The organism is Pseudoalteromonas spongiae UST010723-006 (genome assembly GCF_000238255.3).
GTDB classification, from domain to species: domain Bacteria; phylum Pseudomonadota; class Gammaproteobacteria; order Enterobacterales; family Alteromonadaceae; genus Pseudoalteromonas; species Pseudoalteromonas spongiae.
The window spans coordinates 1326003-1383673 of record NZ_CP011040.1 but is presented as its reverse complement, the minus strand read 5'-3'; the positions used below and the strand labels follow the sequence as shown (position 1 = coordinate 1383673).

The following is a 57671-nucleotide window of genomic DNA, read 5'->3' as shown; positions in this document are numbered from 1 at the left end:
CGCTTCAATATCAGCTTCATCACCACTCAAATTACGGCTATGTAATTCATTTGGCGGTAAATGGAAGGGAGTGTGGGGTGCGTTGTAACCCATCCATAAAAACCACGGGGTAGTTTGTTGATTTAGCCAGTCGATTGCCAAATTGGTTAGTACGGTAGTGGCGTATTCGGTTTGTGGCAGGGTTTGCCCATTTGTGGTTAATTCCCAGTTATAGTAATCGCTGACGGCGCCATTAAAAATGCCAGCGTAATAATCTAAGCCAAACGCTGCTGGGTGACTGCTGTCGCCACCTAAATGCCATTTACCAATTTTTGCCGAGGCATACTCTGCGGTATCAGGATGATTTTTTAACGCTTGTGGTAGTGACGTTTCACTTAGGCTCAGTTCGTCACCCGGTGCTAACACTTGCGTGCGTGTGCCATATTTTCCTGTAAAAATAGTGGACCGGGTTGGTGAACAAACTGGGTTTACCCATAAATTTTCAAACACAATGCCTTGTGCTGCAATTTCATCAATGGTTGGGGTAGTTGGTAAGTCGGTAGAGAAGCTGTATTGATTAGACGAATCTTGACCCAAGTCGTCGGCAATGATCAGTAATACATTCGGTTTGCTTGTATTAACTTGCGCTGACACCTTAACTGAAAACGTGTCGCTTACCGAAAGCCCAGCAGGGTCGCTGGCAGTTACGGTGACATTAATTTCGCCAGTTTGATTTGGGTTGCCAGACAAAATTAAGCCATCAGATGTTAAGCCTGAATCCGTTGGCGTAATCGCGACCTGAAAAGTCAGCATATCACCATCAGGATCGCTAAAGGTGGTATTGTTCTGGCTCATATCAAAGTTAAAATCTTGGTTTAATGTTGCACTTTGATCGGCAATTGGATTTGCAATTATCGGCGAGTTATTTTCATTTGGTTCAACCACGTACAATACAAAACTGGTTGAATCAAACAATCCACCATCATCGGTTGCTGTGACAGCAATGGTGTATTCGCCTGCTTGGTTTGGCATTCCAGATAAATGCGTTCCGTTGAATGTTAAGTCATCATTAGTTGGAGTGATTTGCACACTGTAAATGAGTATTTCACTATCAAGATCTTCAAAAGTAGAGCCATTTTGAGTGACGTCGAAATTATAGTTTTCACCAATATTTACTGACTGATTACTAATGCTGTTGGTAAGTTTTGGTGCACCATTTATGTTCAGCAAAAAGCTATCATTTGCTGATAACCCGTTAGGATCAGTCGCTGTAACGGTGAAAGTGATTGTTTGCGCAAGTGCCGGTGTGCCAGATAAAACACTGCCGTTTAATGAAAAGTCATTGGTTTGCGGTGATGTGCTAAATGCATAAGTGAGCTCATCACCGTCAGGATCAACAAAGGTTGTGCGATTTTGACTTATATCAAGTGAAACGTTTTCACCTAGGTTAATTGATTGATCAGGAATAGTTTTGGCTGTTTGTGGCGCACCATTAATTGTAAGTAAGTAGCTATCGCTTGCCGTTAAACCACTGGGGTCACTTGCTGTTACAGTGATGGTAATGGCTTCAGTTTGTTCTGGTGTGCCTGATAACACAGTACCGTTTAACGTAAAGTCATTGGTTTGCGGTGATGTACTAAACGAGTAGGTAAGTGTATCGCCGTCTGGGTCGGTGAAGGTTTGCCCCCCTTGAGAGAGATCAAATGAATACTGTTGTGACTGGTTGGTTGTTTGATCAGTAATCGCGGTTGTTAATTGTGGAGCTTGATTTGTAACCACTGGCGGAGTGACGTCGTTGTCGGGATTACTCTCGCTGCTGCCTCCGCCACAGCCAATAAGCGTTACGCTTAACAAACTAATTGTGAATAGAGAATTTAATTTATAAAGCACAACGCACCTACCTTATTTCAACTTCAGTGTAAAACGTTTAAAAAACTGAAGTATTGAATTTAAAAAATCATTAATAAAGTGTTAAGCAATAGAGTATAGAAGACAAGTAGGTTAGAAGCTTGAGTGCGTAAATGTTATGTAAAGATTTTGTTGGTTTGTAATAGTGTGTAAAGAGGTTTTGAAATTGAAACTTACTGGGGTAATTGTATTTAAGCTACTAAAACACAATCAAAGACGCGTTCCAACAAGTCAACTTGATGCTTTTGATATGTAGTACAACACTAATTCAGTCTATTTTTTAGTTTCGTTAGCGTATTTTGATAATTATATGCGAGCTCTTTTTCTTGCGCATGTAATTCTTGTAAAGTGCTTTTCAGTAAATACAGCGTTTCTTTTAAATTTTCAGCTCGCATACCTTCGCGCGAGTTCATAACCTCAACAAACTGCATTAAGGTTTTTTCAACACCCATTTGTTGTAATTTGTATACTTTAGAAATTAAAAAAGTGGTTTCAATATCCAGAGACACATCGCTGCTAGCTTGTTGTAGAGACTCCCATGCGGTACGACTTATAAAATCCTGCATTAAGCCTTTTGGCATTAACTCCAATATATAACTGCGAGGGTCTGTTTTAGCTGGAGCTTCTTCAAGTTGTATGATGGCATTATCAAACACTTCAATAAGTTGCTTATGGTATGGAGTCCAGTTGGTTAATACTGTTAGATTTGTGGTCAACTCAACTTGAATCATTTGTAAGGCACGTAATTTTTCTTGTTCAGCTTTCAATTGCCCGCGATATTCGTTTAGGAATAATGCTAGCAAAACACTAAAAATGATTAGGGAAGACTCAAATGCGATTTTGATAATGCTTTTTTTAATGGCTGCAGTGTCCGTTTTTGCCATGCTTGCTCCTTGACGTATTCGAGTTGAATTTTACATGCGTGTGTATTTTTAACATACACACGTTGGCATGTTGAGATCAAGTAACAATGTTTGATAAGTAAAGGCAAGACTTGACCCATCTACATAACAAAAATCACATTTAAGTGAACAGATTTTAACGCCCTTAAGCCAATTTATTTTTCAAATGTTCACGGTATTGGTCGCCAATTGGAATTTCAATCTCACCCAGCTCTAAATACTGGTGCGCATAAGCGCTAATATGATCAACATTCACAATAAACGAGCGGTGCACACGGGCAAAATTTTCAGGCAATTGGCTTTCAAACGCGCTCATACTGCTTTTGATAATATGGCTGCCATCACAGAGGAAGATTTTTATATAATCTTTTAACCCTTCTACATACAAAACGTTTTCAAACACAATGCGTACTTGCTTACGGTTTTCACGCACAAACATCGCATTTGGCGCTTGTTGCGTTGGCACATTCGGTTCAGCGTGATGTATGTTAGTTATGCGCTGCTTAAACTTTTCAACGGCTTTAAAAAAGCGTGAAAATACAATGGGTTTTAATAGGTAATCCACAGCATCGAGCTCAAAGCCTTCAATGGCATAGTCGCGATACGCGGTAGTAAAAATCACATAGGGTTTATGCGCCAGGTTTTGATAAAAATCAGTGCCTTTCAATACCGGCATTTCAATGTCTAAAAACAATAAATCAACGCTTTGGTTTTGCAACACTTGATGTGCTTCAATGGCGCTGTTGCAGCTGGCAACGAGTTCAAATTCAGCAAACTGCGCTAAGTGCATTTCAATCAGTTCGCGGCCAAGCGCTTCATCATCGACAATGATACAGCGATAGCATTTTCGTTGAGTTTGATTTGCCATACTTACTTTGTTTCCATGTTAAGTGTGAGGGTAGCCAAATAGCTATTTTTGGTATTATCAATGGTCAGTGAAAATGCGTTAGGGTAGAGCATTTCAAGTTGTTTGGTCATATTGGTTAACCCCACACTGGGCGAGTTTTTACTGGCTTCACTGTGCTCTGGGATTGAGTTCTTAACCTCAAAGGTGATTGCATCACGATTTGAAGTTAAAATAATGTCGACAAACGCGGTATTTAGCTCATTACTGGTGCTGTGTTTGCAAGCGTTTTCCACCAAGTTTAATAACAGCAAAGGGGCGATGGTATGGGGATGATTTATCTCGCTAGAAAAGCTCACTTCGAGTGTATCTGACTTACGAATGCACTCTAAATCAAGGTAGTTTTGTATAAGTGTAATCTCACTATTAAGCGACACATAGCGCTCGTTACAGCGATATACCACGTAATCTAAAATATCAGCTAGCTTTTCAATTACTAACGGTGTTTGGTCGGATTTTTTCAGTGCTAATAAATACAAATTATTTAGCGTATTAAAAATAAAATGTGGGTTTAGTTGGTTTTTTAAAGCGGCTAATTCGGCTAAGTTTTTCTGCTCTTTTAATTCCAAAATATAGCTTTGTTTTTTGTAAAACTGCCTTGCCATTAATACCGCCGTTGGGAAAAACAGTTGCGGCATTTTTGAAAAGACAATGTATTTCAATGCCCAAAAGCTAAATAAACGATACTGAATGCCTTGATCCTGCGTAACATACAGCAAATTTTGATAGGTTTCTGGGTAACTCGGTTCAATATAAAAATAGCGAACTGCAATCACCCAGTATGCACCAAGTAAAAGTACACTCAATAACGCGGCGATAAAAAGAGGCATTTGGTCTTTATCAAGTAACTTGGGCACTAAGAACTTTAAGGTTACAAATGCAACGACAGTTTGCGCAAACACAATGCTGCCGATGGTCTCTATTATTTCTTTAAATGATGCGTAGTTTTCCCAGTGCGGCCCCATATTCAATAAAAACACCAGTATCCAAAACGCTAACAGCCAAATATGTGTGCTGGTAAGCGTTGTTGTGGAATTGTTTGCTTTATTTAACTTATTCAACATCTTAGTTTGGCAGCTCTGAATATACTGGGTTATCGCTTTCACTATATCTTAATAACAAATCAAAGGGCTAGTGTGTAGACAAACGCATCGCTGGAGTCGACGAAAACAGCTTTTCTATCGCTTTTTATCAAAACGCCCATATCCCCAATTTAATCGCTAGTTGTAAGCGGTTGGTCGAGTAAATACACACGCACTGGAAAACCCATAACACTGAGTCTTACTTTTAATAGCAGGACATTATTATGCGTTTACTCATCACCCTTTTTATTTTAACCACACACATCGCATTTGCTGATGATAGACAAGCCGCCCTTGAGGCATCACATGCAAAAGCAGCAACAGTGCAAAACCAAAAAGCCATTTTGGTGACTGGTGCAAGTTCAGGCATTGGCCGAACCATCACTGAAACGTTAGCACGCCAAGGACACTTTGTATTTGCTGGCGCACGAAAGCAAAGAGACATCGATGCATTGAACCAACTTACAAATGTGCAAGCAATACGGTTAGATGTAACCATTCAGTCAGATATCGATGCAGCAGTAAACACCGTTAAAGCGTCAGGCAAGCAGCTTCATGGCCTTGTTAATAATGCAGGGGTTGCGGTGTTTGGCCCATTAATTGAAATCCCCGAGCGCGATATTGATTTTCAAGACAACGTAAATGTAATGGGGCCATATCGAATCACCAAGGCATTTGCGCCATTAATCATCGAAAACAAAGGGCGCATTGCCAATATCGGTTCTATTTCAGGATTGATGTCGAGCACCATGTTCGGCCCTTACAGCATGACAAAACATGCCATCGAAGCATTTAGCGAAGCGTTGTCAGCAGAAATGCGTAAGTTTGATGTGAAAGTCAGTGTTATTGCTCCTGGTAATTACAATTCCAATATTATGAAAAACCTGAAGCGTCGCTTGGAAAAGCAAGGGCATCATTTTGCCAATTCGCGCTATCAGGATGAATACAAACGTTTTGCCAAATTTACCAACCCTGATCGCAGCCGTTTTAAGGCGCCCGATGATGTTGCCAATGCGGTTGTGAAAGCCCTATTCGATGAAACGCCCCATTTGCGCTACCTAGTGGTGCCCAACGAGCAAGAGGCTATGTTGCCAATTAAAAACACGCTCAAAAAAGTAGCAGAGCTCAATGCCTCACATGCGTTTACGTTCGATAAAAAACAGATGTTGGCGTGGCTGTCGCACGAAATCGACAAAGCAAATCATTAGCGTGTAAGGAGTGATAGCATGCCCAGCCAAACACGTAAATTGAGTATTTCAGGTTTATTAAACACCTTATCGCAGGTTAAATCGAACGAGCAAACTGCCACACTTGCGGCATTTATTATGGCGTTTATTTTAATGGCGGCGTATTTTGTGCTGCGCCCAGTGCGTGACGCCCTTGCCAGCGATTGGAGCGACAGCGAGGTGAGTTTTTTATGGAATATGCAGTTTGTTATTAGCTTAGTGATTGTCTCTGTTTATGGTTTTGCGATTGATAAGCTCAAGTTTAAGTACATAGTGCCAACCGTTTATAGCCTATTCGCGGGCAGTTTTATCGCGTTTTATTTGTTAATGCCGCTGTTTTCCTCCGCTGTTTTGATTGAAAAGACCTTTTATGTATGGGTGAGCGCATTTAGCTTATTTCATATTTCGGTGTTTTGGAGCTTTATGTCCGACACCTTTAATCAAAAACAAAGCACACGTTTATTTCCCATAATCGCAGCGGGCGCAAGTGCTGGGGCGATTATTGGCCCGTCTATTCCGTCACTGTTTGGCAGTGTATTAGATGAAGGGCAGCTTATGTTAGTTGCCGCCTCGGCCTTAATGCTGGTGGTGCCTCTCACTTTATATATTTACCGTTTAAAGCATACGCAACTTCACAATACGCAGCATAGCTTTGATGCAACTACATCATCATTGGCACAAGGCTGGGCAAGCGGGTTTAAATCACTCGTTTCAAATCCAAAACTGTTAGGCATTGCCGCATTTATTTTGCTCTATGTATTTATAGGCTCATTTATTTACTTTGAACAAAAGCAATTACTGGCGCCGTATTCGCGGGCAGAGCGCACACAAATATTGGCAAGCATTGATTGGTTTGTGAATGTGCTGACCTTTGTTATGGCGTTTTTTGTTTCTGGGCGCTTGGTTAAAAAGGCAGGGCTAGGTGTGTCTTTGGCGCTAGTGCCACTTTTGTTAATGGCTGGTTTATTGATTTTGGCATTTGCGCCAAGCGTGATGGTGATTTTGGTGATTCAAATTGTACGCCGTGCAGGTAACTACTCACTTACCCGCCCTGCGAGGGAAATGCTGTTTACTCAAGTGACGGTAGATGAGCGTTTTAAAGCAAAACCGGTAATTGATGTAGCCGTTTATCGTGGCGGCGATGCGGTAAGTGGCATGTTATTCGCGGGGTTAACCGATGGCTTAGGACTTGGATTATTTGCAGTTTCACTGGTTGGGGCGTGTATCGCATCACTTTGGGCGTTTTTTGGTTTTTTGCTCGGAAGAGGCTATGCGAACCCACATTTATCAAAAACAGCGAATGCTGAATTATCACCATTAGCAGCAAGCCGTTCGAATGCCTAAAGAGTGTGAACCAAAAACTTTTAAGGAGAAAAGATGCACGTTAAATACCTTTTGCTGATGATGGTTTGTGTGAGTTTTTCATGTATTGCTTATGAACCCCTCTCACTCACTCGATTACAAACATTGTTAAATGAGCCTAATCGCTCAGATGTTGATAAACAGCACGATGCAAATAGAAAGCCAGCCCAAATAATGCGTTTTGTTGGCGTTGCCAGTGGGCAGACCATACTTGATATTTACGCTGGTGGCGGCTGGTACAGCGAACTTTTCGCCCGCGCTGTGGGAGAGCAAGGTAAAGTCTATGCTCATAACGATACGCTTACTTGGCGCTTTGGCAAAAAAGAGATGTTGGCGCGCTCTAAGCGCCAAACGCTAAAAAATATGATGCGCTTTGACCAAGTCGCAATAAACGAGATTCCGCTGCCTTCGTCGAGCATTGATATTGCGTTTATGGGCATTAACTATCACGACTTATTTTTCACTCATCGAAATCGCAATGGTGAACGGCATATTATGCGCGATAAGATTGTGGATTATCGAGAGGCTTTTAGCCATATAAAAAACTTACTTAAACCAGAAGGCGTGCTGATCATTATTGATCATCATGCCAAGGCGGGTTCTGGTTATGAAGCTGCTAATGATTTACACCGAATTGACGCAAATATAGTGAAGTATCAGCTGCAATCACTGGGGTTTGTTTTAAAAGAAGAAGCCTTTTATTTGCAAAACCCAAACGATGATTTGGAACAATCGGTATTCGCGAAAGGTATTCGAGGTAAAACCAGTCGTTTTATTTTAAAGTTTGGTAAAGCAGAGCAACATTAGCGTTGGCAAAGTGTTTATTTAATAGTGGTTATTAAAAGTGCATATACAAAAGTAATGCTGTACATCAGCATTACTTTTATAAGGTGAGTACTCAGGCGATTAAAGTAACTAGCCGTTACTTTAATCTTAATTGAATAAACTCAGCGAGTTTATCAACCGCGTGGGATTCTTCGCTTTGTTTTATTAAGCTAATGCCCACTTCACCAAGTTCAGGCAGTTGGTTGGTGGATTTTGCCCAGTTTAAGTCGTTTGGTACCGTGTGTTTGGCAAGTACGGTAATGCCTAAGTTTTCTTTGAGTGCAGCGCTAATGCCAGCAAGGTCGGCATTAGTATACACAATACGCCACTTTAAACCGGCTTTTTCCAGTGCTTCAATGGCACGGCGGCGATAAATACAGCCTTCTTCTGCGGCAATTAGGTTAACCACTTCGGTATTAATGTTATTTACATCGCCTACCCAAACTAGCTCATCATCCATAAAAATAGGGTATTTAGACTGCTCAGGGCCTTCCAGTAGTGCCAATATTAAATCGTATTGTTCGCGGTTATCGCTATGGCGTAGCTTTTTGCTGAGCTCTGATTTTACCTCTAAAGCAACGTCAGGGTAGAGGCTTACAAAATCACCAATAATCGCAGGCAATACCGTTGCTGCAAATTCGCTTGGAATACCCAAACGCACTTTCCCTGCTAATACCTCAGAGCTAAATGTTTGCAAAATAGTGTCGTTTACTTGAAGCAGTTGCTTTGCTAGCGGCAGTAAAATCTCTCCATGCTGGTTAAGTACTTGGCGCTGGCCTTGCTTTTTAAACAGCTTATTACCTAATAACTCTTCTAAACGCTTAATCTGCAAACTTACAGCAGGTTGCGATAAACCAAGCAATTCACCCGCTTTGGCAAAACCGCCAACCTCAACCACTGTGATTAAGGTGCGCAAGCTATCGGTTGGGATATTTTTCATAAAGCACTCCACACATTACATTTTGAAATTTATTTTTGTTTAATGATTAGTATTATTTATCAATTTATAAAAAAATACAATTTGATTGTTGCAAGGTGGCCTAACATAATTTTGATTGTTAATTTTCACTGGAGATTGGGCATGACAATACAAGTGCCTCACCTATTTGGTAGCCATCAACATGCATACACGGGCGCAAACGAATTTGCGCAAATGAACGACCGCACCATTATTGATGTGACGGGCAGCGCTGCGTTACCGTATTTACAAACACTTATTTCCAGTGATGTACGTCATTTAACTGTTCCGGGAATGGGGCTTCGTTGCACAGCAAAAGTAAATGGCCATGAAATTGCGCTTGAGCTTTACTACTTTACTGAACTGGCGTTTCGTATTTTTGTTGATAACGATATTGCACCGGCTTTAGTTGCTGCGTTAAGTGAAGGGGAAGAGTCTCACGATATTGATGTGATCACCCGTAATGACCTACGCATTTTAGCGCTGCGTGGTGATAACGCCTTTAAGAGCTTGTTAAGCGAATTTTCACTAACCGCAGGTATTATTTTAACTGGTGAGCAACAGCGATACGCGCGCCAATCGGGTAATGTGTTTTTAACGGCAACCCATTTAGAAAGTCATAAAGGCTTTGAGCTAGTCGCAAAAAGCGACGAACTCGCTAAATGGCAAAGTCGATTTAATGCACTAGGCTTTAGCGAGCAAGCAGAATTACTAGTTTAAGCAAAGGCTTAACAAACTTAATGGCGGTTAGATTGACCGCTATTTTATATTTAGCGTTGTAATCAATTTAATAAATAAAAATTATTGAAATAAATTAATTACATAATGCGTAAAACTTATAACTTTTCTGGGTGCGAAAGCCATATTGTTTCGGTATAATCGCCGCCCATGTTATTCCCTCAACCGGACAATTGTCCTGTTGAAGCCACGCCGCACCAAGTGCGGGTAGATTTGAAAGTGTAGGAATATTATGACTTCAAAAACTGTATTACACGCCAAGCATCTTGAAGCGGGTGCAAAAATGGTTGATTTCCACGGCTGGGAAATGCCAATCAACTATGGTTCACAAATCGAAGAGCACCACGCTGTTCGTCAAGATGCCGGTATGTTCGACGTGTCACACATGACAATCGTTGACGTTAAAGGCGAAGATGCAAAACCTTTCTTACGTAAACTAGTAGCAAACGATGTAGAAAAACTACAAGTTGCTGGTAAAGCGTTATACACAGGTATGCTTAACGCCGAAGGCGGTGTAATTGACGACCTTATCATTTATTTCTTCACTGAGACTGAGTACCGCCTAGTGGTTAACTCAGCAACACGTGAAAAAGACTTAGCACACATTGGTGCAGTTGCAGCTGACTACAAAGTAGAAGTTACAGAGCGCCCAGAGTATGCAATGATTGCCGTACAAGGCCCGAATGCAAAAGCAAAAACGGCAACAATTCTTGACGAAAATCAACAAGCTGCCGTTGAAGGTATGAAACCATTCTTTGGTGTGCAAGCGGGTGATTTATTTATCGCAACAACTGGCTATACTGGTGAAGACGGTTATGAAATCGTTGTTCATAACGACGGTGCAGAAGCGTTATGGCAAGCACTTTTAGACGCAGGTGTACGCCCAGCAGGCCTTGGTGCACGTGACACGCTACGTTTAGAAGCAGGTATGAACCTATACGGCCAAGATATGGACGAAACGGTATCACCACTTGCAGCGAACATGGCTTGGACACTGGCTTGGGAACCTGAAGATCGTGACTTTATTGGTCGTGACGTAGTTGCTAAGCAGCGCGAAGAAAAAAGTACTGACAAACTAGTTGGTTTAGTGCTTGAAGAAAAAGGTGTACTACGCGCTGGTCTTAAAGTAATTGTTGACGGTGGCGAAGGTGTGATTACTTCTGGTACATTCTCACCTACACTAGGTCACAGTATTGCCCTTGCGCGTGTGCCACGCTCAACTGGCGAAACTGCACAAGTTGAAATGCGTAAAAAGCTGGTAGACGTTAAAGTTGTTAAGCCGTGCTTTGTACGTAATGGTAAATCAGTAATCTAAATCGATACGGGGTGTCGCAAAATACCCCAAATACCACTATGGTATTTAAATTAATTTAAACCGAAGGATTTATAAGAATGAGCAATATCCCTGCCGATTTAAAATATGCATCTTCACACGAGTGGGTTCGCGCTGAAGGTAACGGTGTTTACTCAGTAGGTATCTCTGAGCACGCACAAGAGCTATTAGGTGATATGGTTTTCGTTGACCTACCAGACGTAGACGACGAAGTAGATGCAGGTGAAGACTGTGCAGTAGCAGAATCTGTAAAAGCAGCGTCTGATATTTACGCACCAATCTCAGGTACTATCGTTGAAATCAACGAAGAACTTGAAGATTCTCCAGAAACAGTTAACTCTGACCCATACGGCGACGGTTGGTTATTCAAAATCAAAGCGTCTGACGAGTCAGAACTTGATAACCTACTAGACGCAGAAGGTTACGAAAATTCGATCGACGAAGACTAATTCTTCGTATAAAGAATTACAGTGAAAAGCTCCAATTTTGGAGCTTTTCATGTTTTTACACTCAGTAAATATTTAAATCTTTTATTTAAAGATAAAAATTTTAAATATTTATTAAATTTTTGATTAGTAAAACCAATCATTCATACCGTTTATAAAGGTTAGTTTGAAAGGTTGCCTAACCTTACTGAGCACACAGTATTGTTAGCTAGTCGTGTATGTAAATGCCATAGGAAGTTAGACACATGTCAAACGTAAAATCGCTTGAACAACTTGAGCAAAAGCAAGATTTTATCCGCCGCCATATCGGTCCGGACGCAAACCAGATTTCAGCAATGCTAGCTGAGCTGGGCGTATCAAGTGTTGAAGAGCTTATGAACGAAACCGTGCCTGCAAGTATTCGTTTAGAGCAAGGTCTTAGCATTGGTGAAAGCCGCACTGAAGTTGAAACGCTTAGCTACTTAAAATCAGTAGCAAGCAAAAATAAGATTTTTAAATCTTACATTGGTCAGGGCTACCACCCAACGCACACACCTAACGTAATTTTACGTAACGTGTTAGAAAACCCAGGTTGGTACACAGCATACACGCCATACCAGCCAGAAATCGCACAAGGTCGTTTAGAATCACTGCTTAACTTCCAAACGCTTTCTATGGATTTAACCGGTCTTGACCTTGCGTCTGCGTCATTACTTGACGAAGCAACTGCTGCTGCAGAAGCAATGGCACTTGCAAAGCGCGTATCGAAAGCGAAAAAAGCAAACATCTTCTTTATTGCAGAAGACGTACACGCACAAACAATCGACGTTGTTGCAACACGTGCAGAACAGTTTGGTTTTGAAGTAGTTGTTGGTCCAGCGGCAGATGCTGTAAACCACGAAATCTTTGGTGCGCTGTTCCAATACCCAAGCACAACGGGTGAAGTTGTTGACGTACAAGGCCTAATCGCTGACGTACAAGACAAAAAAGCAATCGCCTGTGTGGCAGCAGACATCATGTCACTTATTCTACTTAAAGCACCAGGTAAACTAGGTGCAGACGTAGTATTAGGTTCTGCACAGCGTTTTGGTGTACCTATGGGTTACGGTGGTCCACACGCGGCATTCTTCGCAACACGTGATAAGTACAAGCGTTCACTACCTGGCCGTATTATTGGTGTTTCAAAAGACCGTTTAGGTAACGATGCACTACGTATGGCAATGCAAACACGTGAGCAGCACATTCGCCGTGAAAAAGCGAACTCAAACATTTGTACTGCGCAGGTGTTACTTGCAAACATGGCTGCGTTCTACGCGGTTTACCACGGTGCAGAAGGCCTACGCACAATCGCATCACGCATTAACCGTTTCGCTAGCATTTTAGCAACAGGCTTAAAAGCAAAAGGCGTTACGCTTAAGCACGATACTTGGTTTGATACCATCACTGTAACCAGCAACAAAGATGAAGTTGTTGCACGTGCAGAAGCAGCAGAGATTAACTTTGCTAAAAACCACGACGGTGAATTCTCAATTTCAGTTAACGAAACAACTACACGTGAAGACGTTGCTGAATTATTCGACATCATCCTAGGCGCAGGCCATGGCCTTGACGTTGCAGCACTTGATGCACAAGTAACAGCTGACAACATCACAGGTATTCCAGCTAGCCTAGTACGTGACGACGAGTTCTTAACGCACCCTAATTTCAACAGCTACCACAGCGAAACTGAAATGCTGCGTTATATCAAGCGCCTAGAAAACAAAGACTTAGCGCTTAACCACTCAATGATCTCGCTTGGTTCATGTACCATGAAACTAAACGCGACAGCTGAGATGATCCCAATTACTTGGCCTGAATTTGCAAACATGCACCCATTCTGCCCGCTTGACCAAGCAGAAGGTTACCAAGTAATGATCAACGAGTTACACGACTGGTTAGTAGATGTAACGGGTTACGATGTAGTATCAATGCAGCCTAACTCAGGTGCGCAAGGTGAATATGCAGGTCTTATCGCGATCCGTAAATACCACGAATCACGCGGCGAAGGTCACCGTAATGTGTGCTTAATCCCAAGCTCTGCACACGGTACTAACCCTGCATCTGCGCAAATGGCAAGCATGAAAGTTGTGGTTGTTGAGTGTGATAAGCAAGGTAACGTTGACGTTGCTGACCTTAAAGCAAAAGCAGAAGAAGTTTCAGAAAACCTATCTTGTATCATGATCACTTACCCGTCTACACACGGTGTATTTGAAGATACAATTAAAGAAATCTGTGACATCGTTCACCAGCACGGCGGCCAAGTTTACATGGACGGCGCGAACATGAACGCACAGGTTGGCGTAACTAGCCCAGGCTTTATCGGTTCTGACGTTTCGCACCTTAACCTACACAAAACATTCTGTATTCCACACGGTGGCGGTGGCCCAGGTGTTGGTCCAATCGGTGTTAAATCGCACCTTGCACCATTTATGCCTAACCACAGCGTGATTAACGTACCGGGTACGACTGAAGGTAACGGCGCAGTATCAGCAGCACCTTATGGCTCAGCAGCAATTCTACCTATTTCATGGGCATACATCGCAATGATGGGTTCGGAAGGCCTTAAGCAAGCAACTGAAACAGCGATTGTGAATGCAAACTACCTTACTGAAAAGTTAAGCGCGCACTACCCAATTTTATACCGCGGCCAAAACAACCGCGTTGCACACGAGTGTATTGTTGACTTACGCCCACTTAAAGAAAGCTCAGGCATTTCTGAAATGGACGTAGCAAAACGCTTAATGGACTACGGTTTCCACGCACCAACTATGTCGTTCCCAGTAGCTGGCACGCTAATGATTGAGCCAACTGAATCAGAAAGCAAAGTAGAGATCGATCGTTTCATCGAAGCGATGATCTCAATCCGTAAGGAAATTGCTAAAGTTGAATCAGGCGAGTGGACAGTAGAAAACAACCCATTAGTATTTGCACCGCACACGCAAGCTGACGTACTAGGTAACGAGTGGGAGCGTGCATACGACCGCTTTTATGCAGCATTCCCAGTACCAGCAGTAGCAAAAGACAAGTTCTGGCCAACAGTAACACGTATTGATGACGTGTTCGGCGACCGTAACTTGATCTGTTCTTGCCCTGCGGTTGATACGTATCGTGATGAGTAAGTCTTTGACTTAGTTATAGAATGTAATTAAAAGCAGCCGGTTGGCTGCTTTTTTTGTTTGGGGAATTCTCAGTTAGATGTTATTTGAAGCTTTTTGGAAAGTTTATCTAAAAGAGCAATTGCGATGTGCCAATTATAGCCAAATATAAATCCAAAAACGGCAAAGCCATATGGAGGCTGCGCTGCTGTATCTTTACTTAATTCGTTTCCTGATAAGAATACGAAGCTGGCTTGCACTAGACAAAATGCCAACACGCCCAAGGAAATCGATAGTATTGGACTTAAAAAGTACCCAATTGAAAGTGATGAATCAAAGTTCTTAATATGACGGTGTAATGAAGTAAAACCAAGTATAGCAGCTCCTAGAAGAGATCCAAAAAGGCAAGATAGGAAAGAAATGAATACATTGCTGCTTTGGGCCGAAATAAATTCATCTACTAGCAAAAAATTTGTACTAAACCAAATATCTATTAAGCAAATTAATGCAGTTATAGAGTAACAAGTCATATATATAATTATGAAAAAAATAATGAGCTTTAATTTTTTGTTCTGCAATTCAAATCTCCTTTTGTATGATGTAGTATATTATGCAGCTTTAAATCAATGATTTGTATACCTATTGGCAAATGGATTTAGTTAAAGGATTATAAGATGCCACTTCCGAAGTATAATTGGCCAGAGTGTTACCCTGATGATGTTCCCTGTGGCAAAACCGTAGCAGCTAATGGCGATGCTTATAGGTTAGTAGACACTATTCCTCCAACAAGTGCAGACTTTAAGATGTATAAAGAGGACTGTCCGCATCATAACCTTCCTAAAGATCAAAAAAAATATGCATTCGGAGTTTCCTTTTGGGCAACTCTAGAAGCTGCAAAAGAAGTAAAGAGAAGATACCCTCGCGCAAATCAGTTTGGAAGAAAAAAAATTGCTTTGATTGACTTCAAACAAGAACTAGGTGTTATTGCGATCGACCAGCCTAGAGAAAATCATATTAGCCTTTGGAAACAGGAAGGTTACTGTCCCTCAGAATGTTTTAAGAAGGAGGAAGTATAAATGTTACTACCTAAAAAAACTTTCTTAGGACATTTAAAGCTATATGAGGTATATGATGATTATTTTGGCCCAAAGTGTTTTACAGTTAAAAACCAGTTTGGCCAAATCTATTTAGTGTATTGGAATGGAGATGATAATAACGCTACTCAATGGTTATATGTGCTAGTTACAGAGAGCAAGCTAGATCTGATTACACAGTGTTCTATATGTATTAGAAAAGTATTTCAAGAACCTGAAGCAGGTCAAGTTTTTGGCGTTACGATTAATCAAGATGGCGAATCAAACATTAATGTAATGGGCTTTCTTGACGAGGAGTCGTTGCCACCTACAGAAATGTATATAAATCCAAGTTCTATAGTTACTCACCACCCTGAAGCTGAGTGGGGATTTAAGGTCAAAATTGCGAAGAAAAATCGCAAGCATGAAGCTCCTGAAAGGAAAAGTGTTACAAAAATAATTGATTCATTTAGTGAATTACTTGAATCCCTTATGAAGGGTATTAACTGTGGTAAACGAACAGAACCTAGGATTTACCCTTTAGCAGCCAGCTTTGGCTCATTTGAAGTAAGCCTCAAAACTAATGATAATGAAGATGCGGCAGTTGCAATTGAGCAATTATATGAGCTTTTGACTTCTACTGAAGATTTAAATCATAAACTAAACAATTTAGGTCTCGATCCATACAGGCTTCAAGAGCTTTTGGAGATTATTAGAGATAATCATGCTGTTTTAAAAGTGACACCTAAAACAAACGCGTATTTGGAGAAGCCATTTGATTTCGGTAAAGTAGGATTAAATGAACTAATTGATAAGTTGAATTCAATGAATTTAACTTTTATTGATTCCAAAAAAGTACCGCAAGCAAATGATATCAAACGAGTAATCAATATAGTACGTAAAAAGGCATTGGGCGAAGAGGTAACCTATCAAAATATCGAAGGGATTAGCTCTGATAGACAATTAAAATACCACCTCCATGCTGCTAAATGTCTAGGATTATTGAAAGATAATTACTCTATTAGTGCATCAGGTAGATTTTTTTCATTGATAGATACAACTGATGGGCAATATTCTTATTTAGCTAATCAATTCGAAAGTGCGGAGTTTGGCTGGTGTTGGATGAAGTGGGCTAAAGTGAGTAGTATTACAAAACTAGATCCATCAACTGCGGCGGATTTTGTAAAAGAATCTGTAAATGGTTTAAACGAGGGAACAAGTGAAAGGAGGGCTACTTGCCTTTCATCTTGGTTGAAATTATTACAACCTTTTGCACAAAAATATGAATAGAAATTTGAAATAGGCCAAAGTCGTTGGTTGAAGAAAATAACAAAGACACCCACTCTAACTCTAATTTGATTTAGTTTGGGTGTTTTTCTATGTTTAGGGTAATATCTAGCACAAGTAGTTCACTATAATCAATAGCTTAAGTGGAATCAATGGGGTCAGAGTCGTTGATTTCCTTTCAAACTGCTTACATATAAAGCTAGCTGTCGTGCTAGTTTTTTGTTTATTAACCTTTTCTTTTTCTGATTGATTCGTTAATTTAGTTATATGAATTTAAAGGACTAATTGATTGTTTAATGGACGAAATAATAGAACCATCCAAATACAAATTTGATAGTGTTTTTCTTGTTGTAACAAAGTCAATGGGGTCAGGTCTTGCATTGTGCAGCGTTGATAGAAAAGTCAATGGGGTCAGGTCTTGCATTGTGCAGCGTTGATAAAATGGTTTGGTTAGATTTTTAAAAGGTTAGCTATACTTTAGCTAACCTTTTTTGTTTGTTGGGGCTTAAGGATGAGTCGACCACTTAGATTGGAGTTTGCAGGTGCGCTTTACCATGTTACGTCTCGTGGCAATGAGCGAAAGCCTATCTTCCGCAATGAATCAGATTTTTCCACTTTCATTGAAGTACTTAGTGTTGTTTGTGAACGTTACAATTGGGTAATTCATGCTTATTGCTTGATGACGAATCACTACCACTTATTGATTGAAACACTCGATGCTAATTTGTCTAAAGGTATGAGACAGCTAAATGGTGTTTATACACAACGTTTTAATCGAAACTATCAACGAGTAGGGCACTTATTTCAGGGGCGCTATAAAAGCATCCTGGTGGATAAAGATAGTTATTTACTCGAATTGTGTCGATATATTGTTTTAAATCCTGTTAGGGCGAAAGGTATGGTTGACCATCCTAGTGAATGGCTGTGGAGTAGTTATCATGAAACAACAGGTATGCGAGAAGCTCCAGAATGGTTGGCTGTCGATGCATTACTGCGTATGTTTGAAACAACTAAGCTTGAAGCTATTGAGCGCTATAAACACTTTGTAGCACAAGGGAAGGAGGTTAATATTTGGCAAAACCTGAAAAGCCAAATTTATCTGGGCGATGAGGAGTTTGTTGAAAAACATAAAAGTGCTATTCAAAGCGATGTAGACGTTGTTTTAAATGAAGTACCAAAGAAACAAGTTAGGCCAAAGGCTAAACCGCTAAGTTATTATGAGTCGACAAGCCTTAACATCAAATTAGCGATGGCACAGGCTTACTTGTCAGGTGGTTATTCCATGATAGAAATAGCTAATTATTTTGGTGTGCATTACTCCACAGTTAGCCGAGCTGTTGCACAAAGCAAGACCTGACCCCATGATCCTACTAATTGCTGGGTCAACCGGGCAATTAGAAAATTAAAGTGGGTGTCCTCAGTACTCTTCCTCAGACAAGACGAAGCGAACCATACATTGCATTGTGCACCGATGATAATGAGAATTACAAAGACACCAACGAGAATTACAATAATCAATGGGGGGTAGAGTCGCTGATTTCCTCTCAAACTTTTTTCATGCAAAGCTAGCTGTCGTACTAGCTTTTTGTTTATAAATCTTTTCTTTTTCTATTTGATTCGTTAATTTAGTTATATGAATTTAAGGGACTAATTTATTTTCGATCAGTCAAAATAGCAAAGAGCAGTATTATTTTTTAATACTAACAAGTTGAAGAGTGGATGCGTATGGCACCGATTATTAAAAATGCCAAAACCCCAATGCTCGAATGGATTACAATCATTATGTTATTGTTTCTAATTCCCTCAATCTATTTTATTGAAACTGTAGTGATTCCTCAGGGGCGAAGCGTTTAAGCAATCATGCGAGAAGAATCACCAATGTCGTTTTGGCTGCACATAATTGCCGCGAATACTATTTGGCTCTTTTTATGTTATCGCGACTTGAAGACCCGTAAAACCACATGAAAACGGAATCAATGGGTCAGGAATCAGATTAATGCCCCTAGTAAGCTTACCGATTTAATCGAAGTTTTTTCTATATTATTTTCTATTTCTTATATCAAGATATAGTCACTTTTTATATATGGGTATTTAAATAATGTGTGGAATTATAGGTCAGTTTTCTTGCACTACTATCAAGCCTTCTGTCACTCAAGAAGCATTGTCGAGCATTCAGCATCGCGGACCAGATGGTAATGGCAGTATGTTATTTGAAACCGACATGGGTAATGTCATGTTTGGACATACACGTTTGAGTATTTTGGACCCATCTGAGTCTGGGGCTCAGCCCATGCAATCTAAATGCGGGCGATATGTTATTACATTTAATGGAGAGATTTATAATCATTTAGATTTAAAAAAAATATACCTCTCAGGGCAAAGTTTTAATGGCAGATCGGATACAGAAACAATAGTGGAATTAGTTTCTGTGCTAGGAGTTGATAAAACTTTACCTTTATTGAATGGCATGTTCGGCTTTGCAATTTACGATAAACAAGAAAGTAAAATTCACCTCTGTAGAGATAGGTTTGGTGTTAAACCTATTTATTATAAAGTTGATAAGCAATCATTTCATTTTGGCTCCGAAATAAAACCCATCATTAAGGTGTCGAGAACTAAAATTCATGTATCTTCCGTCTCATTAAATCTATTGTTACAGTTTAGATATGTACCGTCACCATACACTTTATTTGAAGGCATCAAGAGACTAGAGCCTGGTCATGTAATCACTTTTTCCCTTAAAAATAGTAACTACACTTTAGCGTCTTTTGTTAAATACCCAATTTCTCGGTTTTCAGGCAGCTATGAAGAGGCTTGTCACCAATACAAAGAGTTTTTTCAGCAAGCTGTTGAGAGGCAATTGCAGTCTGATGCACCAGTGGGTGTTCTCTTATCTGGGGGAATAGATTCGGCATTGATTGCTAAATTTGCTTCTGAAAAAAAGCCTGGCCTTTCAGCTTACACGGTTGGCTTTGAAGGGGATTGTGAGCAAAACGAAATTAAGCAGGCTAAACATACTGCAGATGCATTAGGACTAAAGCATCACAGCGTCATTGTTTCTAATAATGAGTTATGGAATTCATTTCAAAGCGCGGTTTCATTCAATGAAGAACCTCTTGGTACGACTTCAATATTACCAATGTGGCATTTAACTCATAATGTTGCACGTGATTTAAAGGTTGTGTTAACGGGCCAAGGTTGTGATGAGCCGCTAGGCGGATATCAAAGGTATCGCGCTGAAAAAATAACTTCGCAACCTGTATTAAACCTATTAGGTAAATTAGGCTCTCCACTATTAAAATTAGCTGGTGCGAGGAATGACAAGCTGCGGAGATTACATAAAGTCTTATCTGCAAATTCTCCAGCAGAGCGATTCCTCAACTCTTATTCAATGTTTGATGATATCGTCATAGAGCAATTAATAGGTAAAGTTAACAAAGTTGAATCTATTGAATTGATTGAATATTGGTTGAAGTTTGCCAAGCGAGAGAAATCAGCTGAAGATATGATGTTCATAGATACGAGAATGAACCTATCCGATGATCTGTTGCTATATGGAGATAAGTTATCAATGTCTGCTTCTTTAGAGGCTAGAGTACCAGCGCTTGATAATGAATTAATTAACTATATTGAGTCTTTACCTCTTAATTATAGGCTCACGCAAAGACAAAATAAGCGAATTCATCGAGACGTTGCTAGACAGTATTTGCCAAGTGAAATAATTAATAGACCTAAATTGGGCTTTGAAGTGCCATTTGGAGAGTTACTAAAATCGGATTGGAAGGTGAATGCTGAAGATGTGTTATTTGGTTCTGAAAAGTTATACAACTACATCAACAAGGACGCTGTTAACCAAATTTGGTATCAGCATAAGAGTGGTAAAATTGATCTTTCAAGGCAGTTATTTACCTTTATGTCATTATCATTTTGGGTAGAAGAACACTTGTCATGATAAATAAAATGAACCAAGCAAGCTTTTGAATAGAATAACAAAGACATCCATTCTAATTTGATTTAGTTTGGGTGTTTTTCTATGTTTAGGGTAAGTAACACTTCTTAAGGATGAGAAGTCATGGCGGTTCCAAGAAAACTGCAAATAAGTCTGGTTGATACTCCTTTCTATCATTGTATTTCGCGTTGCGTAAGGCGTGCCTTTTTATGTGGCGAAGATAAAGTCACAGGGCAGTAGTTTGAGCACCGTAGGGGTTCTAATTTTGTTCAGTATTATTGGCTAGAAGGGCCGGGTTCATTAGGAGCTTATAGGTTTAACGTTTATATTAACAATAAAAACGTCCAAACAATTACCTTTGAGGTGGTGCCAAATGAATTGTAATTCTGAATTTATTCGTGATGGAATTAAGATGCTATTTTGTTCCGCAGTATTCTTTATTGTTTCTTATTATTTTTATGATAGTGGTGAAATTGTTAGTAGAGGAGAGAATACCAGCTCTGTTGATAAACCATTTGAATTCTGGTCGATAGTTTTATTGTTTTTTACAGGCTCAATTATATCTTTAATTTATTCATTAAGTTTGTTTGTCAAATGCTTTGAAGAAGATAACTCCGGAGATTAAAAGGAATCAGTGGTGTTGGATAGGTAAAGCAATTAACAAAGACACCCACTCTAATTTGATTTAAGCAAAAAACTCTTTAAGTGCTTTTAGAACAGCTTTTACTTTGTACGATTGTTTTCTATCAATGGTTAACGCATATAAATCTAGGGGATCTAATTGCCAGTCTGGTAACACTTTTACTAGCATACCTGCCTTGATTAAATGTTGGACTTCTAAATCAGGCAAAATAGCCATACCGTACCCAGCTTGCACATGGCTGGTGAGCGCATTGATATCATTAAAGCGCATTCTATATTTAGGTTGATAATGAAATGTTTCGTTATTTGAATGAGTAAGACTGATATCCGAAAATTTTCCTTGGCTTAGGTGTTTTAACCAATAGTGTTTTTTCAGATCGCTTGGCAGAACAGGGTTACTATGCTTTTTGAGATACTCAGGGCTTGCAAAGATGCTTTTAGCTAATTTTCCTAGAGAATGATAAATAAAATTAGACTCTTCAGGCTCGCCTACTCTCACGGCAATATCAATGTGCTCTGCAACCAGATCAATACTTTTATCATTTGCTATAACAGTAATCGATAAGCCAATATTGTTATCTAGGATCTCCTTTAAGCCTTGTGCCAAAGGGTGAGATGCTATGCCTACTGTTGCAGAAATACGAATTTCACCTTCCAAAGAGTGCTTTACTTCGTAAATGGCATCTTCTGCATCTTCTGCAGCCATTAACATTCTCTTTCCGTGTTGATAGTAGCGTTTACCGGCTTCAGACAAACTAAGCCTTCGTGTTGAGCGATAGATTAGCGCAACTTCAAGCTCATTTTCTAACTGGGTGATGTATTGGCTTACTGCTGAAGGCGTCATACTAAGTGCTTCGGATGCTGCTCGCATACTGCCACATTCAATAACCTTACAAAAAATAGCCATTTGCTTTAGGCGATTAATCGATGAAATGCTCATTAAACTGACCAACTGTTAAGTAAAGCTTAATAAAGTAATCAATTAATAGCATCTAATCAAATGATTGGTTAGTTATTATTATAAATTCACGAAATCACAAGCCATCACGTTAAGGCAAATCATGAAAATCAAACATTCAACTAGTAAGTTCTTGGCTGCAATTATCACCTCTATGTCAATATTGAGTAGTGTGAGTGCCAATTCAACGCCGTTAGAACCGTTAAACCAAGGTAGTTCAATGAAAGCAATAGCAATTAAAGCACAAGACGCATTTTTTAAAGATTACAATGCAGCAGACGTTAAAAAGTACTTCCGAGAAGATTATATTCAACATAATCCGCATGTTCCCACGGGGTTAGCACCGGTGTTAGGCTTTTTACCTAAATTAAAAGAGGCGGGCACGACTTATACAAACCATCGCCTGTTACAAGATGGTGAATTTATCATTATGCACAACACCTACAATAACGCAGAAGCGTTTGGTGCTAAAGAAGTGGTCACTTTTGATATCTGGCGCATGCAAAATGGACAAGTTGCCGAGCATTGGGATGCGATTGCGCCAATTGTTAAAGAAACCGTTAGTGGTAGGTCACAGTTTGATGGGCCAACAAAGGTTGAAGATATTGATAAAACTGAGGCCAATAAAAAGCTTATTGCTAACTTTATGCAAGATGTTTTCTTCGGTAAAGCGCCGCAAAAAATTACCGAATACATCAGCGCAAAGCAGTATGATCAACACAATCCGATGGTTAAAGACGGTTTAGATGGTTTGAATGAAGCGCTTGCCTACCTCGCATCTCAAAACAATATGTTTGAGTACCATAAAGTTCACCGAATTTTTGGCGAAGGTAATTTTGTATTGACCCAAAGTGAAGGGCGCTGGAATGGAAAGCCTCAGGCATTCTATGACTTATTCCGCGTGAAAGACGGTCAAATCGTTGAGCATTGGGATGTTATTCAAGAGATACCTGCTCAAATGGCTCATTCAAATACGATGTTTTAAATCAGCTAGTCAATGGGGGCTGAGTCGTTGATTTGTATTTCAACCTTCTAACATTGTAGTGGCATAGTTAATTTGGCCACCCATTAAGAAAGAAATGTTATGCAATTGAACATACAAATTTGGGTAAAAAAATGACGAAGTTAAAATTTAAAGTGGGTGTCCTCGATAATACTCGAGAATAACTATATATCACTCGATAACTCACGTGATTAATAGAATATTAATAGATACAGCAATAACAGCCTCCGGTCAGCACCTGTTAGCATAGTTAACAGGTGCTGACTAGAAGATGTTCCTTTCGTTTTGCTAGTAGTAATTACTGACAATGTTCTGGAATAGTTAGATGATAAAGTGAATCAAGTTCTTTAACTTCTTTTAATGTAGAGCAATCTAAAGCGTTATTGCCGCTGAGATACAATGCTCCTAGTCTATTTAATGGAATAAGAGGAGATGCATCAAGTATGTTGTTTTGTGATAGGAAAAGCATTTTCATAGCCGTTAATCCTGATAGGGGACTAATGTCAGAGACTCCGGTATTTGCGAGCCTTAATGCGAAAATATTGGTTAGGTCTGCTAGAGGAGATAAGTCTGTTATGCCCTGATTGTCATTTAGATTCAGGTGTTCTAATGATGTTAGGCTTGATAAGGGACTTATGTTTGTTACTTTATTTTTAGTTAAGTTGAGCTCAGTTATGTTAACAAATTGCTCTAAGCCTTTCAGTGAGCTTATATCGTTATCGTAACAAGTCAAATAAGTAATGTCGTTAATATCAACGATTGTCTTTCCTACAGTTATACAATGTAATAAGTTTACATCCTCAATTAAATTCAAATCGGCGGGGCTAGATAAACAGTTGTTATAACTTAAAATATTAGTTTCTTTAAGTTCAAGCTTTAAGCGCGCAATATCCTCACATAAAATGTTATAAGAATCATGAAGTTCTAAAGTTTTTAATGCTGTTAATTTAAATAAGCTATCAATGTTTGTGACTTCAGTGAGCCCACGTAGTGATAAAGTTTTTAGGTTTGTGAGGTTATCTAAAGCGTCAATATTTTTAATTGGATTTTCAGATAAAGACAAAACTTCGAGTTCAGTCAATTCTGAAATAGGGCTAATGTCTTCAACATCGTTGGCTGATAAATCTAACCTTTTTAGCGTTACTAAATTTTTAATTCCGCTAATGTCAGCAATAGCGTTGCCTGTCAGGTTTATCTCTTCTAAATAAGGGCTAACAACCGTGTTTAGCTCGTCAATTGATGTTAAACCACTTGCACTAGCATCAAGCTTTTCAATGGATTGAAGTTGACTAAAATTAAATAAAGTATCGAGCTGTGCTGAGGATACATTAAGCTCTTTTAAATTTGTTAGGTATGATAACGTGTCTATATTTTCTAACCTATTACTATTTAAGTCTAATCTTTCCAAAGATGATAAATTCTTCAAAGGTGATATATCAATTATTCCTCTACCATACGAATAATACAAGTTGCTTAGTTCTAGCTCTTTTAAACTCGTTACTTCGGCTAAAGGTGATAAATCGTCTAAGTTTTGGTTATTGCTAGCCCTTAAAACTTGGAGTTTTGATAAGTGAATTAAATGGCTAATATCAGATAGGCGGGCGTTACCACTTATATCTAACTCTTTTATTTCAGTTAACTTGGACAAGAACGATATGTTGCTTAAATTAGAAGAAGCTACACTAAGGTAGGTCAATTGGGTTAAAGCTTCTAAACTATTTAACGACTCAATTCTTAGATTATTGATTTCAAGCGTTTCTAGCTGTTTTAGAGGTTCTAGCGTTTTGATATCAAGTACGCCTGAATTGGCTCTGTTTAGTGTTAAGTGCTTTAAATTTACAAGTTTGGAAATCGGATTAAAATCAGACAATGCGGTTTCAGACACATCTAGCTTAAGTAATTGAGTTTGGTTTATAAGTGCGCTTAAGTCAGAGAGCCTTAAATTATGTGAAACATTCAGGCTTGTTAGTTTAGTCCAGTCCACTAAGAAACTAAGAGAAGTTAAGTTTAGATCGGTAAGTGAAAGGCTTTCAATGTTGGCTAATCTATGAAACTCATCCGAGTTAGTTATTTCGAAATTATTTAAACTTAACGAAGTGAGTGAAGTCAGCTGCGCAATATCGTCTGCATCTATTTTGCTATAGGTATATGGAGCACTATTTAGAGACAGTGATTGTAACGAGCTAATTTTTTTTATGTCTTTACTAATATTATCAATTGTCGCATGTGTGAGCTGCAAATCCTTTATGTTATTTAATTCAGTTAACCAGCTGATATTACTTAGCTTGTTGCTTTGTATGTTTATTTTCTCCAATCGCGTAAATAGTTCAATGCCCTTTAAACTTTCGATTGATTCGCTTATACACTCTAAAGATTCTATGCCTAAGTCCGCGTTCTCGTATTGAGAGATACACATGTTTAAGCCTGCGTTATCAATAAGATGGTCTTCAATGTTTTGATACGCTTTTAGTGTAATTTCAACTATCTGTTTAGCCGTTGCTGAATCATTGTCGGTAACAGTTAATTCAAATGTAACTATTTCATCTTGTTGTAAGTCGGGTGCAACAAAACGTAATTCTGATTCATTTGCAGCAAATTGAACAATGTCTGTGCCTGAAGTTTGCTGCCACAAATACTGCGTGATACTACCGTCATTATCACTTGCATCAGGTGTAACTGTAACCGTTTGTCGTTCGTATACTTCGACAGGAGAAAACGCTGAGATAGTTGGAGCATCGTTTACGACAGCAGGAGTTGAATCTTTTTTACTATCGGAGCCACCGCCACAACCTATGAGAAATGAAGAGAGAGCAAATGCAACTAGCTTGCGAGAGAGTGTTTTGTTCACAAAAAATCCTTTTAAATTTAATATGGTATATTTGATTTGATAAAAACGTGAATAATACGTCAAAGGAGGTGGCGTACACAATATGTATGGGGCTACAGGTGAGTTTATAATCGAGATTAAAAGTTTAAAAGCAACCAGTGTGGTAATTGTTGGGTGCAGTTAGCCGAGCTGTTGCACAATGCAAGATCTGACCCCTTCGCTTTTTAGAAATAGCTAATTATTTTGGTGTGCATTACTCCACAGTTAGCCGAGCTGTTGCACAAAGCAAGACCTGACCCCATGATCCCTGACCCCATGATCCCCCATGACCCCATGATCCCCCTTAGAAAAGAAACGACGACCGAATGTAGCGAATGCTAGCAAATTACTTGCTTATTTAATCGCGAAATTGAGTCAACATCTTAGATAACAATGCCCACCAAAAAAGGTAAAGGTCTATGGGAAGATATTATCTCTCGCAAATATTTCTAAATAAAATCCATATTTATTAGTATCAAATCGCTTCAATCTTTGATGACGAAATTGCTTTGCCATTTATCGGAGTGTTTCTAGTTGCTCGGTCAACTGAGCAATAATTAAAGTGGGTTTCTTTATTATTCAGCCCAGCATGTTTTAATAATTCCTTTTTTAATAACTACTCAAATAGCTTTAGGGACTGCCCATAAATGCCAGATCAGTATTTGACCACTGTAGTTTTAGAAAAGGCATCAAATTCACTCTTAGCGATTATATTTCTTGTATTTTGACAGCATCGAATAATTAGAGATTACTATACAATTAATAGCTTGATTATTTTCCTTAAATCTATACTTTACTAACTGATTTTCAAAATATTGCGGCACTTAGGGAAGCTACTACATCCCCAAAATTCATTACCTGCATTTTTACCTTTAGTGGCTTTTCGTAACACCATTTCAGCACCGCATTTTTTACATGGTTTAGTATCAGGTTTTTGTTCAACAATCGCTTTTACATGCTTAACATGTTGTCGATTTGTCTTGAATCCACGCTTCAAACGGCCACTTTCAATCTGATCAACAATATTGGCTACTTCATCGTTGGTAAAAACAATTTCTTTCTTACTTTTAATATATTCAATACCACCACGAGCAAAGGCTACGTTATCAGGCATTTTTGTTTTAAAGGTACTATCACCAATGAAGATAATGACGGAAAAAACGCATTCTTTCTTTGTGGTGAGACAAGCTTCTAACGTTTTGACATGTTTATAATTTTGATGCAACGGGTTTTGAAACTTCGATGTATGCTTGTAGATCTTTTGTGTCCACTGCTTTTGATTATCGCCACCAAAAATCCAACCTTTCATGTTCTTAGTTTCAACGACAAAGATACCAAATTTGGAAACGATAATATGGTCTATCTGTGTGGTGCCATTTTCGGTCGGTAGGGTGACATCTTTAATTAAGTGATATTCGTTTTTGTCGAGAAAAAATTTGATTAGCTGGTTAACTTGCCATTCACCAAATACGCCTTTGAAACAGGCTGATTTTATGATTGCAACAAATATAAATAGAGGGATCAGGTACCAAAAGCTACCGATCACCATATTTAGGTAAGTTGATAAATCCATCTTTTACTAATTCCCTTATTGAAAACTAATGGTTAATCGTCTTCTTTAACTTCCAATTAATTCCATAATAAATAACAGCGCCGACTAAGCCACTATATAAACATACTTTGTGTAATACAGGCACTGAGATTATTCCTAAAAACTGGTTGTCCAGAGTGAAGGGAAAAAAAGGTTCAACGTCTGCATGCATAATGCTGTCTAGTAGTACGTGGCTGAAACTACCGATAAATGCACTAAGTAATACAACCCCCCAGCTGATTGATATTGATGTGTCATTCTCCGTAATCCTCAGTATTTTTAGGCCAAGCTCTGATAAATACTTTCCTGTCAATGCTGCAAAAAGAGCAATTAATATTGCGCCAACATAGGTATGGGTAAAACCATGCAAATGTCCTTCACCCGTTATCAACACGATTAACGGTTGTATATCCATTACAATTTGGGTCCAGCCAAACACCATTAAACTGAAGCTGCCTCGTAATAGCGACTTTATTAATACCCCCGGTCCCATATGTATTGGCGTGAATGGCATCTAATTTAAATCCTCTATATTTCGACCAATTTGAGTTTTCAACCTTGTGTCTTGTGCCGCAATTTGATCGACCACATCGAAGAAAAAAGCTCTATATTGATCTGCTAAAACTTCGTCACGACCTATCACTTTTCCATAGTCACCAAAGTCCTCCCAAGGGGAGTTCTCAATTTCTTGAATCCAATAAGTAAGACCTTCATCACCATTCTCTCCATATAAAACAGCAACGCGAGGATAATCATTTTTATCAATTGATATGGCAACGGTGAACTTGTTTGGGTGTCCTGTTGGTATGCGAATCCAATAATCTGCTTCCACATCGCCAAGTTGGTTCTCAACTCGACCGCAGAACAGCTTAATTTCACTCTCACAACAGCTGCATGATGAGGACTCAAGCTCATCTTCTTCAATGACTGAAAACCTATTTTTGTTCGTATAGCTCGTGTATTCAAATGCTCTATGAGCAGGAATTCCATTTGATTGCTCGTCAAATAGAGTGCAGCCATGTGATGTTATATAAAACATGGGGCGAGATTTACTGTCTTGAAGTTGAATCTCTAATTCAATAAGGCCGTTAGATGTGGTGTATGGAAACGCGTTTGCGAGGATTGCGTCAATGCGAGGCTCTTCTACTCGAACATCTACATCCCATAATTCTTCTATTCTTTCGAAGTCTTTTTCAGAAACTTCAGCCCAAGCGCCTAAACAATAGTCTTCTTGATTTTTAACAGGCAGAGGAATTAATCCTCTCACGAAAAATCGATTTCCATCCAATACGTATAGATCCGTGCTTCCTTCGGCTCTGACTTCCTTTTCTTCTTCAGGTAATGCAAAAATTTCGTCAGGTAAACCAAAAGTCAGTTCCATTTGGTTTGCTAGCAGCATCTTGTCGCAACAGGAGCATTTAATTAATTCATTCATGTTTTTCTTTTAATTTTGTTTCGACGTTTTCGGCAATACACCGCTCTAGTAGCAGTTTTTTAGCGAGAGGGGGCAGGTTTTCTGCTTCAATTTCTTTAAGCCTTCTCTTATCAATAACTGCTAATGTTTGAATTAGAGAGTCTTCTGAGTTTAAGGCCTGTTCACTCCTTAAGTCATGAACAAACTCCCAACATGCTTCATATGCATCTTGACGACTAAGCTCTCCGTAATTACTTAGTTCGTCACTATTCGCAGAAGCTATTCTATTGATTAGTTCAGGATCTTTGGAAACCCACTTTTTGTTGGACTCATCAAACATTCTAGGAATGTTCCAAAATACTCGGGTGCAAAAATTGGCAACAACTTTTTTATCAAGAGTGATCCAAGCATGCCCGCATAAACAGGCACCATATGCCGCACAGTTAATAGAAAACCTAGGGCGGATAGATGAAGCAATCCTTTGTTCTGAAAGATGTTTTAATTTAGTCCATTTCATAGTGGTTATTAACGCAGAAGTATAAATATTTATCAATTATTTATTGCTTTGTGATTATTGTTTGATAATTATGCGGCCGCTTAATTAATCATCAACTAACAGTAAAGAAGTAAAAATCATGACAAGTACATCATTATCCTTTGCAGGTCTTGTCCATCCAATAATTCTTTAGCTTTCTGATAAAGCTACGCCCCAGTCACTTGACTTGCCGATACGTTTTTCGTTTTAAATCCTATTTGAAGGAGTTGGTATTATGGGCAAATTCATCCAAAAATTACTGAAAACGTTAGCCTTATTGCGTCTACTGATACGTGGGTTGAAGGGCTAGCAGTACAACAACTGATTAAAACATCAGAATTAACAGGTATACAGCGAGTAAATCGATGGGGTCATAGTCGTTGATTTTCGGTTTAGATTCAGTTTATTTCGTTGCGTAAAGCGCTTTTTTAAAAGCTAGATAACACTATCTAGCTTTTATATTGACAGTTTATAACCTACCGTTTTCCGGATTCATCACTCGTTGCGCTAGTTCTTTTGAATTCGCAGCTTTGAATTTTGGTGCTAAGTAGGTTTTTGCCATTTCAACACGGGTTTTAAATTCATTACTGTTTAAAACGTCTTGATTAACCACTTTTAATCTTGCTTTATTTTGCCATTTAGAGATGGTTTTTTTGTCTTCTTCAGCATCTAAAGGTAAAATTTGTACATGTGCTTGGTTCCAGCCCATATCAACATCAAACTCTACAAAATACTCTTTGCCAGCTTCTACATTTGCTTCAAGTACTGAATAACGTTCTGAAAGGGCAATATATTTATGCTTACCCGGTTTGACTTTAACTTGAAAATATTGTCCCACTCGCGTACTTGCAACAAAACCATCTTCATCCCATATATCAAATGGAACACTGCCTATCAGTTTTTCCATGCGGAAAAAATTAATTACAGCATGTTCGTCGTCTGGCTTCATAGGGTTTTTGCCATCTTGCATGATATCAAAACCAAGTAGTGAAGGGTTTGCGAGCAAATTGTCATATGCATCATTTTTTCTTGGACTTTCAAGTTCGGCTTTATACTTAGTGCGCATTACCATTGATGCACCTAAATCGTAGTCAATCTCAGTTGTTTTTCCTGTCGAGTAGTCAATTGACATGAATACGGTTTCACCGGGTCGGTTATCAATCTTCGCATAACCAAATCCGGCTAGTCCTTGTACTAGGTGAAGTGAATTGATTCCCGAATCCAACTTCAAGAGTGTATGCGAGCCATTTGAAAGATCAGCCACAACTTTATCATTTACTGCAATCCATGCGCCACGAGCGCCTCCTTGAAAATTGCTCCCTCTAATCATGTAAACGTAAGTTTGATCTTCTTTTGGTTGTTCAGTTTTAAATTGCTGAACTAAATTTTGATCTACCTTGTAAGTTGTTTTACATCCGGTAAGCGTAAGCATTAAACCTAAAGCCACGGCCGAAGCGGGAATTTTAAAAGATTTCACTAATCTCTCCATATCGTTTGTTTTTATATCCAATTAATTTGCTTAATAGCGCGCAAATTATCTAATAAAAACAAACTACTTGGAGCTATTTTTATTACTTTATTGTAAATGAACGAAAATCAATGGGGTCAAATGAGGGGGCAAGTTAAAAACACGGAGTCCGGTCTAGAATTGTGCATTGAAGAAAAAGTCACCTAATTTTACTAACCTTTCAGGCATACTAATGGGCGATCCGTTCGCCCCATCTTATTTTATTTTGTAAGCAAAAAATCACTTTGGATTTGAGTGAAGAACGCTTTATTAAATGCAGGTTTGATGCGCGTTGATTTTGCATTAGTTACGTGGCTGTTGTAGTTTGTTGCTTTTGACGTGATATGTGATCTGCATAAGGAATGCAATGAGTAGTACCATTAATATTTTATACGTTGAAGATGATGTCGCCAGTGCACAAATTTTAACCCTTTATCTTGAAAAGCAAGGTTACCGAGTTAGTCACTTTGATAATGCAGTCGATGCTCAGCGGGCGCTCGATAATTTGGCGTTTCAGTTAGCTATTTTCGACGTTATGATGCCAGGAGGAGATGGCTTCTCTTTATTAAAAAATGCGACCAAAAAAGACATTCCCAGCATTATGGTGACGGCAAAGGTAACTGAAAGCGACCGCATTCATGGCTTTGACTTAGGCGCTGATGATTATGTATGTAAACCCTACAGCCCAAGAGAAGTGGTATCGCGTGTTCAAGCGTTACTTAAACGTAGTTACAAGCATACAGGAGCGCACCAAGTATGGTTGTTCGGCCAGTTAGAAATTGATGTCGATGCCAAATTGGTAAAACTGGCTGGCGATCATTTAAAACTTACCGCTGTTGAGTTTGCCATTTTGGTTAGTTTAGTCACTCATGCAAAGCGTATTATCTCGCGCGAACAACTGATTGATCTCGTGTGGCAAGGGCGTAGCGATATCACCGATAGAGCAGTCGATACCCATTTAGCCAACTTACGTAAAAAGTTGGGTGATAGTAAAAAAGATCCAACCTATATTGCCACACACTATGGTCAAGGTTATCAGTTTGTCGCGGCTAAAACACAATGAAATTACGTACCAAATTTACGCTCTTAGTTGCTAGTTGCACTTTTGTATTATTGGGAATTTATTACTTGTTAAGTGTATACACAGCAAGTAATGCATTTGTCGAGTTTAACCAAAAAAGTGTTGTGCAAATGACCACTGAGTTACTGGATGATGATAACGTGGAAGCGCAGATTACTTCGTTACCACGCAACTTTTCTGTTCAGCAACAATATACAGCACTATCTCATGTCTTTACTGAGCAGTTATTTATTTTGGTGCAAAATGAGCGCGTTATTTTGCCATCAGTAAGTGCGACCGATTTGCGGATTACCTATATTGCTGTGGAGCACGGCCATCAGTTTAAAATAGCGCCGCTCAATCAGTCTCCATTATTAATTCAATTCAGCCAAGAACAGTTGCTACTGAATGACCAAACGGGTGAATATGCATTATTTTGGTTACCCAAAAATACGCTGGAGCGAAAGCATCAAGAGTCTTTGTTGATGTCGCGCTTGGCCGATGAATTTATGCTGAGTTTGCTAGGCTTATCTCTGCTTGCTGCACTTTTGTCTTGGTTGGGCGCCTGGTACTTTTTAAAGCCGCTAAAACACCTTAAACACAGTTTTAAAGATATTGAAAATGGCAATTTAGACACCCGTATTGAAGTAACTAAGCACGATGAGGTGGGGGAGATTCTAGCCAGTTTCAACCGCCTTGCAGCGTGGTTGCAAGGGTTGCATCAGCAATATCGACAGATGAATTCAGATCTTTCTCATGAACTACGTACACCGCTCAACGCCATTCGTTCACGGGTTGAAGCAATGGAAGACGGAATATTACCGATGGAGCCTGAGCAGCTAAGCGTACTTGGTAAAGAGGTTGAATCACTGAGTCAGTTAATTGATGACTTAAGCCTGTTATCGCTGACCGAATCAAATCAGCTAACCTTACAATTTGAAGAAGTTGATATTACACAGCTTATTACTGATTTAATGGCTAAGTATCAGCATCAGGCAAGTTCGCTTGGCATTGTGTTTACATCGGATTTAGCACCAAACACTAGGTTAGTCACCGATGCTAAAAGACTTAGGCAAATATTGGTGAACTTACTTGATAATGCGTTTAAATACGGCTCAGCTGGACAGTTTATTGCAGTAAGTCTAAACGCTTGTGACACGTATGTTGATATTGCCGTAGAAGACCATGGTGAGGGGATGTCGCAAACTCAATTAGACAATATCTTTGAGCGCTTTTACCGAGTACAAACGTCGCGTAACGATACCAATAGCTTAGGCCTCGGGTTGCCTATTTGTAAGCAACTTGCGGAGCTCTTAAGTGCAACATTGACGGTAGTAAGTGAACCAAATAAAGGCGCAAAGTTTTCATTAAGGCTTTTTAAAAAATCTTGATAATTGCTTAACAATTGCTTTTTAAAGTACACCTAACAAAACAAAAAACAACAAAGCAGGTGATTTATGAAAGCAATTTTAAGTACAGTAGTTGTGGGTATTATGAGTTTCTCAACTAATGCAAATCAAGAGAACACGAAACCAGTTACAATGCCAATGCAGTTCACACAATATGGCCATGTTATGGTGGATGTTCAGTTAAATAACGCCGACACAGTACCTATGGTTTTAGATACCGCAGCTACTTCAGGAGTTATTTCAAATAGTTTATTAAATGAGTTGGCATTGCCAGAAAGCGCACTCGAAAAAGAAGAAGTGACCAGTGCAACAAGTAAAATGATACTCACGCAAGCAAACGTCAATACAACCCGTGTTGGTCATACTTCGGTGATGGATTTACCTTACATAACACAAGATTTAACCGTGCTTAAAACCGCACAAGGTAAAGTGCCGGGTATTTTAGGGTATGGATTTTTAGAAAAACACTGCACCGTTTTAGATTTTGTTAAAAGTGAAGTGACTTTTCATGCACAAACCTGTTCAGAGCAAGTTACGCATGATTTAAAATCGCAAGCGTTTTGGCTTGATGAAGAATTTATTAAGTTTAATGTTGAGTTTAATGGCCACAATGTTGATGCGGTGTTAGATACAGGCGCACCTATAAATATCATTAACTCTCTCTTATTGGCAAAGCTTGACGTTGAGAAAAAAGACAAAGAAGACCTCAAGGGCCTTCATGGCAAAGCAATACAAAAACAAAAGTTAGGTGAGGTAAGTTTTAATATTGGCGAACATACCGTAACTAGCGCTAATACAACGGTCTCTGATATGCCAGTATTTAAAAAACTCGGCTATGAAAATAAGCCAGTAATACTAATGGGCCTTGCAGATTTCAAAGGCGGAAAATTGGTTATCGACTATCAAGCCAAGCATATTTATTTTTAAATCAATACACTAAAAAATCACCAACGATTTACCCATCAGGAATTACAAAAACACCCATTCTAATTTGGTTTAGTTTGGGTGTTTTTCTATGTTTAGGATTTTACGTCGGCTAATTAATGGGTGACTCTTTTTCTTTTACAAGAGCAGAACCCCTTTCACCTATTTTTTGGGCTCTACGGCGGCGACAGCCACCGCTGGCTCGTTACCATTATTTGCTGCTACAGCAACTTCATCAATAATTGGTGCTGCAGCGTCATCAGCTATGTCGCCCAAAGGCGCAGCTTGTTCTGCGGCAACCATTGCTACTTCAGGGGCTGCCTCAGGTTTATCTTTTAAAGCGTCATTCATAAATTGTTCAAATTGAGAGACAGCTTTTGGATAATCTTTCAGCGGGCTTTCGATGTGTTGGAAATAGCCAAGTGTTTGTGCTGCAATTAAACACTCAGACAAGCTATGATGGCCCAAAGCAATAAGCTCCATGCTTTTAACGCCGAGCAATAGCTCACGTTTGGCTAGCTCATCGTCACTAATGCCGTCACTATCTGCAACTTTGGGTTCTTTACCATCAGCTGCAAATTCTATGTCTAATATTTCTGACAGAAGCGAACCTGAGACACCACCAATAAATGGCGCACCGTTTTCTCGAAAAGCTTTTACTGTATTGCTCGCATCGACATCTTGGGCTGTCAGTTTGCCTTTGGCATGAAAAGTTGACTTCGCAAACACGTTTTCTTGTGACTCACGGCGATGCTCTTGGGCAGAAATTCCTGAGTTTTTGTCTTTTGCACTTGGGGCGCGATCACGCCTTGCTATGTTGTCTCCTCTTCCTCTATCTGTGAAGACATCATTTTCACGGGCTGAATCATAGCGTTCCTTACTATGCGCATCGGTTGAAATCAGGTAAAAATTGGTAAAAGCGTCAAGGCGGGTTTTCATGTCGTCATATGAATCACCAAATATCCCTGCAATATTTATCTTGTTAGTGTCAATTTTATCGAGAAGTCTTGCCTTTCTGTGCGCTAATGCTTTTTCGATAGGTGTTTCGGTGTATAGCTCATCTATTGCTTCCAATACTTCTTGTTGTTCAGGTGTTAACTCTGAGGTACTTAAGGTCCCTGCTGCCTTATGCTCTCTGTAACTATTAAGTTTGTTTTCCATATCGATAATACGGTCTAACTGGCCGCTTATGTGTTCTTTGACGGCTTCAAAGGCTGTACTTCCCATACCTACCAATCCTTGGCGAGCAATAGTACTTTCTTTTGCTGCAGCGACTTTGTCGTTACCTCGAATATCAATAGAAGATGACTCAAAGACTGCTCTTACTTCACCTACGGTGAGAGGGGATGCGCTATTTTTTAAGGTTGTTTGCTGTTCTTGGCTCAAACCTTTCATCATGCCTGATTGATCTAATGATTTTACAAACTCGGCACGTAACGGCGTTGTTCCCGACCCTAATGCTGAAATATCTCCGAACTTCCCGCCATGATTGTCTATCAGGTTAGCAGTGTCTTTTAGGCCTTTATTTTGTGCGATATTTCTAAATGCTGTTAGTTCAAACGTCATAGTATCTTCCTTGTGTAGGGCTGTTAGTTATCTCGTTATGTGCTTCACTTAGTTAGCTAATGGCATGCAGTTATAAAAGCGTATAACGTACTTGTTGCGAAACCGATAAATTAAGGTGTGATAAATTGATTCTGTGTATAGGTTTTGCTCAAATCTGTATGATTAGTGTGCGCATTTGACTCGGCTAACTCTTTCAAAAGCTGGCGTGCCTTGTGAGTGTCTAAACATAATTGCTCGACCCACTGTGAAAACACATATTGGTCTGTGTGATGAGCTGCTTTTTTGATTGTGAGTGTGGCTTCGTCAGTGGAATAGAATCCCCAAAAAGCATTACTACCCGAGCGATTTGCATAGTTCTCTAACAGCAGCCTTAAGTAGGTGTCTTCTTTATTACTTGAGTTAATTACACCTACGTAGCTAACGAGAAGAATAGTTTGAGATTGCTCATCAAACCCAATGTTAATTTCAAACTCTTCATTACTGAGAGAGAAGCTGTTTCCAGCCTCCCAATTCAAATGCGCTATGCCTTTAAGTTTCTGGTATTCCTCAATAAGCGCTATAAAATTAAAGCAACTATCCATAATTCCCTCTGCTTGTTTAATAACCATTCACAGCGAAGCTTAGGTTATAGAACACACTAAAAATTTAAAAATTAGCTGAGATTTTTTATAGAGTAGACAATTCAATCAGGACAGTGTCATAAAGTAATGGGTGAGCAATAATGTGTATTGATATTGTGATTGGTATTACTTAATAAGGTGAATCTACAGTTTTAACTACTGGTTTGATAAGGCGATAAAGGAACTTACTTAGACCTAATTGCGTTATGATCAATTTAAATCAATGGGGGATAGTTTAGATCTCTCCCCATTGAGCAGGCCTTGTTTAAGGTGGTGACTAAAGCTTTTGTTTGAAAGCTGAATACTCATTTACGGCTGTGGGTATAGACATGTAGGGGTTGGTACCATGATCAGCACCTTCTGTGAATTGATGGGCCCAAACCAAGTTGTTAGGTGCATTTTCGTCGAGCGCTGCTAACAGTCCTTTAAACGAGCCTGTAATAATAGACGGTTCTTTTGCTCCTAAGCTTAAATAAAAAAACTTAGGAGCACCTTCAAGTTTAACTAGGTTCTTCTTAAATTCTTTTACAACCACTGAGTCGTCGTACCACGCTGCTGGGCTAAACGCAAAATATGCATTAAATAGCGAGGGTTGAGTGATCATGGTGTACAAGACAAAACTGCCACCTGCAGAATAACCGCTGAGTGAACGGTCGTCTGATATTTTGTAACGACTTTCTATGTAGGGCAGCAACTCGGTTTCAATAAAGGCTAAAAACGTATCTGCACGGCCAAACAGCTCTCTTGCCGTTTGATTAGTTGGGCGCGCGTTAATATTGACGTCTTTTCTCGCAAATGGCGGAACCAAGTCGCGATTTCGTGTATCTGTCCAAAATTGATTTGGTATTGCCAGAACGATAGCGTCATCATGCTTGGCAACTGTTTCAGCCCATCTGTCTAAATTAAAATTGCCATCGGTTTTAATAACAAGGGGATAACTTTTTTGCGCATTATATTTATCGGGTAAGCGGATAAAAATTTTTCTACTCTCGCCCAAAACGTGAGAGTTAATCACTACATCTAGATAGGGAGATGTGTAGTGTTCAAGATAACGAATATAAGTATAAATAGATGCCAGACTAGCAATTGCGACAAGGGCGAATGAGATTTTTAAAGACTTCATGTTTTAATACTCCTTTTTTTATCAATAACTGTTTGTGTTTTGATATGCAAGGTGCTGTTATTTATTTGTTACAAAAAGAAAAAATTGAACCATTCTCTGTGCGGCGTTATTAAGTTGCAAAGAACTAAGGTGGTTGCTTTATTGAGATATTTTTTGAACAAAGTTAATTTCAATCTTTATCTATTGATTTTTGAGTGGAATAGAGCTTTTAAGCATTATGTTACATTTATTTCTTATGGTTTATGTCTCATTAAGTTTATCGTATTGATATTTGGTGTAAAAAATTAGTATTAGCTTAAGGATTATTACATGAAACGGATAGCGATTTTAGGAAGTGTACTTTTAACATCGATTGCCTTGTTATCAGGGTGTCAACTAAACACTCCTTCACAAGAACCAACTTATTCCATCGCTTTCTCATACAAAGTCAATGACGAACGTCACATTCATTTTGCCGATGCAGATGGTAACTACGCTAAGCAAGTGACCAATTTTATCAAAGTAGAAGGCTACCCTTCGGTTTCTCCAGATGGAACAAAAATGGCTTTTTATGGCAAATACGATAATAACAAAACTTGGTCTATCCATATCGTTAATCTTGATGGCTCAGACATTCGCCGAATTACAAATACGCCAAGCGTTTGGGATAGCGCTCCATCTTGGTCTGCCGATAGTCAAAATATTACTTTTGCTCGAGAATACAAAAATGAGCAAGGTGAGTGGCAAAATGAAATTTGGATTGCTGCTGCGGATGGTTCGAAAACACAACAATTAAAATCGCTTCGAGGCTTAGGGCCTAAATTAATCTCTAACAATAGAATATTATTTTTCACTCAGGATAAAACTAGCGCTATTTACATCGCCAACGCAGACGGCTCTAACTTGGTCCAGTTAACTAATAATGACGCCGAAAATTGGTATCCAGATCTTTCACCTAATGAACAAAAAATTGTGTTTATGTCTAATAGAGATGGTAATAGAGAAATTTATTCTATGAACATAGATGGCACGAACCAAAAACGACTGACCTATAACAATGTTGACGATTGGAACCCATCTTGGTCTTCAGATGGTAAAGAAATTATATTTACGTCTGAGGTGCCAAATCAATTTTCCGACATATACAAAATGAACCGTGATGGAAGCGAATTACAAAAGCTGATTACCGGCGCTTCACAAGCATCATGGATTAAGGCACCGTAAAATAAATGGTAACGTATCCTTACTAACGGGGAATAACGAAGACACTCTCTCAATCAGTAGCAATCAGAGTCGTTATTTTTTAAACTTCTCTCACTAAAAGCTAGTCGTTGGGCTAGCTTTTTGTTTTTGCCTTATTTTTTCTATTTGAACAGGCGTTTTAAATTAGGTAGTCTGCCTACTCAATGGACTGTCAAAGTCACAAAAATTATAATAATAAGGACTTGAATATTAATGAAAAAAATTGCGTTTTTTACACTTCTTTTGCCATTTACCGCGACTGCAAACCCGTTTGACTGTAAAACCGAGTTTGAGTGGCTCAAAACCACGTTTGAAAATAATGATGCTGGATTTGAATATGCTGTTTCTACAAAAGGTGAAAGCAGCTATAAAAGCCACAATGCTGCATACCTTAGCGCCGTTAAAAACAGTGGTTCAGCAACTGAATGTCATCAATATCTAAAGGGCTGGTTGTCATTTTTTCGAGATGGCCATATTCACATTGGGATTAATACCGATGGTGAAGAAGTACAAAACAAAACGTCTAAAATTCATGAGTTTAATGAATTAGCTTTTAGCCAGTATCTTGATACCAAACAAACAGAAGACTGGGAGGGGATTTGGGCATTTTCAGGCTATAAACTAGCGTTGAAAAAAGAAGGTTCGGACTATAACGCTTACGTTATTGAGTCGAGCAATGAAAGCTGGAAAAAGGGGCAAATTAAATTCACAATTCATGATAGCGGCAACGGCACACATACAGTGAGCTACTACATGTCAGATCACTCCTTTCGTTCTATCGATTCGGTAAGTAACCTAGATAAAAACCATTTAGTGATAGGGAAAAATTGGTTAACGTTGTCACGCCAGAATGAAAAAACTGCGAGCGCACCATCAGTTACTCAATATGTGAAGCTTATTGCGGCGCGCAAACCACTATTTGAGGTGTTATCAAATAAAACTGCATTGCTTAGAATTCCGTCATTTGATCATAGTTTTAAAAAAGAGATTGATAAGGTTATCAAAGATAACTTAGATACCATTTTGCAGACAGAAAATTTGATTATCGATATACGTGGTAACGGCGGTGGTAGTGATGTTAGCTATGAAGAGATATTGCCAATTATTTATACCAACCCTATCCGCACTATCGGCCTAGAGTTTTTGTCTACAACACTTAATAACTCGCGAATGCTGCAGTTTATGCAAGATGATAACTTTAGCGACGAAGACAAAGAATGGGCAAAGGAGAGTTATAACAAGTTAGAAAACCGGTTAGGTGAATTTGTTAATTTGGAAGACGATACGATCACTGTTGAAACATTCGATCGTGTGCATCCACTGCCTAATAATGTTGGTGTATTAATTGATAATCGCAATGGAAGCACGGCAGAGCAATTTTTATTGGCAGCTAAGCAAAGCAAGAAAGTGAAATTGTTTGGTGTAACAACCCGTGGCGTTTTAGATATTTCCAATATGTACCAAGTTCAGTCGCCCAGTAAACACTTTACACTCTATTACAGCCTATCAAAGAGTTTTAGAATTCCAGAGATGGCGATAGACAGTAAAGGCATTCAACCCGACTTTTACATTGATGCGAGCGTGCCAGCTTTCCAATGGATTGATCATACACAGAAAATTTTAGAAGCGCGTTAATTCTTTTATGCTAAATTGAATTAGTTCAGACGAGATCTGATACTGTGGTTTGTAACGCCAGCCATTTTGAAAAAGGTTATCGCTTTACGCGTTAACCTTTTTCCTAAATGTTAATAACTTAGCGTTTTGAATTGTGCTTAATCTAAAACACAACATGTTTTGTAATTAACGTTCACCTTGCACTTCAAATTCGTCGTCAATTAAGCGCGCTTTGCCGTCTTCTTCAACGCGCCATAATTCGCGATGTACAACACCATACGCTTTATTCATTGTCCATTTTGAGCTGAGAATAAAACTCTTATCATCGAACTTTGACCATGCAACATCTGTGTATTCAACGTCTTTAAATCCTTGTTCAATGATCCCTTGCCAGAAAGATTCAATTTCTGTAGAGCCTTTAAACGTACCGAAAGGGCGAGCATGCATAATGGCATGTTTACTGTATTGTGCAGCACAGCCAGCTGCGTCTTGGTTGTTAAATGCGTTTTGCCATGCCGTAATACCATCTTTACAGGCGTTTAAAATCTGTTGTTCAGTCATCTTGTTGTCTCTTAGTTAGTAATGAGTAGCTAGATTAACGAGCTACTAAGCGCTAAAAAACAGATATAATAGAAATAACTGTTTTTCTATACAGAACAATAAATATGAATCGACTTAAGCAAATGATGATTTTTGCCCATATTGTTGAGGCAGGATCGATATCGGCAGCTGGTGAACAACTCAACTTATCGAAATCAGTGATAAGCCAAAACTTGAAACAACTGGAACAATCGCTGGGAGTTGTTTTACTCAAGCGCACAACACGTAGGTTGTCACTGACAGATGCGGGGGAGCGTTTTTACACCAAGTGTAAAACAATTAACTCGATTGCGGATAATGCATGGGAGCAAGCGCAAGCTTATTTAGCTCAGCCAAAAGGGCGTATTCGCATTACTGCGCCAAATGCCTTAATGGAAACGTTAGTAACGCCAGTGATTGCAAAGCTAATGAAAGACTATCCAGGGTTAAAACCAGAACTGATAAGCGCGGATGAACAGCTTGATTTTATGGCAAACGATATTGATTTGGCGATTAGAGTTGGCAGATCTGCAGACAGTAACTTGACGCAAAAACGCATTGGGTCGTTTAATGATGTATTGTGTGGTGCAGCGGGGGTTGCGCAGAAAAACATCGATACATTGCCCTACATTGCAAATGTTTGGCAGGGGAACAGCATAAAACACACGTTTACGAGGCCAGATGGCTCTGAACAACTTTTCTCTACTGAGGCGCAATGCACCACGAACTCATTTTACGCGTGTGTGGCATTAATTAAAGCCGGTGCGGGTATTGGGATTGTTCCAGATTTTTATTTGTCGCGATTTGAAAGTGAATTAGTACCGGTAGACTCAAACCTTAAATTGCCTAGCAACCCGGTTTTTGCAATTCATCCTTTTGGTAAAAACCAACCGCTTAACGTTGCAGTGTGTGTAGAAGGTATCCAGAAACACTTACAAAACTTAGTGGGCGATAGCTAATTTTTGTGGCAATTTTAGGATGCACAATCATGAGGTTTTTTACACTTTGAAAAAAGCATTAACTCACCTTTAAATTAAACAGAATTACCCCCTTTAATTTCATGATTGTAATGATAAAAGTGACTAGTTGTATTTCTCGAACTAGTCACTGCTTTTAAGTAATCACCGGTAATTTATCTATGTATTTGATTAAACTTAACGCCAATTTAACTACTGAGGTTGATAAAGCGGTTGGCTCAAACTCCTTGCTTACAATTTTGCTTTTACGTCTCTAACTAAGGTATTTATAGCAATTGAATGGCTTTCAAATATATTGTCGTTTGAAAAAATGGGGTATGACTGCGCTGGTTTAAGTCCAATACCTTCAGATATTTTTCCGTCACTTTCTTGATATGTTTCATTAGATAGGCCTAAATGCCAGCCATTTAGCAGTGTTTTATCTAATACATCGGAGTGATTTCCTCGTGTTGTATCACCAACATGAATCACGTTAGGAATTGCTCTCATCGCCATGGTAAAGGTTTCAGCCGCACTAACGGTATGGTCGCTTGTTACTAAATAGACAGGCTTAATATATGGTGGCTCATTTGCTTTGTTTACATAGAACTTTTGAGGTACGGTAGGGCCTCCAAACGCGGTTTTCGAATATGCCAATCGTTGCTTCGCATTGAAGTATTGCGCAATGGCTAAGCCAACTTCATCATGTCCACCACCATTGGCTGTAATATCAAAAATAATCGCGTCGCTGGTAGCGAGTGTTGCCATAATGGTATCCATAGCTTGCTGGATTGCTAACACATCATCTTGAATAGAGCCACTTTGTGAGAAGTTCTGCATGCGTTGAAGATTGATGTAGCCAATATTGTCAGCCATACCCCAAATAATGAATTTACCTATATCGTTGGCACTTTCGTTTAAGATAGCGGTGCGCACTTGGTGTTTGTAATACTCATACCAATTTAAACGGAAGGTGCGTTCGTCCTTAATTTCATTTTGTTCTTTGAACGCGCGCGATAATGCTGGGCGCAGAATACGGGATTCATTCGGCTGAAATCGCTTTGACGTATCGTTTATACGTGCCGATAAAAACACATGAGCATCGTCTAATTTCTTTATCATATTTGAAAAGAGATTAAACAGTTCAGTTTGTGACATATCGTCGTTCACTTTCGACTCGTACTGTTCGACAATTTTTGGCCAGTCCTGCTGGTATGTCTCAAAAAAGGCATAGTGTTCTGACATGGTTTGAGTAAAGTAAATAAAATTGTCAGTAGGGTTGTGATTCGGTGACGTTAAACACTTATCGATGACGCTTTTCGCATCCTTATTGGGTAACCGATTAAAATAATAGCGCGTCGAATTAGGAGTTTCACTCACCCAAATATGTTCATCTGTTATCGTATGGAATACGGCCATATGAGATGCGATATCGGCACTGCTCATCGCTTTTTGCACGCAACCTACTCGTGTTGTATCAAAGAGTTGCATTCCGTTTGCATCAATTTTCATTAGATAGCCATATCCTTGCGACTGCCACACCCCCGAATGTTCTTCAATATTAAAGGTTGATGATGTTGGAAAATTAGGGCGATTATCGCATCCTGCCAATGCGAGTACGCCACTTAGGATTAATGTTTTTAAAATTTGCATAGTCACGCTCATTTATTGTCCATAAGAACCTTGATACTATGATTTTGTTTGTTTTTTTCGTCCGTCTAAGCTGATTAGTACACATTAAATAAACTTACTTATTGCGATTTTGTGTGTGCCCAAGGAAATTTACGTGGAATTAAAACTAGAAAGTGCTATTCAAATTTTGCTTGTAGGTGCATCTTTTGGCGTATGTCTATTCATTCTTGCGCATTTGTGGCTCAAAGAACGGGTGACATCAGTCCGTTATTTGGGACTATTTTATGGTGCGAACATCGCAAATATTCTTGATGAATGGTTTTGGCATTTTGGTGTATGGCAAGTAGCACCCATATTAACCAACGCATATCTGCCTATTTTATATTTAATCGCTCCTAGTTTTTATCTGTATGTAAAAGGGTTAACAGATCCTAGTTATAACAACCGTTTATTGGCAAATGTAAAGCATGGTATTGGGTTTATCGTAAGTTTCTTGGTGTGTGTACCTTATTTTGTGCTCGATAGCGATATTAAACTCGCCCGCTTATCTGCTCCATCAGGTACGTTAGAGCATTTAGGTTTAACAACTTTAGGGCCAACCATTGTTTTATTGTTGTTATTGCCGTTTTCGCTTTGCTACGTTATCGCCATCGTTAAGTTGTTAGCTCAACATCTCAATACTATAAAAAGTTATTTTTCTAATATCGATAATCGCGATTTATCATGGATCCGCTGGTCAATTATCGCCTTGTGTATTGCGTTCGCTGTATCAACGATCCGCATATTTTTACCCGAGCGGCTCTCAGAAGAAGGATGGCATAATATCTTATTCTTAACTTTTGAGCTGTTTTGGCTTGTGATCGTTGGCGTACTATCAATCACTCAAGGCCCTATCTACAAAAGTGAAGTTGAGTCAGAGCGAGCGCTACTTTGTGCTGATAAACAGCAAGGGAAATATCAAAACTCGCCAATGCAAGAAAGCGATATTGAACGAATCAAAAACAAACTGAACGCAGCCATGGCTGATGGCTTTTACAAGGATCCTAACCTTACCTTAAGGAAACTGTCTGATTTAACTGGAATAGCTGAAATTAGGATTTCTCAAGTGCTAAACACAGCCATGAATATCGGCTTTTATGATTTTATTAACAGTTGGCGAATTAAAGCGGCATGCAAATCTATTGAGCGATCTGAACACACTATTTTAGAGGTTGCATTTGAAGTAGGGTTTAATTCTCGCTCCACGTTTAATCAAGCATTTAAAAAGCACGTTGGGAATACACCAAGTGCATACAGAAAACAGCTTATTACTGAACCTAACGCATCTGAAATTTGATGAAGATTGCAATCAATAGAACCCAATCTTTAACTGTACAAGACGAAAAGCCCATTTTGTTTTATGTTTAGAGGCTAAAACAATGGGCTGTAGTCTTATCGAGTGAATCTTAAAGTTCGCAAACATTATCAATTTAACATCAAGTACTCTTTGTTTGTCGCGGTCAGTTAACTGAATCAACGCACTTAAAGTGAAAATAATGAAGCATAAACACGTAACTAAAAATCAGTATGAGCATCGGTTGCTTAATGTCATTGACTATATCTATGAACATGTCGATGGAGAATTGGACGTCAATGCCCTAGCGGATGTTGCCTGTATGTCGAATTATCACTTTCATCGTATTTACCGTGAATTTGCAGGTGAAACGATCAATGTAACAGTGCGGAGAATGAGGTTATTGAAGGCTGCGGCGCTTTTATTGCGGAGCAACTTAACCCAGCAACAAATTGCGAAACAGGTTGGTTATGGCAGTGTTGAAGCATTTAACCGTGCGTTTAGTAAACACTATGGTGAAACACCCCATCAATACCGAATAACGCGCGTTGAAGAAAGGGTAACCCTGCTCTATCCCAAGTCTAACAAGGAGTACACCATTATGTATCAAGTTGAACAACACACTGTGCCTGCCATGAGCTTAATTGGCGTTGAGCACAAAGGTGACTACATGAAAATAGGCCAAGCGTTTGAAAAGCTGTCTGTGATGGCGAGTAAGCTCGGTCTTATTAATGAAAATACACGCTTTTTTGGCATTTATTATGATGATCCAAAAACGGTTGAACAAGATAAACTCAGCGCGAAGGCATGTATCTCAGTTGATGTAACTCAACTACCTGAAGAGCATCAGTTTGAACTGTTAAATATACCCTCATCCAAAGCTGTTTCACTATTATTTGAAGGCGACTACCCTGAACTAGAAAAGCCTTATGATTGGCTGTTTGGTGAATATTTGCCTCAGAGCAATTACCAGCTTAAGGACTTTCCACCGTTTGAAGAATATTTAAATGATGCGAAGAACACACCGCCACAGCAGCTATTAACCCGTATATACTGTTTAACGGCTTAACACTAAGAACCTAGCGATTGCTAGGTTCTTATTTTTACTATTTTTTAATTACTTCTAACACACCGTGATGATCTAGAAAGCTCGTTTTGGTATCCAGATAAATGAGTAATATATGGCTATCCGTTACTTAAAATAAACTAATTAGACAATAAATTAGATGTTTTAAACGAAACGATTATATGTCTATGAGCGTCACTCGCTTACCGTTTTTGTCTATTACAAGTTCACCATCTTCTTTGGTTAACGGCCCTTTAGGTAGCCGATCAAGTAAATCAAACACAGTTTCACTAGGGCGACAGAGCTTCACGCCATTTTTTGTCGCAACAATTGGCCTGTTAACTAAAATGGGGTGCTTTAGCATATGTTCTAGAATGTGTTGATCAGATACACCATTCTCTAGCAGTCCTAGCGCCTTGGCTGGCGACTTGGTTTCACGTAGTAATTGGCGAGGGGTTAACCCTGTTGCCGCTAATAGTGCTAAAAGCTGTGGCCGTGTCCAGCCTTCTTTTAAATATTCAATCACCACAGGGGTATAGCCAGACTCTCGAATAAAACGCAGCACATTTCGCGATGTACCACACTCGGGGTTGTGATGAATAACAATCATAGTTACTCCTTAAACCAATACCGGGTTTTATTGGCAAATGCAACCAAAGACAGCATTACAGGCACTTCTACCAATACGCCAACGACAGTTGCTAATGCTGCACCTGAATGCAGGCCAAATAAGGAAATAGCCACAGCCACGGCAAGTTCGAAAAAGTTTGAGGTGCCAATCATGCAAGCAGGAGCTGCTACGTTGTGGGGTAATTTCATTTTTTTCGCGAGTAAATAGGCAAATGCAAAGATCCCATACGTTTGGAGCAATAAGGGAATTGCAATTAATACAATTGCCACTGGGTTGCCTAAAATGGTTTGCGATTGAAAACCAAACAGCAATACCACGGTGGAAAGTAGCCCCATAATTGACCAAGGCTTTAGCTTACTAATATAGTGGTTGAGCTGAGTGTGGTTGTCTTTTTTGTCTAGTAATTTACGGGTAAAAACGCCCGCGAGTAAGGGAATAACAACATACAGCAATACTGATAAAACAAGCGTATCCCAAGGGACGGTAACATCCGTCACGCCGAGTAAAAATCCAGCGAGTGGGGCAAAAGCAAATATCATAATCAAATCATTTACTGATACTTGTACCAAAGTGTAATTGGCATCGCCTTTAGTTAGTTGGCTCCAAACAAATACCATTGCTGTGCACGGTGCAACACCGAGCAAAATCATACCGGCGATATATTCATTAGCGGTTTGTGGGTCTACCCAACTGACAAAAAATATTTTAAAAAATAACCAACCAAGAAACGCCATGCTAAACGGTTTAATAAGCCAGTTTACGATTAATGTTAACACTAGGCCTTTTGGCTTTTTGCCGACGTCTTTAATCGCTGAAAAATCGACTTGCACCATCATAGGGTAAATCATTAACCAAATGAGTACCGCAATCACAATGTTCACATGTGCAAACTCTAAACCAGCTATCACAGTAAATAGATCAGGTAGAAAGCTACCTGCAGCAATTCCGATGACAATTGCCAGTGCTACCCAAACCGATAAGTAGCGTTCAAATAATCCCATAATATGCTCCTGACTACTTGCAAGTGTTCGCGTCCGTTTGAGCGGACTTAAGGCGAGTTAATGTATTTTGAAAATAGGGTTTATTATTGGCTGCACTGAGAGTAAGTACCTGCTTTGCCCAATTAGGCAGTTCATTGTGTATTTGGTAGTAAACCCATTTTCCCCGTCGTTCATCCCGTAACAAACCGCATTTTCTTAGAGATGCTAGATGACGTGATATTTTTGGCTGATCTAACTCAAGTGCGCTTATAAAGTCGCAAACACACGCTTTTTCAACCTGCGTTAATAACAATAAGATATGCAAACGGGTATCGTCTGCTAGGCATTTGTAAAATTGAAGTGGATCCATAGTATTTATATATATGAAAAAACATATATGTAAATATTCGCATATGTTTATTTGTTATGCAACTTTGGGTTTGATTGATATGTAATTTTTGATAGTAAGAAAAAGGTGGGTTCTAATTATTTAGCTTAATCTGTGATTTATTCTTCACTGGCTCGAATTGTTATAAATCGACTAGCAAGCTAGTTAAGTTACCCTGCTATTCGATTGAAAACCTATAAGTTTAAGGAAGCACTGAGGACTATGAACTGTGAAAAAAGGGGCTGGCATCTTTGGTTTTTAATGCTAATACAAAGAAAATGGCATTCTGCCAACCTACGCTAAGTGCGCTTACACTTCGTCTTCTATTTCTTTTGCCATGGTAAGAATTTCAGACAAAATGTCGCCTTTTACATTTAATACTTCAAGAATGATAAGAAATAGGCTCGTTGGCATTAGTCTGTTAGACACTTTGTTGCGCAGGTTGCCGGGGGTTAGAACAATACCTTTTTGTTCAAGCAGTTCTGCTAGCTGTGGATACGTAACCTTTTTTTGTTTTAGCTTCATGCTTAAAAAGCGTGAAAACGCCTCCCCGTAAGGGGCAAGGGCTAGATTATTTTGAATACTCGTTTGTTGATCCATAAAAAATACCTAAGTAGTTTACATTCACGCCAATGTATTAGATAAATAGCCTATATTGCGAACCGGTATTGCTACAGCGTAATACTGAATGCAAACAGGGCTAGGCATATTAAATGCTAAAAGTTACCTGTATTGATATAACACAAATACATTTTAAGTGTAACAAAATAATAATTAGTGCAATATAAAACTTGCAAGTGTTAGTTATATGTGACATTAATTTAAATACCAATAGAAATATGGAGATCAAAATGGCTTTTAATACCGAACAACTGAAAACGGTGTTTTCAACACATCCAGATTGGGTTGTTGAACAAGAAGGTGACTGTGTAAGCATTTCAAACGATGAAGGAATTGATGTGTTTGTTTATGCGGGTGAAACACAGGTAGTGGCTGAAAGTGTGTTGTTTCCGGTAAGTAGCGTTACAGATACTTCAGGACTGAATGAACTGATTTTAAAAAGTCATCAGTTGGTTCCACTTTCTACTGTAGGTATTAGTTCGATATCTGGGCAAGAATATTACGTGGCGTTTGGTGCGTTGTCTGTTGACAGTAAAGATTCAGTGCTTGTTGAGGAAATTGAGTCTTTGTTTGCCAATATTCCAGAATTCCTTGAACTGTATGAAGATTATATCAATTAGGAGCAAGTCACATGAGTCTTAAAAAATTATGGACTGCGCTAGTAGGCGCAACAAATGAAGGGCTTGAAGCGGCCGCAGATACGCAAGCCATCCGAATTTTAGAGCAAGAACTTCGCGAAGCGAAAGAAGAGTTAAGACGTTCAGATCAAAGCCTAACTAGCATCATGGCAAAACGTAAATTAACCTCGAACAAGGTTGCTGCATTTCAGGCAGATATCGATAAATACTCAGAGCATGCCGTGTCTGCAAGTGAATCAGGTAATATGGAACTTGCGGTAGAATGTGCAGAACGCGTTGCTGATTTAGAAAGCCAAATGGCAACGGAACAATCGATTCTTGATGGTTTCGAAAAGTCAGAGAAAACCCTGAAGGACAACATTGCTAAAGCGAAAACAAATGTACGACGCATGGAGCAGCAAATCGATCAGGTAAAAGCGACTGAGTCAGTGCAAAAGGCGCAAGCAGCAGCATCTACCCATCATGTTGGTGCTAATAGCAAAGTAAAAACTGCACTAGATAGCCTTGAACGTGTTAAGCAAAAGCAAGCGATGCGAGCAGCTGAATTAGAAGCCGCTGAAGAGCGCGCGGCTGATGAATCTGGCAGCAGTCTTGACGAAAAATTAAAAGCAGCAGGTGTAACGCCGGGTGGTCAAACATCGGGTCAGGATAAACTTGCACAGCTGCTAGCGAAGAAAAACGCAGGTTAGTGAGTAACCAATTTAAAAAGAGATAACTTAGTTATCTCTTTTTTAGTTTTTAAACAGTAAACATCACTGTAGACAACTGGTTAGCCCACATGTAACGTTAGCAACCTATGAAGCAAAGTTAAGGAACATTGATGTTCAATTTCTTCAAAAAAGACAAACCAAAAGCGACCATCTCAACGCCAGAAATAATGGGCTTGCGACTCGGAGCGAGTTTTGAAATAGATAAACTCGCGATTAAGCTGATACTTGATGAGCTCGTAATAGGTGATTTTGCCGCCACCCAGATTATTCAGGCTGTTGGTAAAGTCGATATGGATGGCACCTATCTTTTTCGGTTTTACACAGATGATGAAGCATGGCTTCAAGTAATTTGTGAAGGCCAACCAACAGCCGAGAATGTGGTTGATGTGAAGTTGTTTTACTACTTCGATACCTTGGATATTCAAAACCAAGCACAGTGGGAAAAACTACTTAACCAACAAATTGGCACGCCTACCTATACATTGGATGGGCACGAATACAATCGCGTATGGACCTCAATGGGCGATTATCACAACCCTGTTCATATGGCCGAAAAAACCTTCGATGGTAAATCTCAACCCAGTGAAACAGACCAATTCACCATGCTGTTTGAACGTGAATTAAGCGATGGCACAACCGAGTCGCTATTTCTTTCAGCAGAAGAATCGCTTGAATCGTCAGGCAATCTCTCACGGTGTTTGGTAATTAGCACTGGCATAACGTTAAGCTCTTCTCAAATAACAATACATGGATAAAGGAGTCCAATAATGGAAAACGGTTATGATCTGATCGCCGGTGTCACTAATTTTGCAATGTCGTTTGGCATAAGCTTGATATTACTTTTTGTGTTCAAAATACTGTTTGCTTTTGTAACGCCACACGATGAATGGAAACTCATCAAAGAAGACAAAAACGCAGCGGCTGCCATTGGCTTTGGTGGTGCGGTAGTGGGTTTTGCTTTGGCACTCGCTGGCGCGGTAAGCAACTCTGGTGGCATTTTAGACTTTGCAATTTGGGGCGGTATCGCGTTAATTGCGCAATTGCTCGCGTTTGCAATTGTGCGTTTTGCATTTATGCCAAAAATCGTCAAACGTATTGAAGATAACGAAATCAGTGCTGGTGTTATTCTCGCTTCGACCAATATTGCCGTAGGCTTATTAAACGCTGCAAGCATGACATATTAATAGGGAGGTCATGATGAAAAAGACCAGACATATTGACTTATCATTGCTGCGAAAAAAAGTACGAAAATTCAGCCTTGCACCACTTTCTGTTGGTGTTGCAGCGGCGCTTGCAGGATGCTCAGGTGAACCACAGGAACGTGTTAAAGTAGTGTCATCGGTTGATGATTGTGTTGACCAAACTGAATTGTCGGTTGAACAATGTCAAGCTGCTTACCAAGAAGCCTTGGCAGAAGCTGAACGCACCGGACCACGTTACCAGCACCAATATTTATGTGAAGCTGACTTTGGTCAGTGTCAGCAATCCAGCTCAGGGTTTTTTACGCCGTTTATTACCGGTTACATTGTAGCTGAGATAATTGATGAAGTAGGTGATGCGTTTGAGCATAAACATCGACGCCGTTATAACCCAGTATACACCTATCAAAAAAGTGGCTCTAAACATCGTCAAAAAATAATGACAGCGGATGGCACCATTTTAGGTAGTGCAGGTAAAAGCAGCTATAAAGTGCCTAGCTCTGTAACCAAACCAAAACCGGCGGTAACACGAACGATATCGCGAGGCGGGTTTGGCGCTCAGGCATCTGCTAAGTCTAACTGGGGCGGTGGTAAGTCTTCTTCTCGCGGTTGGGGCGGCTAATATGCTACGACTCCCAATAGCGCAACGACCAAACTGGCAGCGAAAAGCCGAAGAATTTGGCTTTAAATTTCACACCATGTATGGGGAAACCTATTGGGATGAGTCTGCTTATTATCAATTTAATCTTAAGCAAATAGAAAACGACCTGGAAAAGCCGACTGAAGAGATACATCAGATGTGCTTGGAAGTTGTTAGCCAGGTCATTAACGACGAAACGCTACTTAAGCGTTTTTGTATTCCCGAGCAGCACTGGGGTTTTATTCGCCAATCATGGGTCAATGGTGACCCAAGTTTGTATTCCCGATTAGACTTTGCTTATTCAGGCAATGGTTCGGCAAAACTATACGAAAATAATGCAGATACCCCAACGTCAGTCTATGAAACCGCTTTTTGGCAGTGGTTATGGTTGGCTGATAACGTTGATAATGGCGTAATTGTAAAAAAAGCAGACCAATTTAACTCGTTGCAAGAAAAGCTTGTTAATCGTTTTAAAGAGGTTGAATATTTAACGCCCGACAGGACTTTACACTTTGCCTGCTGTAAAGATTCGGAAGAAGATCGCGGCACAGTGCAATACATGGAAGATTGCGCAATCGCCGCCGGATTAAACACCAAATTCGTTTACATCGAAGAAATCGGTGTAGATGCAGATAACCGCTTCACAGATTCAGATGATCAGGTTATCGACTGGATGTTTAAACTGTACCCCTGGGAATTTATGTTTCAAGAAGAGTTTGGCAGCCTGTTAGGCAAACAAAACATGCGCTGGATGGAGCCGCCATGGAAAGCGATTTTATCTAACAAAGCATTGTTGCCAATGTTATGGCGCTTGTTCCCAAATCACCCAAATTTATTACCCGCATTTTTTGATGATGAACTGCACTTAGCGCAAGAATGCGATGTGTTGGTTAAAAAACCAATATTCTCTCGCGAAGGCGCTAATATTTCATTTGTTGATAGTCGAGGTAATCCTATCAGCGGCTCATCAGGTTCAGATGGCCCTTATGGTGAAGAAGGGTTTATCTTTCAAGCCAAGCATGCGCTACCGAAATTCGGCCAAAACCACACACTTATTGGCAGTTGGCTGGTGGATGACCAAGCCGCCGGAATTTCAATTCGAGAAGATGACAGCGCAATTACACAGGATATGAGCCGTTACTTGCCACATGTGATTGTCGACTAATGCCCGTTTATTGCTAATAACACTGTAAACCATATTGTGGATCAATTGCTGAAGCTGTTGATCCTCTCCAACTTCCATTATTCAGCTTTAAAATTTTATTTGTTGTCTCATTTCCTGATAGACACTTTAGTGGTGGTCCAAATCGCGCTAACTCGTCGTCGGCTCCTCGTAAACAAATAACAAAGACACCCGAACTATTTTGATTAAATGGATATGTTTTTATTGTTTCAAAAATATGATCAATCCTTTGAATACTTCCACAAACGATTCAAAAACATAAACTTAACCTATTAAAATTAACATGGTTTACGCTTGAAATATTCAGTTACAATTTGAGGGGTGACAAAAGTTACGTTGTAATTTTAATGGTAATGATAAGTATTTCTATTTCTGTTATGTTGGTTTGTTATTGCATGAGAGCAAATTCAATCACACATTTATTTAAAAGGAATAGAATGAATCCCCTAAAAAGCGTTAAGCTTTCAATCCCAGCATTTAAGTTAACAACACTCGCACTCATAATTTCTCAAAGTATTTCGTTTAACGTTTTGGCTCAACAACACGAAATAGCAGACAGCAGCCAAGAAGACAGTGGCGATAACGCTTCAATCGAACTGGAAAATGAGGCGGATCGCGTACAAGAGCTGGAACGAATTTACGTTTACGGCAACACCACAAACAGTTACTCGGATCCGGCTACAAAATCTGCGACCAAATTTGTATTAAGTTTGCGAGAAACGCCACAATCAGTATCGGTTATTACTAATCAGCAATTACAAGATTGGCAAGCAGTTAACATTACCGACATTTTACAGCATTCAACAGGCTTTCATGCAACAAGTACAGGTAGTTTAGATCGCCCCTCATACAATATTAGAGGCGGCGAAGTAAATCGTATTCAAATTGACGGTGTACAACAGTTTGGTGGTGGACGCCGTCCTGATGTTGATGGCGACTCAGTTGCGTACGAGCGCGTAGAAATATTACGTGGTGCGAATGGCCTTATGACAGGTGAAGGCGAGCCAACGGCGACAGTAAATATTGTACGTAAGCGTGCTACGAGCAAAGAGTTTCAAGGCAGTGTAGCAGCGTCGCTAGGACGTTGGGATCACTATCGCGTTGAAACAGACATTTCAACACCACTTACCAGCGATGGTCGTATTCGAGGTCGTGTCGCCGCTGCCTATAATGATAAAGATTCATACATTGAACGTTATGGCCAAGAGAAAACGTCGCTTTATGTGACTGCCGAGGCAGATTTAACTGACTACACCCTATTACGTATCGGCTATGAATATGCCGATACGTCCCAGCGCGGTGCGATGAACTCGCATAATCAACCTTACTTCTTTAATGATGGTAGTAAAGTAAAAGTAGGCCCAGGTAAAACTGGTATGTCTGCAACTTGGAGTGCTTGGCCTTTAACGGAGCATACTGCGTTTGCAAGTATCGATCATTCCTTTGAAAGCGGCTGGTTACTTAATGCAATGGCCACCTACAATACCATTGATATGGAAGGCGGCCATTTAATGTTTCTTTGGTACGACGATTTCTTGAATCCTGATGGCTCAGGCACATTTGGCGCTAATTGGGTAATGCCAGGTGGTGAAGATGAGCAGGTCACATTTGATTTTACGCTACAAGGCCCTGTTGACTTATTCGGTCGCACTCATGAAGTGATTATTGGTTACAGTATGAACGACCGAGAATCTGTAGGTTTTGGCACAAAAAGCTCGAATGTATCTAGTATCCCAGATAATCCAAATTGGTTTACATGGGATGGAAAACTACCGCGTTATGACTTTAAGCGTTTAGGGCGAAGTTATGTTAACACCACAGATACAAGTGGCTTCTTTGCCGCAACGCGCGTCAATCTGCATGACGACTTTAAACTTATTACAGGCTTAAGAACAACTAATTGGCGTTACACCTCAGATAGCTATGATCCACTTACTAACCAATTCGTAAAGCAACGCGATAATCGTGAAATCGATAATGAAATTACGCCTTACGCTGGTTTAGTTTATGACCTTAATGAAGATTTTAGTATTTACACCAGCTACACTGATGCATTTCGTCCGCAACGTGTTTATGACGCAAATGACAACTTGTTAGATGCAGTTACAGGCCAAAGTTATGAGATTGGCTTAAAAGCTGAATTACTTGAAGGTGCCCTGAACTTTTCAAGTGCACTATTTAGAATCATTGAAAATGGTGTTGCGGAGCGCGATCCACGATTTGATCAAAATTATCAAACAGCGCAGGGTAACACCCCTTACCGAGTTCGTGGTGATGGTGACGAAACCAGTGGTTTTGAAGCGGAAGTTTCAGGTGCCATTAGCGATGGTTGGAATATTTACAGTGGCGTTTCTTATACACAAACAGAAGATAACGACGGCGAGCGTATTAATACTGAAATACCTAAAGTGTTATTTAACGTATATTCCACTTATGATTTTAGCGAGTTAGTGGATGGATTAACAATTGGTTTAGGTATCAATTATAAAAGTAAATACTATGTAGAACATGGCCGTCCAACGGGGCAGTTTGATAGTAATGGTTCTTCAATCACCACTCCGTATCGAATAGAACAGTCTGGTGTAACTCTAGTCAATTTGATGGCACGTTATGATGTAACAGATGATTTAATTGTTAATTTAAATATCGATAACGCGCTTGATAAAGATTACTACGGAGCAATTGCTACATGGAGCCCGACCGTTGTTCGCGGCGAACCATTAAGCTGGAATGTCGGCGTGAGATATAGTTTCTAATCGCAGTTTACGTTCTAAATAGCCTCGTATCTGAGGCTAATTTTTTATGAAATGAAGAGCTGTTACTAAAAAGGGGTGATGGGTAAATCTTCTTGTCGCAGATTTAAAATGTCTTTGTTTTATTCTTGAGTAAGTAATTTCAATTATTAACAAAGAGTTGTAATAATTATGTCATTTTATATTTGCTTTTGGTGACAAAATGAACTTGAGTTAAGGAGTAATAACAACTAATTCAAAAGGAACTTGAAATGGTTAGAATGATACTGTTAGCGTGTCTACTTTTTTGCGCGCACGTTCATCCAACGAACTTATTACGGTTAGCTTCTTATAAGGAAAACATTGATTTAGCTACCATTCAGCCCAAACATAATCCATGGAATGCAAGTTCAGTTTATATTGCAGGTGATGTGGTTTCTCATAACGAAAATCTATTTGTGGCAATGCACTGGGTCAAAGGCATCGAACCAGTTAAAAATAATATTAATTGGGATGGGTGGATCTGGGTGCAAAACTCAGTCATAGAAAAATGGCAACCTGCTAAGGTTTACCAGGGAGGCGATTTAGTTAAATCTGGTACTGACTATTTTCTTGCCCGTTATTGGAATGAAAATCACGAACCTAAAACTAATAATAGTTGGCAGCGCATACGTGATCTTTTTTATGTTGATCCAAAGTTACCACCAGTACATCCTGACGACTATAAAACGTTAGACGGCGTCGATCAAAACTCAAACGGTATTCGAGATGATTATGAGCGAGTTGTTTATGAAAAATTTGACTCACCAGAGCTTATCACCTTTAGTTTAGCAGCCGCACCAACCTTGCAATTAGTGATTGATGTTGAACAAAATAGATTCTCTCATTTAGATGAAGATATAGGCAAAAAAATCATCTTGGATTTTGTAAATATTAGTATGTGTACCAGAGTGTTACAGACTAATTTTCCACACTTTAGAAACCCCAAACTCCTCTATTTCAACACTTTGGAGAGAGCGTTTGCTAATCGAACAGGGCAAAATAAAGTTCATCGTCTTATTCCATGGGATGATGATTTTCATTTAGCTGCGGATAAAGATTGTGTTGCTTTACAAGGAGTAAAGTAATGATACGGTTAATAGTATTTATCCTTTCTCTGAGTTCAAATTGGGTATTTGCAGATATTCAAATATTAGATAGATATTGTACTAAACAAATTGATCAATTAAGGCTTTTTTATGTAAA

The 57671-nt window shown here is 39.4% G+C and carries 51 protein-coding genes (2 of these 51 cut by a window edge); 29 read left to right on the top strand and 22 right to left on the bottom strand.

The window, feature by feature from the left end:
* From PSPO_RS20400 to PSPO_RS20385, 4 genes are all read right to left on the bottom strand, one after another.
* Positions 1-1869, bottom strand: partial view of a sulfatase-like hydrolase/transferase gene (locus PSPO_RS20400; RefSeq protein WP_010558671.1) — the 5' portion only. The gene continues 1662 nt to the left of window position 1, outside the view; the window shows 1869 of its 3531 coding nt (coding positions 1-1869); the start codon lies at positions 1867-1869; the stop codon falls past the left edge of the window.
* A 281-nt stretch (positions 1870-2150) separates the two neighbouring features.
* Positions 2151-2771, bottom strand: coding sequence for a hypothetical protein (locus PSPO_RS20395; RefSeq protein ID WP_010558672.1), 621 nt, complete (start codon positions 2769-2771; stop codon positions 2151-2153).
* A 163-nt stretch (positions 2772-2934) separates the two neighbouring features.
* On the bottom strand, positions 2935-3657 hold the full coding sequence (locus PSPO_RS20390) for a LytR/AlgR family response regulator transcription factor (protein WP_010558673.1): 723 nt from the start codon (positions 3655-3657) through the stop codon (positions 2935-2937).
* 2 nt (positions 3658-3659) lie between these two features.
* The gene (locus PSPO_RS20385) at positions 3660-4757 is read right to left on the bottom strand and encodes a sensor histidine kinase (RefSeq protein WP_010558674.1); all 1098 of its coding nucleotides are present in this window, start codon (positions 4755-4757) and stop codon (positions 3660-3662) included.
* A gap of 242 nt (positions 4758-4999) precedes the next feature.
* Between PSPO_RS20385 and PSPO_RS20380 the strand changes: the two genes are divergently transcribed.
* The 3 genes from PSPO_RS20380 to PSPO_RS20370 are packed head-to-tail and all read left to right on the top strand — an operon-like array spanning position 5000 to position 8170.
* A complete protein-coding gene (locus PSPO_RS20380) occupies positions 5000-5983 on the top strand; it encodes an SDR family oxidoreductase (protein ID WP_010558675.1) in 984 nt (327 codons plus the stop codon).
* Positions 5984-6001: 18 nt separating this feature from the next.
* On the top strand, positions 6002-7345 hold the full coding sequence (locus tag PSPO_RS20375) for an NTP/NDP exchange transporter (RefSeq protein WP_010558676.1): 1344 nt from the start codon (positions 6002-6004) through the stop codon (positions 7343-7345).
* 33 nt (positions 7346-7378) lie between these two features.
* Entirely contained in the window at positions 7379-8170 is a 792-nt protein-coding gene (locus PSPO_RS20370) for a class I SAM-dependent methyltransferase (protein WP_010558677.1), read from the top strand.
* Positions 8171-8285: 115 nt separating this feature from the next.
* On the opposite strand, the gene PSPO_RS20365 is transcribed toward PSPO_RS20370, so the two are convergent.
* Positions 8286-9128, bottom strand: a complete 843-nt coding sequence (locus tag PSPO_RS20365; protein ID WP_010558678.1) for a LysR family transcriptional regulator — start codon at positions 9126-9128, stop codon at positions 8286-8288.
* Positions 9129-9269: 141 nt separating this feature from the next.
* Here PSPO_RS20365 and PSPO_RS20360 point away from each other — a divergent pair, with 141 nt between their 5' ends.
* From PSPO_RS20360 to gcvP, 4 genes are all read left to right on the top strand, one after another.
* Positions 9270-9866, top strand: coding sequence for a hypothetical protein (locus PSPO_RS20360; protein ID WP_010558679.1), 597 nt, complete (start codon positions 9270-9272; stop codon positions 9864-9866).
* 250 nt (positions 9867-10116) lie between these two features.
* Positions 10117-11199 carry a glycine cleavage system aminomethyltransferase GcvT gene (gene gcvT, locus PSPO_RS20355; RefSeq protein WP_010558680.1) on the top strand — a complete coding sequence of 361 codons (1083 nt, stop codon included), beginning with the start codon at positions 10117-10119 and terminating at the stop codon, positions 11197-11199.
* A gap of 77 nt (positions 11200-11276) precedes the next feature.
* Positions 11277-11666 carry a glycine cleavage system protein GcvH gene (gene gcvH, locus PSPO_RS20350; RefSeq protein WP_010558681.1) on the top strand — a complete coding sequence of 130 codons (390 nt, stop codon included), beginning with the start codon at positions 11277-11279 and terminating at the stop codon, positions 11664-11666.
* 242 nt (positions 11667-11908) lie between these two features.
* Positions 11909-14800 (top strand): aminomethyl-transferring glycine dehydrogenase, encoded by a 2892-nt coding sequence (gene gcvP, locus PSPO_RS20345; protein ID WP_010558682.1) that lies wholly within the window; start codon positions 11909-11911, stop codon positions 14798-14800.
* A 68-nt stretch (positions 14801-14868) separates the two neighbouring features.
* Here gcvP and PSPO_RS20340 read toward each other — a convergent pair whose 3' ends face one another.
* Entirely contained in the window at positions 14869-15354 is a 486-nt protein-coding gene (locus tag PSPO_RS20340) for a hypothetical protein (protein ID WP_010558683.1), read from the bottom strand.
* A gap of 96 nt (positions 15355-15450) precedes the next feature.
* Between PSPO_RS20340 and PSPO_RS20335 the strand changes: the two genes are divergently transcribed.
* The 4 genes from PSPO_RS20335 to asnB all read left to right on the top strand — a co-directional run bounded on the left by PSPO_RS20335 (position 15451) and on the right by asnB (position 21088).
* Positions 15451-15852 (top strand): hypothetical protein, encoded by a 402-nt coding sequence (locus PSPO_RS20335; RefSeq protein WP_010558684.1) that lies wholly within the window; start codon positions 15451-15453, stop codon positions 15850-15852.
* Complete coding sequence (locus tag PSPO_RS20330; protein ID WP_010558685.1) at positions 15853-17139, top strand: DUF6575 domain-containing protein; 1287 nt, start codon at positions 15853-15855, stop codon at positions 17137-17139.
* 508 nt (positions 17140-17647) lie between these two features.
* Complete coding sequence (locus PSPO_RS20325) at positions 17648-18493, top strand: transposase (RefSeq protein WP_040641849.1); 846 nt, start codon at positions 17648-17650, stop codon at positions 18491-18493.
* 741 nt (positions 18494-19234) lie between these two features.
* The gene (gene asnB, locus PSPO_RS20320; protein WP_010558687.1) at positions 19235-21088 is read left to right on the top strand and encodes an asparagine synthase (glutamine-hydrolyzing); all 1854 of its coding nucleotides are present in this window, start codon (positions 19235-19237) and stop codon (positions 21086-21088) included.
* Between the two features lie 682 nt (positions 21089-21770).
* On the opposite strand, the gene PSPO_RS20315 is transcribed toward asnB, so the two are convergent.
* The gene (locus PSPO_RS20315) at positions 21771-22667 is read right to left on the bottom strand and encodes a LysR substrate-binding domain-containing protein (protein WP_010558689.1); all 897 of its coding nucleotides are present in this window, start codon (positions 22665-22667) and stop codon (positions 21771-21773) included.
* A gap of 121 nt (positions 22668-22788) precedes the next feature.
* On the opposite strand from PSPO_RS20315, the gene PSPO_RS20310 reads away from it, so the two are divergent.
* Positions 22789-23670 (top strand): nuclear transport factor 2 family protein, encoded by an 882-nt coding sequence (locus PSPO_RS20310; protein WP_010558690.1) that lies wholly within the window; start codon positions 22789-22791, stop codon positions 23668-23670.
* 316 nt (positions 23671-23986) lie between these two features.
* Here PSPO_RS20310 and PSPO_RS20305 read toward each other — a convergent pair whose 3' ends face one another.
* From PSPO_RS20305 to PSPO_RS20280, 6 genes are all read right to left on the bottom strand, one after another.
* Positions 23987-26536 carry a leucine-rich repeat domain-containing protein gene (locus PSPO_RS20305; RefSeq protein WP_010558691.1) on the bottom strand — a complete coding sequence of 850 codons (2550 nt, stop codon included), beginning with the start codon at positions 26534-26536 and terminating at the stop codon, positions 23987-23989.
* 814 nt (positions 26537-27350) lie between these two features.
* Positions 27351-28127 (bottom strand): nuclease-related domain-containing protein, encoded by a 777-nt coding sequence (locus PSPO_RS20300; RefSeq protein ID WP_010558692.1) that lies wholly within the window; start codon positions 28125-28127, stop codon positions 27351-27353.
* Positions 28128-28152: 25 nt separating this feature from the next.
* Entirely contained in the window at positions 28153-28560 is a 408-nt protein-coding gene (locus PSPO_RS20295) for a metal-dependent hydrolase (protein WP_233430570.1), read from the bottom strand.
* Between the two features lie 99 nt (positions 28561-28659).
* Positions 28660-29580 (bottom strand): DUF2199 domain-containing protein, encoded by a 921-nt coding sequence (locus PSPO_RS20290; protein ID WP_010558694.1) that lies wholly within the window; start codon positions 29578-29580, stop codon positions 28660-28662.
* On the bottom strand, positions 29573-30076 hold the full coding sequence (locus tag PSPO_RS20285; RefSeq protein WP_040641880.1) for an SF0329 family protein: 504 nt from the start codon (positions 30074-30076) through the stop codon (positions 29573-29575). The genes PSPO_RS20290 and PSPO_RS20285 overlap by 8 nt, the downstream gene beginning before the upstream one ends.
* A gap of 487 nt (positions 30077-30563) precedes the next feature.
* Complete coding sequence (locus tag PSPO_RS20280; protein ID WP_010558696.1) at positions 30564-31571, bottom strand: hypothetical protein; 1008 nt, start codon at positions 31569-31571, stop codon at positions 30564-30566.
* 397 nt (positions 31572-31968) lie between these two features.
* On the opposite strand from PSPO_RS20280, the gene PSPO_RS20275 reads away from it, so the two are divergent.
* The 3 genes from PSPO_RS20275 to PSPO_RS20265 all read left to right on the top strand — a co-directional run bounded on the left by PSPO_RS20275 (position 31969) and on the right by PSPO_RS20265 (position 34997).
* The gene (locus tag PSPO_RS20275; RefSeq protein WP_010558697.1) at positions 31969-32664 is read left to right on the top strand and encodes a response regulator transcription factor; all 696 of its coding nucleotides are present in this window, start codon (positions 31969-31971) and stop codon (positions 32662-32664) included.
* Between the two features lie 65 nt (positions 32665-32729).
* Positions 32730-34052, top strand: coding sequence for a sensor histidine kinase (locus PSPO_RS20270; protein ID WP_233430568.1), 1323 nt, complete (start codon positions 32730-32732; stop codon positions 34050-34052).
* Between the two features lie 66 nt (positions 34053-34118).
* Positions 34119-34997 (top strand): aspartyl protease family protein, encoded by an 879-nt coding sequence (locus PSPO_RS20265; RefSeq protein WP_010558699.1) that lies wholly within the window; start codon positions 34119-34121, stop codon positions 34995-34997.
* 159 nt (positions 34998-35156) lie between these two features.
* Here PSPO_RS20265 and PSPO_RS20260 read toward each other — a convergent pair whose 3' ends face one another.
* From PSPO_RS20260 to PSPO_RS20250, 3 genes are all read right to left on the bottom strand, one after another.
* On the bottom strand, positions 35157-36560 hold the full coding sequence (locus PSPO_RS20260; RefSeq protein ID WP_010558700.1) for a hypothetical protein: 1404 nt from the start codon (positions 36558-36560) through the stop codon (positions 35157-35159).
* A 110-nt stretch (positions 36561-36670) separates the two neighbouring features.
* On the bottom strand, positions 36671-37168 hold the full coding sequence (locus PSPO_RS20255; RefSeq protein ID WP_010558701.1) for a type III secretion system chaperone: 498 nt from the start codon (positions 37166-37168) through the stop codon (positions 36671-36673).
* A gap of 289 nt (positions 37169-37457) precedes the next feature.
* Positions 37458-38303, bottom strand: a complete 846-nt coding sequence (locus PSPO_RS20250; RefSeq protein WP_010558702.1) for an alpha/beta hydrolase — start codon at positions 38301-38303, stop codon at positions 37458-37460.
* Between the two features lie 309 nt (positions 38304-38612).
* Here PSPO_RS20250 and PSPO_RS20245 point away from each other — a divergent pair, with 309 nt between their 5' ends.
* Together PSPO_RS20245 and PSPO_RS20240 are read left to right on the top strand one after the other, a co-directional pair.
* The gene (locus tag PSPO_RS20245) at positions 38613-39506 is read left to right on the top strand and encodes a TolB family protein (protein WP_010558703.1); all 894 of its coding nucleotides are present in this window, start codon (positions 38613-38615) and stop codon (positions 39504-39506) included.
* 231 nt (positions 39507-39737) lie between these two features.
* A complete protein-coding gene (locus PSPO_RS20240; RefSeq protein ID WP_010558704.1) occupies positions 39738-41159 on the top strand; it encodes a S41 family peptidase in 1422 nt (473 codons plus the stop codon).
* Positions 41160-41324: 165 nt separating this feature from the next.
* Here the strand turns inward: PSPO_RS20240 and PSPO_RS20235 are convergent, their stop codons facing one another.
* Positions 41325-41699, bottom strand: coding sequence for a nuclear transport factor 2 family protein (locus tag PSPO_RS20235; RefSeq protein ID WP_010558705.1), 375 nt, complete (start codon positions 41697-41699; stop codon positions 41325-41327).
* Positions 41700-41803: 104 nt separating this feature from the next.
* Between PSPO_RS20235 and PSPO_RS20230 the strand changes: the two genes are divergently transcribed.
* On the top strand, positions 41804-42676 hold the full coding sequence (locus PSPO_RS20230; RefSeq protein WP_010558706.1) for a LysR family transcriptional regulator: 873 nt from the start codon (positions 41804-41806) through the stop codon (positions 42674-42676).
* 249 nt (positions 42677-42925) lie between these two features.
* On the opposite strand, the gene PSPO_RS20225 is transcribed toward PSPO_RS20230, so the two are convergent.
* Complete coding sequence (locus PSPO_RS20225; RefSeq protein WP_010558707.1) at positions 42926-44326, bottom strand: S41 family peptidase; 1401 nt, start codon at positions 44324-44326, stop codon at positions 42926-42928.
* 133 nt (positions 44327-44459) lie between these two features.
* Here PSPO_RS20225 and PSPO_RS20220 point away from each other — a divergent pair, with 133 nt between their 5' ends.
* Both PSPO_RS20220 and PSPO_RS20215 read left to right on the top strand, forming a co-directional pair.
* Positions 44460-45641 carry a helix-turn-helix transcriptional regulator gene (locus PSPO_RS20220; protein ID WP_010558708.1) on the top strand — a complete coding sequence of 394 codons (1182 nt, stop codon included), beginning with the start codon at positions 44460-44462 and terminating at the stop codon, positions 45639-45641.
* A gap of 199 nt (positions 45642-45840) precedes the next feature.
* Positions 45841-46707: an AraC family transcriptional regulator gene (locus PSPO_RS20215; RefSeq protein ID WP_010558709.1), complete on the top strand. Its 867-nt coding sequence runs from the start codon at positions 45841-45843 to the stop codon at positions 46705-46707.
* Between the two features lie 175 nt (positions 46708-46882).
* On the opposite strand, the gene PSPO_RS20210 is transcribed toward PSPO_RS20215, so the two are convergent.
* The 4 genes from PSPO_RS20210 to PSPO_RS20195 form a co-directional block, all read right to left on the bottom strand.
* Complete coding sequence (locus PSPO_RS20210; protein ID WP_010558710.1) at positions 46883-47314, bottom strand: arsenate reductase family protein; 432 nt, start codon at positions 47312-47314, stop codon at positions 46883-46885.
* Between the two features lie 2 nt (positions 47315-47316).
* Positions 47317-48336, bottom strand: coding sequence for an ACR3 family arsenite efflux transporter (gene arsB, locus PSPO_RS20205; RefSeq protein ID WP_010558711.1), 1020 nt, complete (start codon positions 48334-48336; stop codon positions 47317-47319).
* A gap of 13 nt (positions 48337-48349) precedes the next feature.
* Positions 48350-48685, bottom strand: a complete 336-nt coding sequence (locus PSPO_RS20200; RefSeq protein WP_010558712.1) for a metalloregulator ArsR/SmtB family transcription factor — start codon at positions 48683-48685, stop codon at positions 48350-48352.
* Between the two features lie 327 nt (positions 48686-49012).
* Positions 49013-49303, bottom strand: coding sequence for a DUF6471 domain-containing protein (locus PSPO_RS20195; RefSeq protein WP_010558713.1), 291 nt, complete (start codon positions 49301-49303; stop codon positions 49013-49015).
* Positions 49304-49554: 251 nt separating this feature from the next.
* On the opposite strand from PSPO_RS20195, the gene PSPO_RS20190 reads away from it, so the two are divergent.
* From PSPO_RS20190 to PSPO_RS20150, 9 genes are all read left to right on the top strand, one after another.
* Positions 49555-49944 carry a DUF2170 family protein gene (locus tag PSPO_RS20190; protein WP_010558714.1) on the top strand — a complete coding sequence of 130 codons (390 nt, stop codon included), beginning with the start codon at positions 49555-49557 and terminating at the stop codon, positions 49942-49944.
* Between the two features lie 11 nt (positions 49945-49955).
* Positions 49956-50651, top strand: a complete 696-nt coding sequence (locus PSPO_RS20185; protein WP_010558715.1) for a PspA/IM30 family protein — start codon at positions 49956-49958, stop codon at positions 50649-50651.
* 131 nt (positions 50652-50782) lie between these two features.
* Positions 50783-51427: a YjfK family protein gene (locus tag PSPO_RS20180; protein WP_010558716.1), complete on the top strand. Its 645-nt coding sequence runs from the start codon at positions 50783-50785 to the stop codon at positions 51425-51427.
* A gap of 12 nt (positions 51428-51439) precedes the next feature.
* Positions 51440-51856, top strand: coding sequence for a DUF350 domain-containing protein (locus tag PSPO_RS20175; RefSeq protein WP_010558717.1), 417 nt, complete (start codon positions 51440-51442; stop codon positions 51854-51856).
* A 13-nt stretch (positions 51857-51869) separates the two neighbouring features.
* Positions 51870-52493: a DUF1190 domain-containing protein gene (locus tag PSPO_RS20170; RefSeq protein ID WP_010558718.1), complete on the top strand. Its 624-nt coding sequence runs from the start codon at positions 51870-51872 to the stop codon at positions 52491-52493.
* Between the two features lies 1 nt (position 52494).
* Entirely contained in the window at positions 52495-53676 is a 1182-nt protein-coding gene (locus tag PSPO_RS20165; protein WP_010558719.1) for a glutathionylspermidine synthase family protein, read from the top strand.
* A gap of 455 nt (positions 53677-54131) precedes the next feature.
* Positions 54132-56450, top strand: coding sequence for a TonB-dependent siderophore receptor (locus PSPO_RS20160; RefSeq protein WP_010558720.1), 2319 nt, complete (start codon positions 54132-54134; stop codon positions 56448-56450).
* 248 nt (positions 56451-56698) lie between these two features.
* Positions 56699-57553: a chitodextrinase gene (locus tag PSPO_RS20155; RefSeq protein WP_010558721.1), complete on the top strand. Its 855-nt coding sequence runs from the start codon at positions 56699-56701 to the stop codon at positions 57551-57553.
* On the top strand, positions 57553-57671 hold the 5' portion of the coding sequence (locus tag PSPO_RS20150; protein ID WP_010558722.1) for a KTSC domain-containing protein. The gene runs 1039 nt beyond the window's last position; the window shows 119 of its 1158 coding nt (coding positions 1-119); it begins with the start codon at positions 57553-57555; the stop codon falls past the right edge of the window. The genes PSPO_RS20155 and PSPO_RS20150 overlap by 1 nt, the downstream gene beginning before the upstream one ends.

What these genes read in the sequence shown, in the direction of transcription:
- PSPO_RS20395 (WP_010558672.1), bottom strand. Translation starts at nt 2,771, where the DNA reads ATGGCAAAAACGGACACTGCAGCCATTAAAAAAAGCATTATCAAAATC.
- PSPO_RS20390 (WP_010558673.1), bottom strand. Translation starts at nt 3,657, where the DNA reads ATGGCAAATCAAACTCAACGAAAATGCTATCGCTGTATCATTGTCGAT.
- PSPO_RS20385 (WP_010558674.1), bottom strand. Translation starts at nt 4,757, where the DNA reads ATGTTGAATAAGTTAAATAAAGCAAACAATTCCACAACAACGCTTACC.
- PSPO_RS20380 (WP_010558675.1), top strand. Translation starts at nt 5,000, where the DNA reads ATGCGTTTACTCATCACCCTTTTTATTTTAACCACACACATCGCATTT.
- PSPO_RS20375 (WP_010558676.1), top strand. Translation starts at nt 6,002, where the DNA reads ATGCCCAGCCAAACACGTAAATTGAGTATTTCAGGTTTATTAAACACC.
- PSPO_RS20370 (WP_010558677.1), top strand. Translation starts at nt 7,379, where the DNA reads ATGCACGTTAAATACCTTTTGCTGATGATGGTTTGTGTGAGTTTTTCA.
- PSPO_RS20365 (WP_010558678.1), bottom strand. Translation starts at nt 9,128, where the DNA reads ATGAAAAATATCCCAACCGATAGCTTGCGCACCTTAATCACAGTGGTT.
- PSPO_RS20360 (WP_010558679.1), top strand. Translation starts at nt 9,270, where the DNA reads ATGACAATACAAGTGCCTCACCTATTTGGTAGCCATCAACATGCATAC.
- gcvT (WP_010558680.1), top strand. Translation starts at nt 10,117, where the DNA reads ATGACTTCAAAAACTGTATTACACGCCAAGCATCTTGAAGCGGGTGCA.
- gcvH (WP_010558681.1), top strand. Translation starts at nt 11,277, where the DNA reads ATGAGCAATATCCCTGCCGATTTAAAATATGCATCTTCACACGAGTGG.
- gcvP (WP_010558682.1), top strand. Translation starts at nt 11,909, where the DNA reads ATGTCAAACGTAAAATCGCTTGAACAACTTGAGCAAAAGCAAGATTTT.
- PSPO_RS20335 (WP_010558684.1), top strand. Translation starts at nt 15,451, where the DNA reads ATGCCACTTCCGAAGTATAATTGGCCAGAGTGTTACCCTGATGATGTT.
- PSPO_RS20330 (WP_010558685.1), top strand. Translation starts at nt 15,853, where the DNA reads ATGTTACTACCTAAAAAAACTTTCTTAGGACATTTAAAGCTATATGAG.
- PSPO_RS20325 (WP_040641849.1), top strand. Translation starts at nt 17,648, where the DNA reads ATGAGTCGACCACTTAGATTGGAGTTTGCAGGTGCGCTTTACCATGTT.
- asnB (WP_010558687.1), top strand. Translation starts at nt 19,235, where the DNA reads ATGTGTGGAATTATAGGTCAGTTTTCTTGCACTACTATCAAGCCTTCT.
- PSPO_RS20315 (WP_010558689.1), bottom strand. Translation starts at nt 22,667, where the DNA reads ATGAGCATTTCATCGATTAATCGCCTAAAGCAAATGGCTATTTTTTGT.
- PSPO_RS20310 (WP_010558690.1), top strand. Translation starts at nt 22,789, where the DNA reads ATGAAAATCAAACATTCAACTAGTAAGTTCTTGGCTGCAATTATCACC.
- PSPO_RS20300 (WP_010558692.1), bottom strand. Translation starts at nt 28,127, where the DNA reads ATGGATTTATCAACTTACCTAAATATGGTGATCGGTAGCTTTTGGTAC.
- PSPO_RS20295 (WP_233430570.1), bottom strand. Translation starts at nt 28,560, where the DNA reads ATGGATATACAACCGTTAATCGTGTTGATAACGGGTGAAGGACATTTG.
- PSPO_RS20290 (WP_010558694.1), bottom strand. Translation starts at nt 29,580, where the DNA reads ATGAATGAATTAATTAAATGCTCCTGTTGCGACAAGATGCTGCTAGCA.
- PSPO_RS20285 (WP_040641880.1), bottom strand. Translation starts at nt 30,076, where the DNA reads ATGAAATGGACTAAATTAAAACATCTTTCAGAACAAAGGATTGCTTCA.
- PSPO_RS20275 (WP_010558697.1), top strand. Translation starts at nt 31,969, where the DNA reads ATGAGTAGTACCATTAATATTTTATACGTTGAAGATGATGTCGCCAGT.
- PSPO_RS20265 (WP_010558699.1), top strand. Translation starts at nt 34,119, where the DNA reads ATGAAAGCAATTTTAAGTACAGTAGTTGTGGGTATTATGAGTTTCTCA.
- PSPO_RS20260 (WP_010558700.1), bottom strand. Translation starts at nt 36,560, where the DNA reads ATGACGTTTGAACTAACAGCATTTAGAAATATCGCACAAAATAAAGGC.
- PSPO_RS20255 (WP_010558701.1), bottom strand. Translation starts at nt 37,168, where the DNA reads ATGGTTATTAAACAAGCAGAGGGAATTATGGATAGTTGCTTTAATTTT.
- PSPO_RS20250 (WP_010558702.1), bottom strand. Translation starts at nt 38,303, where the DNA reads ATGAAGTCTTTAAAAATCTCATTCGCCCTTGTCGCAATTGCTAGTCTG.
- PSPO_RS20245 (WP_010558703.1), top strand. Translation starts at nt 38,613, where the DNA reads ATGAAACGGATAGCGATTTTAGGAAGTGTACTTTTAACATCGATTGCC.
- PSPO_RS20240 (WP_010558704.1), top strand. Translation starts at nt 39,738, where the DNA reads ATGAAAAAAATTGCGTTTTTTACACTTCTTTTGCCATTTACCGCGACT.
- PSPO_RS20235 (WP_010558705.1), bottom strand. Translation starts at nt 41,699, where the DNA reads ATGACTGAACAACAGATTTTAAACGCCTGTAAAGATGGTATTACGGCA.
- PSPO_RS20230 (WP_010558706.1), top strand. Translation starts at nt 41,804, where the DNA reads ATGAATCGACTTAAGCAAATGATGATTTTTGCCCATATTGTTGAGGCA.
- PSPO_RS20225 (WP_010558707.1), bottom strand. Translation starts at nt 44,326, where the DNA reads ATGCAAATTTTAAAAACATTAATCCTAAGTGGCGTACTCGCATTGGCA.
- PSPO_RS20215 (WP_010558709.1), top strand. Translation starts at nt 45,841, where the DNA reads ATGAAGCATAAACACGTAACTAAAAATCAGTATGAGCATCGGTTGCTT.
- PSPO_RS20210 (WP_010558710.1), bottom strand. Translation starts at nt 47,314, where the DNA reads ATGATTGTTATTCATCACAACCCCGAGTGTGGTACATCGCGAAATGTG.
- arsB (WP_010558711.1), bottom strand. Translation starts at nt 48,336, where the DNA reads ATGGGATTATTTGAACGCTACTTATCGGTTTGGGTAGCACTGGCAATT.
- PSPO_RS20200 (WP_010558712.1), bottom strand. Translation starts at nt 48,685, where the DNA reads ATGGATCCACTTCAATTTTACAAATGCCTAGCAGACGATACCCGTTTG.
- PSPO_RS20195 (WP_010558713.1), bottom strand. Translation starts at nt 49,303, where the DNA reads ATGGATCAACAAACGAGTATTCAAAATAATCTAGCCCTTGCCCCTTAC.
- PSPO_RS20190 (WP_010558714.1), top strand. Translation starts at nt 49,555, where the DNA reads ATGGCTTTTAATACCGAACAACTGAAAACGGTGTTTTCAACACATCCA.
- PSPO_RS20185 (WP_010558715.1), top strand. Translation starts at nt 49,956, where the DNA reads ATGAGTCTTAAAAAATTATGGACTGCGCTAGTAGGCGCAACAAATGAA.
- PSPO_RS20180 (WP_010558716.1), top strand. Translation starts at nt 50,783, where the DNA reads ATGTTCAATTTCTTCAAAAAAGACAAACCAAAAGCGACCATCTCAACG.
- PSPO_RS20175 (WP_010558717.1), top strand. Translation starts at nt 51,440, where the DNA reads ATGGAAAACGGTTATGATCTGATCGCCGGTGTCACTAATTTTGCAATG.
- PSPO_RS20170 (WP_010558718.1), top strand. Translation starts at nt 51,870, where the DNA reads ATGAAAAAGACCAGACATATTGACTTATCATTGCTGCGAAAAAAAGTA.
- PSPO_RS20165 (WP_010558719.1), top strand. Translation starts at nt 52,495, where the DNA reads ATGCTACGACTCCCAATAGCGCAACGACCAAACTGGCAGCGAAAAGCC.
- PSPO_RS20160 (WP_010558720.1), top strand. Translation starts at nt 54,132, where the DNA reads ATGAATCCCCTAAAAAGCGTTAAGCTTTCAATCCCAGCATTTAAGTTA.
- PSPO_RS20155 (WP_010558721.1), top strand. Translation starts at nt 56,699, where the DNA reads ATGGTTAGAATGATACTGTTAGCGTGTCTACTTTTTTGCGCGCACGTT.